This is a genomic window from Rhodospirillaceae bacterium (assembly GCA_028819475.1).
GTDB lineage: Bacteria > Pseudomonadota > Alphaproteobacteria > Bin65 > Bin65 > Bin65.
On the sequence record JAPPLJ010000031.1, the window covers coordinates 1 to 46,759 of the forward strand.

Annotated in this window: 38 protein-coding genes, 1 tRNA gene and 1 other RNA gene; 10 read left to right on the forward strand and 30 right to left on the reverse strand. The window is 67.6% G+C overall.

All coding sequences use genetic code 11. The annotated features are described in order from the left end of the window. Positions 1–833 precede the first annotated feature (833 nt). From OXM58_09870 to OXM58_09885, 4 genes are all read left to right on the forward strand, one after another. Complete coding sequence (locus OXM58_09870) at positions 834–2,198, forward strand: amidase (GenBank protein ID MDE0148670.1); 1,365 nt, start codon at positions 834–836, stop codon at positions 2,196–2,198. 39 nt (positions 2,199–2,237) lie between these two features. Then, a complete protein-coding gene (locus OXM58_09875) occupies positions 2,238–3,464 on the forward strand; it encodes an MFS transporter (protein MDE0148671.1) in 1,227 nt (408 codons plus the stop codon). Continuing rightward, the gene (locus OXM58_09880; protein MDE0148672.1) at positions 3,461–4,138 is read left to right on the forward strand and encodes an FkbM family methyltransferase; all 678 of its coding nucleotides are present in this window, start codon (positions 3,461–3,463) and stop codon (positions 4,136–4,138) included. The genes OXM58_09875 and OXM58_09880 overlap by 4 nt, the downstream gene beginning before the upstream one ends. Before the next feature lie 187 nt (positions 4,139–4,325). Further along, positions 4,326–5,303 carry an NADPH:quinone oxidoreductase family protein gene (locus OXM58_09885; protein ID MDE0148673.1) on the forward strand — a complete coding sequence of 326 codons (978 nt, stop codon included), beginning with the start codon at positions 4,326–4,328 and terminating at the stop codon, positions 5,301–5,303. 619 nt (positions 5,304–5,922) lie between these two features. Here the strand turns inward: OXM58_09885 and OXM58_09890 are convergent. The 30 genes from OXM58_09890 to OXM58_10035 form a co-directional block, all read right to left on the reverse strand. After that, a complete protein-coding gene (locus OXM58_09890) occupies positions 5,923–7,197 on the reverse strand; it encodes an MFS transporter (GenBank protein MDE0148674.1) in 1,275 nt (424 codons plus the stop codon). Positions 7,198–7,330: 133 nt separating this feature from the next. After that, positions 7,331–9,454 carry an NAD-dependent DNA ligase LigA gene (gene ligA / locus OXM58_09895; GenBank protein MDE0148675.1) on the reverse strand — a complete coding sequence of 708 codons (2,124 nt, stop codon included), beginning with the start codon at positions 9,452–9,454 and terminating at the stop codon, positions 7,331–7,333. Next, positions 9,451–11,121 carry a DNA repair protein RecN gene (gene recN / locus OXM58_09900; GenBank protein MDE0148676.1) on the reverse strand — a complete coding sequence of 557 codons (1,671 nt, stop codon included), beginning with the start codon at positions 11,119–11,121 and terminating at the stop codon, positions 9,451–9,453. The genes ligA and recN overlap by 4 nt, the downstream gene beginning before the upstream one ends. Before the next feature lie 48 nt (positions 11,122–11,169). Then, positions 11,170–12,090: an outer membrane protein assembly factor BamD gene (locus OXM58_09905; GenBank protein MDE0148677.1), complete on the reverse strand. Its 921-nt coding sequence runs from the start codon at positions 12,088–12,090 to the stop codon at positions 11,170–11,172. A 209-nt stretch (positions 12,091–12,299) separates the two neighbouring features. Then, on the reverse strand, positions 12,300–13,292 hold the full coding sequence (gene lpxC, locus OXM58_09910) for a UDP-3-O-acyl-N-acetylglucosamine deacetylase (GenBank protein MDE0148678.1): 993 nt from the start codon (positions 13,290–13,292) through the stop codon (positions 12,300–12,302). 212 nt (positions 13,293–13,504) lie between these two features. After that, positions 13,505–15,382 carry a cell division protein FtsZ gene (ftsZ, locus tag OXM58_09915; protein MDE0148679.1) on the reverse strand — a complete coding sequence of 626 codons (1,878 nt, stop codon included), beginning with the start codon at positions 15,380–15,382 and terminating at the stop codon, positions 13,505–13,507. A gap of 105 nt (positions 15,383–15,487) precedes the next feature. Next, positions 15,488–16,771 carry a cell division protein FtsA gene (gene ftsA, locus OXM58_09920; protein MDE0148680.1) on the reverse strand — a complete coding sequence of 428 codons (1,284 nt, stop codon included), beginning with the start codon at positions 16,769–16,771 and terminating at the stop codon, positions 15,488–15,490. A gap of 15 nt (positions 16,772–16,786) precedes the next feature. Then, positions 16,787–17,851, reverse strand: a complete 1,065-nt coding sequence (locus OXM58_09925) for an FtsQ-type POTRA domain-containing protein (GenBank protein MDE0148681.1) — start codon at positions 17,849–17,851, stop codon at positions 16,787–16,789. Then, positions 17,839–18,759 (reverse strand): D-alanine--D-alanine ligase, encoded by a 921-nt coding sequence (locus tag OXM58_09930; protein ID MDE0148682.1) that lies wholly within the window; start codon positions 18,757–18,759, stop codon positions 17,839–17,841. Before OXM58_09930 ends, OXM58_09925 begins: the two co-directional genes overlap by 13 nt. Next, complete coding sequence (gene murB, locus OXM58_09935; protein MDE0148683.1) at positions 18,756–19,721, reverse strand: UDP-N-acetylmuramate dehydrogenase; 966 nt, start codon at positions 19,719–19,721, stop codon at positions 18,756–18,758. Before murB ends, OXM58_09930 begins: the two co-directional genes overlap by 4 nt. Next, positions 19,718–21,136: a UDP-N-acetylmuramate--L-alanine ligase gene (gene murC, locus OXM58_09940; protein ID MDE0148684.1), complete on the reverse strand. Its 1,419-nt coding sequence runs from the start codon at positions 21,134–21,136 to the stop codon at positions 19,718–19,720. Before murC ends, murB begins: the two co-directional genes overlap by 4 nt. Further along, positions 21,136–22,251, reverse strand: coding sequence for an undecaprenyldiphospho-muramoylpentapeptide beta-N-acetylglucosaminyltransferase (gene murG, locus OXM58_09945; protein MDE0148685.1), 1,116 nt, complete (start codon positions 22,249–22,251; stop codon positions 21,136–21,138). Before murG ends, murC begins: the two co-directional genes overlap by 1 nt. Next, complete coding sequence (locus OXM58_09950; GenBank protein ID MDE0148686.1) at positions 22,248–23,369, reverse strand: putative peptidoglycan glycosyltransferase FtsW; 1,122 nt, start codon at positions 23,367–23,369, stop codon at positions 22,248–22,250. The genes murG and OXM58_09950 overlap by 4 nt, the downstream gene beginning before the upstream one ends. Continuing rightward, positions 23,366–24,820 (reverse strand): UDP-N-acetylmuramoyl-L-alanine--D-glutamate ligase, encoded by a 1,455-nt coding sequence (gene murD / locus OXM58_09955; protein ID MDE0148687.1) that lies wholly within the window; start codon positions 24,818–24,820, stop codon positions 23,366–23,368. The genes OXM58_09950 and murD overlap by 4 nt, the downstream gene beginning before the upstream one ends. A 5-nt stretch (positions 24,821–24,825) precedes the next feature. Then, complete coding sequence (gene mraY / locus OXM58_09960; protein ID MDE0148688.1) at positions 24,826–25,947, reverse strand: phospho-N-acetylmuramoyl-pentapeptide-transferase; 1,122 nt, start codon at positions 25,945–25,947, stop codon at positions 24,826–24,828. After that, a complete protein-coding gene (gene murF, locus OXM58_09965) occupies positions 25,937–27,367 on the reverse strand; it encodes a UDP-N-acetylmuramoyl-tripeptide--D-alanyl-D-alanine ligase (GenBank protein MDE0148689.1) in 1,431 nt (476 codons plus the stop codon). Before murF ends, mraY begins: the two co-directional genes overlap by 11 nt. After that, positions 27,364–28,863, reverse strand: a complete 1,500-nt coding sequence (locus OXM58_09970) for a UDP-N-acetylmuramoyl-L-alanyl-D-glutamate--2,6-diaminopimelate ligase (GenBank protein MDE0148690.1) — start codon at positions 28,861–28,863, stop codon at positions 27,364–27,366. Before OXM58_09970 ends, murF begins: the two co-directional genes overlap by 4 nt. Beyond that, positions 28,860–30,632 carry a penicillin-binding protein 2 gene (locus OXM58_09975; protein ID MDE0148691.1) on the reverse strand — a complete coding sequence of 591 codons (1,773 nt, stop codon included), beginning with the start codon at positions 30,630–30,632 and terminating at the stop codon, positions 28,860–28,862. Before OXM58_09975 ends, OXM58_09970 begins: the two co-directional genes overlap by 4 nt. Then, positions 30,629–30,988 (reverse strand): hypothetical protein, encoded by a 360-nt coding sequence (locus OXM58_09980; protein ID MDE0148692.1) that lies wholly within the window; start codon positions 30,986–30,988, stop codon positions 30,629–30,631. Before OXM58_09980 ends, OXM58_09975 begins: the two co-directional genes overlap by 4 nt. Beyond that, positions 30,985–31,962, reverse strand: coding sequence for a 16S rRNA (cytosine(1402)-N(4))-methyltransferase RsmH (gene rsmH / locus OXM58_09985; GenBank protein ID MDE0148693.1), 978 nt, complete (start codon positions 31,960–31,962; stop codon positions 30,985–30,987). Before rsmH ends, OXM58_09980 begins: the two co-directional genes overlap by 4 nt. Next, positions 31,959–32,441, reverse strand: a complete 483-nt coding sequence (locus OXM58_09990) for a hypothetical protein (protein MDE0148694.1) — start codon at positions 32,439–32,441, stop codon at positions 31,959–31,961. The genes rsmH and OXM58_09990 overlap by 4 nt, the downstream gene beginning before the upstream one ends. Before the next feature lie 297 nt (positions 32,442–32,738). After that, an RNA gene (gene rnpB, locus OXM58_09995) (RNase P RNA component class A) lies at positions 32,739–33,141 on the reverse strand. Positions 33,142–33,206: 65 nt separating this feature from the next. Beyond that, positions 33,207–33,938: an N-acetylmuramoyl-L-alanine amidase gene (locus OXM58_10000; GenBank protein ID MDE0148695.1), complete on the reverse strand. Its 732-nt coding sequence runs from the start codon at positions 33,936–33,938 to the stop codon at positions 33,207–33,209. 18 nt (positions 33,939–33,956) lie between these two features. Next, on the reverse strand, positions 33,957–34,829 hold the full coding sequence (locus tag OXM58_10005; protein ID MDE0148696.1) for an EamA family transporter: 873 nt from the start codon (positions 34,827–34,829) through the stop codon (positions 33,957–33,959). 10 nt (positions 34,830–34,839) lie between these two features. Beyond that, positions 34,840–36,768: an ATP-binding cassette domain-containing protein gene (locus tag OXM58_10010; protein ID MDE0148697.1), complete on the reverse strand. Its 1,929-nt coding sequence runs from the start codon at positions 36,766–36,768 to the stop codon at positions 34,840–34,842. A 3-nt stretch (positions 36,769–36,771) separates the two neighbouring features. Next, positions 36,772–37,233 (reverse strand): RES family NAD+ phosphorylase, encoded by a 462-nt coding sequence (locus OXM58_10015; GenBank protein MDE0148698.1) that lies wholly within the window; start codon positions 37,231–37,233, stop codon positions 36,772–36,774. 24 nt (positions 37,234–37,257) lie between these two features. Then, positions 37,258–37,665, reverse strand: coding sequence for a DUF2384 domain-containing protein (locus tag OXM58_10020; GenBank protein ID MDE0148699.1), 408 nt, complete (start codon positions 37,663–37,665; stop codon positions 37,258–37,260). Between the two features lie 49 nt (positions 37,666–37,714). Next, positions 37,715–38,452: a TerB family tellurite resistance protein gene (locus OXM58_10025; GenBank protein MDE0148700.1), complete on the reverse strand. Its 738-nt coding sequence runs from the start codon at positions 38,450–38,452 to the stop codon at positions 37,715–37,717. Between the two features lie 79 nt (positions 38,453–38,531). After that, positions 38,532–39,392 carry a LysR family transcriptional regulator gene (locus tag OXM58_10030; GenBank protein ID MDE0148701.1) on the reverse strand — a complete coding sequence of 287 codons (861 nt, stop codon included), beginning with the start codon at positions 39,390–39,392 and terminating at the stop codon, positions 38,532–38,534. A 129-nt stretch (positions 39,393–39,521) separates the two neighbouring features. After that, positions 39,522–40,010 (reverse strand): MaoC family dehydratase, encoded by a 489-nt coding sequence (locus OXM58_10035; protein ID MDE0148702.1) that lies wholly within the window; start codon positions 40,008–40,010, stop codon positions 39,522–39,524. 190 nt (positions 40,011–40,200) lie between these two features. On the opposite strand from OXM58_10035, the gene OXM58_10040 reads away from it, so the two are divergent. The 6 genes from OXM58_10040 to OXM58_10065 all read left to right on the forward strand — a co-directional run bounded on the left by OXM58_10040 (position 40,201) and on the right by OXM58_10065 (position 45,980). Continuing rightward, positions 40,201–40,830: a glutathione S-transferase N-terminal domain-containing protein gene (locus OXM58_10040; GenBank protein ID MDE0148703.1), complete on the forward strand. Its 630-nt coding sequence runs from the start codon at positions 40,201–40,203 to the stop codon at positions 40,828–40,830. Between the two features lie 197 nt (positions 40,831–41,027). Next, positions 41,028–41,114 (forward strand) — tRNA-Ser (locus OXM58_10045). Between the two features lie 94 nt (positions 41,115–41,208). Beyond that, entirely contained in the window at positions 41,209–41,973 is a 765-nt protein-coding gene (locus OXM58_10050; protein ID MDE0148704.1) for an alpha/beta hydrolase, read from the forward strand. A 176-nt stretch (positions 41,974–42,149) separates the two neighbouring features. Further along, positions 42,150–42,980: an NAD(P)-dependent oxidoreductase gene (locus tag OXM58_10055; GenBank protein MDE0148705.1), complete on the forward strand. Its 831-nt coding sequence runs from the start codon at positions 42,150–42,152 to the stop codon at positions 42,978–42,980. Positions 42,981–43,223: 243 nt separating this feature from the next. Further along, on the forward strand, positions 43,224–44,750 hold the full coding sequence (locus tag OXM58_10060) for an AMP-binding protein (protein MDE0148706.1): 1,527 nt from the start codon (positions 43,224–43,226) through the stop codon (positions 44,748–44,750). 240 nt (positions 44,751–44,990) lie between these two features. After that, positions 44,991–45,980 carry a glutathione S-transferase family protein gene (locus OXM58_10065; protein ID MDE0148707.1) on the forward strand — a complete coding sequence of 330 codons (990 nt, stop codon included), beginning with the start codon at positions 44,991–44,993 and terminating at the stop codon, positions 45,978–45,980. Positions 45,981–46,759 lie beyond the last annotated feature (779 nt).

Here is a 46,759-nt window from a genome sequence, read left to right on the forward strand (position 1 = left end):
AGAATGGCTTGTCTGTGACAAATATGAGACACCACTACGCGATTAGAATAAAGCCTTAATATTCCTTGACATGGCGGAGCCCGCGCCCTATATCGGCTCTGTCAACGCCCGAAGTGCGCCTGCCGCGGCCGGCCGACGCTCCCCCAAAAGAAGCAAACGAAGAAACCGGCGGAGGACCGTGCGGGACCGTTCCGTCTTTCCCGCTCTCCGGCCCGCCGCCAGTCGGCCATCCTGTGCGCCGCCCCATGCGCCATTGGGCTTGACGGCCGGACCCCGTCCGGTTCGACCCTCCGATTCCGCCGGGCCATCGTGCCCCCGATCCTGCCCGGCGGTGCCGCCCCCGGTGTCGACCGGCGCTCCCGCTCGGCCAGGCGACTGGAAAAATTCCTATCGAAAGTGTTTTTGCGCACTTCCGAGAAGCGTCTTTCCAACGATTCCAAAGGGTTAGGGACGCCGGGTGCAAAAAAACGTATTATTTAGAACGGTCTGTTTAATTCCAAAAAACAGAGCGATTTCAAAGACTTGGGCAAACTGATTTTGAATATTCATTCAAAATTCGGCCGTTTCCCGGCGTCTGGCCCGTCCGGCACACCCTTTCGCAGAGGAATCCCAAGGGGAGGGGGATTCGGTCAGTGCCCTTTTTCGCAACGGAATCTCCCGGGGAGGGGCTGCCGGACCAGAGGCGCGGCATTCGGCCGGAAACGGAGAAACATGACGAATCATGACATTTCATGACATGCCTGCAATAGCGCCGGTCCGTCCCGCGCTCGCCATGACGGCGCGCTTCCGGTAAGGACAATCGCGATTCGTCCGCTGCCGTCCGGAGCCGTCCCATGCCGCCAACGCCGCCCCTCGACACCATCGCCCGCCAGCGGGCCGCCATCGCCGCGGGCGACACGACCGCCGCCGCGCTGGTCGACGAAGCCTGCGCCCGGGCCGAGGCGCCGGACGGGGAGGGCGGTCTCGTCTTCCTCCACCACTACGGCGCGGCGGCCCGGCAACAGGCGCAGCACGCCGACGCGATGCGCGCAGCCGGCGTCGATCTCGGCCCGCTCGCCGGCATGCCGGTCTCGATCAAGGACCTGTTCGACGTGGCCGGCGAGACCACCCGGGCCGGGTCGATCATCCGGCAGGATGCGGAGCCGGCCCCCGCCGACGCCGCCATCGTGCGCCGGCTGAAGGGCGCCGGGGCGATCCTCGTCGGGCGGACCAACATGACCGAGTTCGCCTATTCCGGCATCGGTATCAATCCGCACTACGGCACGCCGGCCAATCCATGGGACCGGGAGAACCGGCGGATTCCCGGCGGCTCCTCCTCCGGCGCGGCGGTCTCGGTCGCCGACGGCATGGCGATCGCGGGCATCGGCACCGATACCGGCGGCTCGGTCCGCATTCCCGCGGCGCTTTGCGGCCTCGCCGGCTTCAAGCCGACGGCGCGGCGCGTGCCGCAGGATGGCTGCTTCCCGCTCTCCTTCTCCCTCGACAGCATCGGCCCGCTCGCCGCCTCGGTCGACTGCTGCGCCGTGATCGACGCCGTGATGGCCGGCGAGGACCCGGCGCCGCTGCCCGACATTCCCGCGAAGGGCCTGCGCCTCGGCATCGCGCAGTCTCTGGTCCTGGACGGGCTGGAGGAACCGGTCGTCGCGGCCTTCGAGGTGGCGCTGACCCGCCTCTCGGCGGCCGGCGCCCGGCTGATCGACCTGCTCTTCGCGATCCTCGCCGACATCCCGCGGCTCAGCACCGCCGGCGGGCTCGCGGCGGCGGAGGCTCTGGCCCTGCACCGCCGGGACCTGGAAATCCGCCCGCAGGATTTCGACCACCGGGTGGCGGCGCGCATCCTGAACGGCGCAAATATAAGTGGCGCCGATTATGTCGACCTGCTGCAGGCGAGAGCCCGCTATTGCCGGGAGGCCGATGCACTGACCGCCCCGTTCGACGCCGTCCTCATGCCGACCAACCCGCGCGTCGCGCCGCGGATCGCCGACCTGGAAGGCGACGATGCCGCTTTCGGCGAGGCCAACCTCGTCATGCTGCGCAATACCGCGGCGTTCAACTTCCTCGACCGCTGCGCCACGACCCTGCCCATCCATCGCCCGGGCGAGGCGCCGGTCGGCCTGATGGTCGTCGGCGAGACACTGGGCGACCGCAGGAACCTGGCCGTCGCCAAGGCTATAGAGGCGGCTCTGGCGGCGCACTGAGCGGACAGCCGAGCCCATGAATCCGTTCGAAGCATCGCCGTGAGCGGCGCCGTTCGCCTCGTCTTCGTGCTGTGCCTGGCGCAGTCGCTCGGCATGCTCGGCTTCGCGACCTTCCCGGCGCTGATGCCGGGCCTGATGGTCGAATGGCAACTCAGCAACACCGAGGCCGGCATCGTCAACGGCGCCTATTTCGGCGGCTACATGGCGTCGGTGGCGATCCTGGTGCTGCTGACCGACCGGTTCGATGCCCTGTGGGTCTTTCTCTCTGCGGCGGCGCTGTCGGGCGCGGCCCAGCTCGGCTTCGCGCTGCTCGCCGACGGCTTCTTGAGCGCCGCCGTCCTGCACACATTGATGGGCATCGGCCTGGCCGGGGTCTACATGCCCGGCCTGCGCGTGCTGACCGACCGGCTCGAGGGGCCGAAACAGTCGCGCTACATCGCCTTCTACACGGCGACCTTCGGCATCGGCTCGGGCCTGTCCTTCCTGTTCGCCGGCATCGCCGGCGACCTGCTGGGCTGGCGCTGGGCCTTCGGGCTGGCGGCGGCCGGGGCCTGGATCGCCGGGCTCGCGGTCGCCGCCACGACGCGGCCGTTGACGGAGCGCCAGCTGCCGGTCGGCCATCTGCTGGACGTCCGCCCCGTGCTGCGCAGCCCGCCGACCATGGGCTATATCCTGGGCTATGCCGGCCATGTCTGGGAACTGTTCGCCCTGCGCGGCTGGCTGGTCGCCTATCTCACCTGGGTCGCGGCGCAGGAAGGCGGGGCGCCGCTCTGGCTCGCGCCCACCCTCGTCGCCACGGTGATCGGGCTGGTCGGCGTGCCGGCCAGCATCGTCGGCAACGAAATCGCCATGCGCGCCGGGCGGCGGCGCACCATCGCCTGCGTCATGCTTCTCTCCGCCGTCACGGCGCTGGCGCTGGGGGCGCTGGCCGGTGCACCCTACTGGCTGGTCTGCCTGGTCGGGCTGTTCTACGGCATCCCGCTGCTGGCCGATTCGGCGTCGCTGACTGCCGGGGCCATCGCCGCCGCGCCGGCCGGGCGGCGGGGCGCGACGCTGGCGCTGCACTCGACCCTCGGCTTCGGTGCCGGTTTCCTCGGCACGACCGCCGTCGGCATCGCGCTCGATCTGGCCGGCGGCGCGTCGGAAACCGGCTGGATGGTCGCCTTCGCGACCATGGCGCTGGGCGCGCTGTTCGGGCCGTTCATCCTGTGGCGGCTCGGCCGCCGCCCGACGGACAAAAAATCCGGGCAGGAGGCTTCGGCATGAGCCGGAAACCGAAACCGACCCACTGGGAAAATCTGGTGACGATCCTCGGGCATTTCGGCGTCACCGTCGTGCTCGATATCGGCGCTCACAGGGGCGAATACGGCGGCTATCTGCGGCGCGCCGGGTGGCGCGGCCGGATCGTCTCCTTCGAGCCGCAATCGGCCGTGCGCCCGGCGCTGGAGGAGCGGGCCGCGGCCGACGGCAACTGGCAGGTCGCGCCGGCCATGGCGATCGGCGGCGCGGACGGCGAGATCGCGCTCAACATCTCCGCCGAGACCGACATGAGCTCGGCCCTGCCGCTCGCCGGGAGCGCGATGCGCTTCACCCCGTCGTCCGCGATGGTCGGTCGGGAGACCGTGACGCTGCGTCGGCTCGTCACCGTGTTTGGCGATTATGTCCGCGACGATGACACGGCCTTCGTCAAGGCCGATACCCAGGGCTACGAAAGCGCGGTGCTGGACGGCGCGGAACCCGTCATGGCGCGCATCGCCGGCTGGCAGCTCGAACTCTCGATCGAGCCTATCTACGAGGGCGAAACCGACTGGCGCGCCATGCTCGACCGAATGGAATCGCTCGGCTACGCCGCCCATCTCTTCATCCCCGGCTATTTCAGCCGCCACATCGCCCGCCAGCTCCAGATCGACGGCGTGTTCATGCGGCGGCAGGCGGGATAGGCCGCGCTTCCCGGCCGGCGCCCCGATCGGTTACAAATGCCCTGCGACCAGAAAGGCCCATGCCTGCGGCCCCGGGCCCCGGATTTCCGATCTTCTCTATCCGAAGCGGCGGTTTCGATAGAATCGGACACGTTCCGGAAGGAGAGCAGGTGACAAGGTCCGAGAGCCAGACCGGGACGACCGAGCGATGCGCGCCGTAGTCTGCGAACGCCTGAGCGAGGATTTTTCCGGCACGGCGATCCGCGATGTCGCCCTGCCGGCACCGGGTCCCGGCGAGGTGCTCGTGCAGGTTCGGGCGGCCGGCATCAACTTTCCGGACCTGCTGATGTGCCGGGGCGGCTATCAGCTCAAACCGCCGCCGCCGTTCGTGCCGGGCATGGATGTCGCCGGGACTGTGGCGGCCGTCGGGCCCGAGGTGACGGCATTCCGGTTCGGGGATGCGGTGGCGGGCGCGGCGCGGTACGGCAGCTTTGCCGGCTTCTTGAAGGTTCCGGCCGGACAACTGCGCCCGAAACCGCCCGGCCTGTCCGATACCGAGGCCGCGGCCTACCAGGTCGCCTATCTCACGGCCTATGTCGCGCTGGTGCGCCGCGCCGCGATGCAGCCGGGCGAGACCCTTCTGGTCCACGGCGCGAGCGGCGGTACCGGCATGGCGGCGGTCGGCCTTGGCAAGGTGCTGGGCGCGCGGGTCATCGCCACAACGGGCAGCCCTGCCAAGGCCGCTGCGCTCGAAGCGGCGGGCGCCGACCATGTGCTCGAAACCGGCGACGGCTTTCGCGAGCCGGTCAAGGAATTGATGGGCGGTCGCGGCGCAGACGTCATCTTCGACCCGGTCGGCGGCGATATGTTCGACGAGTCGGTGCGCTGCATCGCCTTCGACGGCCGCCTGCTCGTAATCGGCTTCACCTCGGCCCGGATTGCCGAAGTCGCCACAAACATGCCGCTGATCAAGGGCTTCAGCGTGGTCGGCGTTCGCGCCGGCGAATACGGGCGCCGCTTCCCGGATCGGGGAAAGGAGAATCTCGATGCGATCTGGGCGCTTGCGCGGGAAGGAAAGACCCGGATGCCCGTGCATGCCGAACTGCCGCTGGAGGATTTCCGGGCCGGCTTTGCCATGCTGGAACGGCGCGAGGCCGTCGGAAGGATTGTGCTGAAGGTCAGCTAGGACGCACCGGTTCCTGCGCCTCCCTTCGACGGTTAGTACGAAGAGCAGAAAGTCGAAAAACAGTGCTCCCGGTTTTCCAGCTGAAGAAAAAAGGGCGGAACCTGCCAATCGCTGACACAGGCGCTTGATTTCGTTGCGGCACTTCTAGATTTGGCGGCTGTAGGTCTGGGGGCCGGGCTTGTTTCGGAGGGGCGGCGCCACCGGCTGGACGCGGGATCGAGTGCCAGTCGATATCGCAAGTAATCAGATACCGGGACTATCAATCTTCTGCACGTTGAGGAATACCTTGTCCGCACCCAGTAGGAGACAGGTAGCATGCTTCGCGGTTTATTCGGCACTTTCCGGTCTTCTTTGTCGGCCGGGTCCAAACAGGGGACTAGCGGAATGGGGCGCAGGATTTTCGTTTGGAGTGTCTCGGTTGTCGCCGTTCTTCTGGTCGCGGCGACTCTCTCATGTACGCTTGAAATACCGCTCTTGAGTCGCAGCGCTTGTTGGACCGTAGGACTGTTCGTCGGCTCATTGATTGGCTAAAGGGCCTCGGTTATCTATGAGGCGGTCTCCATTCGTTGAGCAGCCATATTCCATCGGCGCGAAGCGATCGGGAAAGTTGTGTTGAAGGTCAGCTAGCCGGGGCGACGTCTATCTGGCGATGGTGATCGTGCTCCATGGACTTCCGGTGGCGAAGCAGCGCCGGCGCCAGAACGATATAGATCACGATGCCGGCCACCGCCGATAATCCCAGAACCGTCTGCAGTCCGAACCGGTCGGCCAGGAAGCCCATGATCAGGGCGCCGAGCGCCGGGCCGCCGACCGATACGGACGAACTCATGCTGATCGTTCGGCCGCGCATGTCCGGCCGGGCGATGGTTTGCAGAAGGCTGTTGGACCCGACCTGCACCGACAGCAGCGACAGGGAGACCAGGAAGATGAACCCGGCCGCCAGCCAGAATCTTTCGGTAAGCGTAAACAGAAGCAGGGCGGAACCGGCAGCGAAGGCGCCGGTCAGCATGATCCGGGTCAGGCCTTCGGTCCGCCCGCGGACCAGCAGGAACAGCGCGCCGGCCAGGGCGCCCAGACCGGCCGCGGCGTTGAGCGTCGCCAGCCCTTCCGCGCCGCGGCCGAAGACGGTATCGGCGAAGCCGGGCAGCAGATCGTGGAAGGGCCGGATCAGCAGGCCGCCGGCAAACGACAGGCTGAGCAGGAACAGGAGTGACGGCGTCCGGCCGACATAGCGGAAGCCTTCGACCAGATCGGCGAGGATACCCGGCGCGCCGGGTTCGCGCGGCCGAACGGGGTCGCGCCGGATCAGCCAGATCATGGTCAGCATCCAGGCCGAGGTGCAGGCGGACATGAGGATAGATGCGCCACTGCCGATCCTGGTGATCAGCAATCCGGCGATCAGCGGCCCGATGAACGCGCCCAGGTGGAACGAACTGGCGTTGAACGCGACAGCGGCGGAAATGGACGCCCGGTCCACCAGTTGCGGGATCAGGGACTGGCGCGCCGGGAAGTCGATGCCGAAGAACAGACCCTGGAGCAGGGTGAGCGCGACCAGCAGGGGCGCCGTCATATGTCCGGCAAGCGCGATGGCGCCGATGGCGAAGGTCGTCAGGAACAGGCCGGTTCCGGAGCGCAGCGCGACGCGCCGATGGCCGTAACGGTCGGCCAGCGCGCCGGCGAACGGCCCGATGACCATGACCGGGATCAGCGAAGCGAACGCAATGATGCCGAGGAAGGAGGGCGAGCGCGTCAGTTCCCAGGCCAGCCAGCCCAGGCCGATCCGGTTGCCCCACCAGCCCATGACGTGGACGACATGCCCGCTGACGTAGAAGCGGTATTCCCGGTGCGCCAACGCACGTGAGACGCCGCCGAAAGACTTGAGACTGAGGCGCAAGGAGAAAGGGTCCGGTCAGGGCCTTGAGAGAGGGCGCAGAGTGTGCCGCGCAGCCCGGCGGAAGCAAAGCGACGGATTGGCAGACTGCCCATGCGCAAAGTTGTGGCGGGCCGCCCGGATGAATTGCGTCGCTTCACCCGTCGATCAGGGCGAACCACGCGTCCTCGGTCAGAATCTCGATTCCCAGTTCTTCGGCCTTTTTGGCCTTGGACCCTGCGCCCGGCCCGGCGACAACGAGATCCGTTTTCTTCGAGACCGATCCGGCCACCTTGGCGCCCAGGGCTTCGGCGCGCGCCTTGGCCTCGCTCCGGCCCACCCGTTCCAGCGTCCCCGTGAAGACGACGGTCTTGCCGGCGACCGGCGATTCTGTGGCGACTTCCTCCGCGTCTTCGACATCCAGCTCGCCGGTCAGGTCGTCGAGTACGGCAAGATTGTGCGGCTCGCCGAAAAAGGCGGCCAGATCGTCCGCCATGCCCGGCCCGACCTGGTCGATGCTGCACAGGTCGGCGAAAGCCTCGCCGATTTCGGCCGGCTTGGCCGCCTCCGGGTTGCGCTCCCGTTCCGCCGCCGCCTGGCGCATGGCCGCGCACCAGGCGCCGAACGATCCGTAGTGCCGGGCGAGCAGCCGGGCGCTCGCCTCGCCGACCTGCCGGATGCCGAGCGCGTAGATCAGCCGGTGCAGCGGTATCCGGCGCCGGTCCTCGATCGCGCCCAGCAGGTTGTCGACCGATTGGTCGCCCCAGCCTTCCCTTTCTTTCAGCTCGGTCGCCCGCTCGTGCAGGCGGAAGATGCCGGCCGGCGTCTCGATCAGTCCGTCTTCCAGAAAGGCGACGACGTGCTTCGAGCCGAAGCCCTCGATATCGAAGGCGTTGCGCGACACGAAATGCTTCAATCGCTCGACCTTCTGGGCCGGGCAGATCAGGCCGCCGGTGCAGCGGCGGACCGCTTCGCCCTCGGGCCGGACCGCGTGGCTGCCGCAGGCCGGGCAGGTCTCCGGGAAAACGAACGGCTTGGCGCCGTCCGGCCGCTTGTCGAGCAGCACCTCGACGACCTGGGGGATGACATCGCCGGCCCGCTGGATGACGACGGTGTCGCCCTCCTGGATCTTCCGGCGGGCGATCTCGTCCTCGTTATGGAGGGTCGCGCGCGAGACGACGACGCCGCCCACGGTCACCGGCTCGAGGTTCGCGACCGGCGTCAGCGCTCCGGTGCGGCCGACCTGGATGGTGATTTCGTTCAATACCGTCTGCGCCCGCTCCGCCGGGAACTTGTGGGCGGTCGCCCAGCGGGGCGCCCGGCTGACCATGCCGAGGCGGGCCTGCCAGTCCAGCCGGTTGACCTTGTAGACGACGCCGTCGATGTCGTAGGGCAGGGCGGCGCGTTCGGTCTGGACCCGGTCGTACAGCGCGATCATGTCGTCGACCGAGCGGCAAACACGGGCGAACGGGTTGACGCTGAACCCCCAGCCCCTGAGGCGATCCAGAAAATCCGACTGTGTCCGGCCGATATCGGCGGCCGCGCCGCCGTCTTCGAGCACGCCCCAGGAATAGGCGAAAAAATGCAGCTTTCGCTCTGCGGTGACCGCCGGATCGATCTGGCGCAGCGATCCGGCCGCGGAATTGCGCGGGTTGGCGTAGAGCGGCAGGCCGGCCGCTTCCCGGCCGGCATTCAGCGCAGCGAAATCGTCGTTGCGCATATACACCTCGCCGCGGATTTCGATGTAGGGGGGAGCCGCGCCGTCCAGTGAATCGGGCAGGTCGGCCACCGTCCGCAGGTTGGCCGTCACGTCCTCGCCGACGGCGCCGTCGCCCCGCGTCGCCCCCAGGACGAACGCGCCGTCGCGATAGTGCGCCGTCGCCGACAGGCCGTCGATTTTCGGTTCGGCGACGACCTCAACCGGCTCGCCCCCGTCGAGGGAAAGAAACCGCCTGACCCGGTCGATGAATTCCTCGACATCCTCGCGCGAAAAGGCGTTGGACAGGGAGAGCATCGGCGCGCGGTGCCCGACCTGCGCAAAACCCTCCCGCGGCTTCGCACCGACCCGGCCTTCGGGGCTGTCCGCTCGCCGCAGCGCAGGGAAGCGTGCTTCGATCGCCCGGTTGCGCCGGCGCATGGCATCGTATTCGGCATCGCTGATCTGCGGCGCGTCATCGCGATGATAGGCAGCGTCGTGCCGCTTCAACTCCGCAGCGAGCCGGGCAAGTTCCGCCTTTGCCTCGGCTTTGGTCAGCGCCTCTGTGAGTATTCCGGCAGTCACGATCCCGTCGCCATCAATGCCGTGGCGGCGGCGCGCGCCTCATCGGTGACGGCGGCGCCGGAGAGCATCCGGGCGATCTCCTCCTGCCGTTGGTTTGCATCCAGCAGGGAGACCGACGCGACGGCACTGTCGTCCCGGTCGGTCCGGGTGACGCGCCAGTGCTGTTGCGCCCTGGCGGCGACCTGGGGCGAATGGGTAACGACCAGAACCTGCGCCTGGGCGCCGAGGCGGACCAGCCGCTCGCCGACGGCCGCAGCGGTTGCGCCGCCGACGCCGGAATCGACCTCGTCGAATATCACGGTGCCGGGGCCGTCGTCCTGCGCCAGGACGACCTTCAGCGCCAGCATGATGCGCGCCAGTTCGCCGCCGGAGGCGATGCGGCCGATCGGCCCCGGTTCCGCGCCCGGCGTCGTCGCTACCTCGAAGGCGATCCGGTCGAGGCCCTTGGCGGACGCCTTGCGGTCGTCGAGCGGCGAGACCCGCGTGACAAAGCGGGCGCGGTCGAGTTTCAGGGGCGGCAGTTCGCGGGCGACCGCCGCATCGAGCGCATCGGCGGCGGCGCGGCGGGCCTTGGCCAGTGTCCTGGCGGCGCTGCGATACGCCAGATTGGCTTCGTCCGCCTGCCTGCGCACCTCGGCGAGCGCCCCGGAACTGTCGTCGATCGACGCCAGCCGCTGCGCGATCCGGTCGAGTAGAAAGGGCAATTGGCCGACCTCGCAGCGGTGCTTCCGCGCTGCATCGCGCAGGGCGGCGAGCCGGTCGTCGATCGTCTCCAGCCGATCCGGCTCTGCGTCGGCCCGCGCCGCAAGTTCCACCGCAGCGCTGTAAACCTCGTTCAGTTCGATGGTGGCGCGGTCGAGCGCGGCGACCGCAGGCTGGAGCAGGTCGGGCGCCAGCGCCGCCGCTTTTTCCAACGCCCGCGCGGCGGCGCCCAGCGCCTCGTCGGTGCGGCTGTCCGGGCCGATCGCTGCGATGGCCTCATGGGCGGCTTCGATCAGCTTGCCGCTGTTGGCAAGCCGTGCGCGTTCCGAAGCCAGGGTTTCCTCCTCGTCGGCCGCCGGGGCAAGCTCGTTCAACTCGCCGTGGACGTGGCGCAGATAGTCTTCGTCCCGCCGCGCTTCCTCGGCGTCTCGCTCGGCGCGGTCCAGCGCGTCACGGGCCGCGGTCAGGCGTTCCCAGGCGTCTGCGACCGCCGCGAGATCGCGGCGATGGCCGCCGAAATTGTCGAGCATCTGCCGGTGGTTCGCGGTATCGAGCAGGCCGGCCTGGTCGAACTGGCCGTGAATTTCGGCCAGCGCCGCCCCGATCGACCGGAGCAGGCTGACGCTGACGGGCTGGTCGTTGACGAAGGCCCTGCTGCGGCCGTCGGCGCCCAGGATGCGGCGCAGGATCAATTCGCCGTCGTGCCCGTCCAGACCCTGTTCCGCGAGCACCGTGCCGGCCGGATGCCGGCGATCGATTTCGAAGCTCGCGGAAACGCTGGCCCGGTCCGCACCGCGGCGGACAATGCGCGCGTCGCTCCGTCCGCCCAGCGCCAGGCCGAGGGACTCCAGCAGGATCGATTTGCCGGCGCCGGTCTCGCCGGTCAACGCTGTCAGCCCGGACCCGAACGACAGATCGAGCGCTTCGATCAATACGAGGTTGCGGATCGAAAGGCCGGTGAGCATTCCCGCTGGCAGGCGATCAATCAGCTGCCGCGCTATCGGCCGGCCGCATCAGAAAATCCGGTCGAAAAGGCGACCGAACCAGGATTTCTTGCTGCTTTTTTCCGCCGTTTTCGGCGGCGCTTTCGCGGCCTCTTTCTTTTCCGTGCCGCCGCTCGGCGCGGCGGCCGGGGTCGCCGCCCTGACCGGCGATGTGCGCTGGCCTTTCAACAGGGCCTGGCTATGGCCGTACCATTGGCTTTTCGCAAAATGCCGGCCCAGAACCGCCGTGGTCCGTTGCGCCTCGTTGCGCAGGCCGAGGGCGACGTAGCTCTCGGTCATGCGATGCAGCGCTTCCGGAACGTAGCGGGACCCCTGATATTCCTGCATCACCGTCTTGAACCGGTTGATCGCCGCCAGATGCTGGTTCTTGCCCTGATAAAAGAGGCCGACCTCCATTTCGTGACCGACGAGATGATCGCGCAGCACGTTCGCTTTGCGCCGTGAATCGTCGGCGTATTTCGAGGATGGAAAGCGCTCGGCGACCAGGGTGAATTCCTCGTAGGCCGCCCTTGTCGGGCCGGGATCGCGTTTCGTGTCGCGCACATCCTGAAAGAAGGACAGCGCCTTCAGATAGTGGGCATACGGGACGTCGCGATGCGCCGGATTGAGCCGGAGAAACCGGTCGATCGTCAGCCGGGCCGTTTCGAAATCCTTCGCCTGGTAGTTGGCGTAGGCCACCATCAACTGCGACCGCGGCGCCCAGACGGAATAGGGATGCTGCCGATCGACCTCGTTGAAGAACTTGGTCGCTTCGGCGAATTCCCTTTTTTCCATCAGGTCCATGCCCCGGTTGTAGAGCTGCTCGACCGAGCCTTCGATATAGGTCTCGTCCGCGTCCTCGCCGAAAAGGTTTAGCGAACCGCAACCGCCAACGACGAGCGCCGCACAGACGGGAACGACTGCCGCAGTCCGCAAACAGGGCCGAATCACGGCTCGGAAGGTTCTGGCTATCATGCGAGCGGATCTCACGATGAGGGCACTGCCCGATTCGAGATGCAACCGACCCCCGAATCTGCGCGATAATTTCATAGCATACCCGCTACGGCAGGCGCCACGGGTCTTTCGCTTGGCGATCGGGTCAGCAGTTTCGGAGATTGTGGCAGGCAAGCCGGGGCGGGAGCCCGCCCGCCGTCGCCGGGTCAGGCGATCGCACGGGCAGCGCGCATCCGGGCTTCGGCGCTTTCTCCGGCGGCGACATGGCCAGCCGTCTCGGCCAGGCGCCAGGCGCTGTCGTCGGCAAACAAGCGACGCAGCAGTTCGATGTTCAGGGCATGACCGGACCGGTAGCCGTGAAAGTGGCCGAGCATCGGGTGGCCGGCAAGCCGCATGTCGCCCAGCGAATCGAGCAGCTTGTGGCGGACGAATTCATCACGGAAACGCAAGCCTTCGGGATTCAGGACCGTGCCGCCGTCGACGACGACCGCATTGGCCAGGGAACCGCCGCGCGCCAGCCCCGAGGCGTGCATCGCTTCGATCTCCTCGCGGAACCCGAAGGTACGCGCCGAAGCCAGCTCGCGGCGAAAGGCGCCGTTCGACAGGTCGAATGTGCGCACCTGCCGGCCGATCGCATCGGAAGCGAATTCGATTTCGAAACTGTACGTGCTCCCGGCGCCCGGCATGAGGACGGCGGATTTCTCGCCGTTGCCGACCGACACCGGTTTCAGGATTTCGACGACTCGGCGCGGTGCGTCCTGTTCCCGGATGCCGGCACACTCGACCAGGAATGCGAAGGGCTCCGCGCTGCCGTCCATGACCGGTACTTCGGGGCCGTTCACTTCGACGGTGACGTTATCGACCTGCAGGCCCGCCAGCGTCGCCACCAGATGCTCGACCGTACCGACGACGACGCCCTCGGCGTTGCCGATGGTCGTGCACATTCTCGTGTCCACGACATTGTCCCACCGTGCGGCGATCTCCGCGCCCCGGCCGGCCAGATCGGTCCGGCGGAAAACGATACCGGTATCGGCTTCCGCGGGGAGCAGGGCCATGCTGACCTTCGCACCGGAGTGGAGGCCGCGTCCGGTGCAGGAAATCTCGTCTTTCAGCGTCGTCTGGAGGACGTTGCTGCGATCAGCCGGCCGCTGTGCGTAACCGTTCGCCCGGAACCCTTCCGGCGTGCCTATCGCATCCATGCGGCAATACCCCAATTACCCCGAACAACTCCGAACGGAAGGACCGATCGTCTTCGCCGGCCTTTCTGCCAGCGCTCCCCCGGACATCGGTGTCATCCCGACAAAGAGCCGGCGACCCATGGGGTCGCCGGCCCGTTTTCTACCAAAATGGCGCCAAGTCACACAAATCACGCTTTGTTACGCCATGTTACACGATTCTGCCAGCGCCGGACTCAGTTTGCCTGCCGACGCAGGAAAGCCGGAATTTCAAGGAGATCGTCTTCGGCGGACGGCTCCTCCTTCCGGTCGCTTCCGGGTCCCGGCGTTTGAGCCCGCACAGTCCGGTCGGCCGCTTCGCGGCGGGAACGATCGGAGTCGGTGATCAGCCGGACCGTCGACTCGGATTGTGCGTCTCCGGGCGGATTACCGGGCGAAAGGTCTCCGTCGTCGTTCCCGCGACCGGAATTGGACGCCCGGTCGGCAGCCTTGGCCGAATCCTTGCGCCGGCTGCGCAGGAACGAAAACATCGACTCCCGCCGACCGGTTCCGGCCCCGGCTTCGGACGATGCCGGCTGGTTGGCGGGCCGCCCTTCCGGCCGCAGGACCGAGCGCAGGTCCGGCCGCGTATCCGGCGTTTCCTCGACCATCGCCGGCCGGGCGGGGGTCAACATTTCCTCCACTTTCTGGGCAAGGTCGGTCGGTCTTTCGACAGGAGCGGTTTCTACCGGCGCGACATCAACCGGAGCGGCGCCGGCCGGCGGCGATTCTGCGTGTGCCGTCGCTTCCTGAACGGTTTCGACTGCCGCCGCCTCGGCCCATGCAGCTTCAACCGGCGGTGTTTCGACCCGTCCGATCCCGCCGGCGCCGCCGGTTTCCACTGCTTCGGCATGTCCGGCAGCGCCGGCATCGGCGAACATTTCCGACTGCGGTTCGGCCTTGCCGGTATCTGCGGCGGCTGCCGGATCCGGGATTTCAGCCTCGGATGGCATATCCCGGACGGCTGCTGCATCGACTGTTTCGAACGTCGAAACGGCGGCGGCCGCCGCGTCTCCGGGGACCGGAGCTTCTGCGGCCTCGGGTTCGGCTTCGTGCGTGGCCGGTCTCAGGACCCTGAGTTCGGTCGGGCGTTGGGACACCTCCACCGGGCTGTCGATTCCGGTTGCAAAGACCGATACCCTGATCTTGCCCTCCAGAGCCGGATCGAAGGTCGAGCCGAAGATGATGCTGGCGGCCGGGTCCACTTCGTCGCGTACCCGGTTGGCCGCCTCGTCGACCTCGTACAGGGTCAGGTCGGGGCCTCCGGATATGTTGATCAGCAGGCCGCGCGCGCCCTTCATCGAGACATCGTCCAGCAGCGGATTGGAGATCGCCGATTCAGCTGCCTCGATCGACCTGTTGTCGCCCTGGGCCTCACCCGCACCCATCATCGCCTTGCCCATCTCTGACATCACCGAGCGAATATCGGCAAAATCCAGATTGATCAGGCCGGGCATCACCATCAGATCGGTGATTCCGCGCACGCCCGAATGCAGGACATCGTCGGCCATTCGAAAGGCGTCGGCGAACGTCGTCTGCTCATTGGCGACGCGGAACAGGTTCTGGTTCGGGATGACAATCAGCGTATCGACGACATCCTGAAGTTCCTGAAGCCCGCTTTCGGCGAGGCGCATACGCTGCGCACCTTCAAAATGGAACGGCTTGGTGACCACGCCGACCGTAAGGATGCCGTGTTCCCGGGCTGTCCGTGCGATCACCGGCGCAGCGCCCGTGCCGGTGCCGCCGCCCATGCCAGCGGTAATGAACACCATGTGGCTGCCGTTCAGGTGCTCGACTATCTGATCGATTTCCTCTTCGGCGGATGCCCGGCCGATTTCCGGCCGCGAACCGGCGCCGAGGCCTTGTGTAATGCTCAGGCCCAGTTGGATCTGACGCTCACATTCGGACTGGGCGAGGGACTGTGCATCGGTATTCGCCACAACGCACACGACGCCCTCGATATCCGAGGTGAGCATGTTGCTGACCGCATTGCAGCCTGCGCCGCCGACCCCGAAAACGACGATACGCGGCCGCAGTTCGGGCGGAGTTTTGGGCATGGAAAGTTTGAGGGTCATCGTGGCCTCCTTGGTGAGCCTTCCGTCAGGCCGCTGCTGGGGCGGCGCGCGGCGAAGGGAAGATCGTGGATCCTCGGTTAAGGGTGGAAGGAAGATTTCGGTGCATTAGAAATGTTCTCTGAGCCAGTTTCCGAACCGGCCGAGCAGACCGGGGTCGCGCGTTTGCGCCGCTGCGAGTGCGCCGAGTGCGCTGCTGATTCCTTCGGTATCCGCGCGGTGCTCGGCGGCAAACCGGAGCAGGCCGGTGCATGCCGTGTAGGCTTGGCCCATTGCGGATTCCGCGAGACCGTCGAAGGGGATCGCGCGGCCGATCCTGACCTTGCCGTCGAATATCGTGCTGGCCAGTTGCGGCACGCCCTTCAGTTGGCAGCCGCCGCCGCTCAGGACGATGCGGCGACCGGCGCGCGACAGGTACGGCGTGTCCTGCAGCCGGCTGCGCACCAGTTCCAGCGTTTCTTCGACCCGCGGCCGGATGATGCCGGTCAACAGGCTCTTGGGCGCCGGTTGGGTTGGCGCGTTCTCTTCCGCACCGATGGCGGGAACTTCGATGATCGCCCTGTCGTCGCTCGCCTCGCCGACCGCGCTGCCGTAGCGGACCTTGAGAATCTCCGCCTGTTCGATCGGTGTCGACAGGCCATGAGCCAGATCCCTGGTGATCTGGTTGCCGCCAACAGGGACGGTGTCGGCAAAAACGATTTCGCCGTCCATGAACACGGCCGCCCCGGTCACTCCGGCGCCCATGTCGATCACCGTTGCGCCCAGCGTCCACTCGTCCTCGATCAGGGTTGCCAGGCCGGAGGCGTAGGGCGCCATGACGAAGTGCTCGATTTCCAGATGACAGCCGCGGACGCAAGCCGCCAGACTGCGCACCGGGCCGGCTTCGGCCGTCACCGTATGGACTTCGGCGCCCAGGGTTTCGCCGAACAGGCCGCGCGGATTGCGTATGCCGCGCGCCCCGTCGAGCCGGAAACCGACCGGAATGGAATGGATGAGGGCGCGGTCCAGTTCATTTTCGATACGCTGCCCGCGCTGCAGGAGGCGGCGGATATCGGCCGGGCCGACTTCCCCGTTTGCGATGGGCGCTTCGAACGACATGATTTCCGACTTCGGCTGCCCGCAACTCACCGAAACGATGACGGACTTGACCGTCTCGCCGGTCATGTTCTCGGCGATATGCACGGTGTTGGCGATCGAATCGCGCGCGGCGTCCATATTCACGATCGATCCGCGCGCCATTCCCTTCATGTCCCGCTTGCCGATGCCGACCACCCGCAGCTGACCGGCCGGCAGGAGCTGCGCAATGATGCAGGTGACCTTGCTGGTTCCGATATCCAGCGCCGCGACCAGTTGGTTTCTCGCGGCAGCGGTGGCGCCGTTTCTCTTGGCCATTGGGCGACGCGCCTCCTATCCCCGACCGCCATTGCGGGCGGTGGCACGCCGCGTCGCGCCGGGCGCTTCTTCAGCCTCGTCTTTCGGTTCCGGTGTGCGGATCACGAATTCGAACCGGGACCGCATGTCGAAGCCCAGCGCGCCCTTGGCGAGCAGGTTGTGTGCACGGTTCAGGTCGGCGAACCGGTGCCAGGCGGCGTCCGGCCGCCGTTCCGGCAGTTTCAGGAACACGCCGTTGTCGAACCTGAGGTCCCACCGGCGCCGGCCCTGACGGGTCGCCAGGACGACGCGTTTGGCCAGAACCGGCCGGGTTTGCAGCAGTGCGACCAGCGCCGCGGTCCGTTCCGGCGCGCCGTTGCCCTTGACCAGCAGCTTGTTCCCGTGATTGCCGTCGGCGGCCATGTCGACGATCGCGCCGGTCCGGGAGATCAGTTTCATCCGGCCGCCGACTTCGAGACGGGCGATGGCCGAATGCTCGTGCAGTCGAACGTAGAGCGCGTTCGGCCAGCGCCGCTCGATCACCGCGTCCTCGACCCACGGCAGGGCGCGGAGCCGCCCGCGCAGTCCGGAAATGTCGATTTCGGTGAGCGAGTCGCCGCGCTTGAGGCCGACGACGGACAACAGGGCGCGGCGCGACGTGCGATGGCGCCCTGCAACGAAGATATGGTCAAGGCGCAGAGCGAGGGCGCTGCGAAGCGTTTCGGCCGCTTTTCCTGCGCTGCGGTCGACCAGGGCGATGGCGGATTCAGTTCGCCCGGTCTGCCAGAGCCAGACGGGAAATCCGAACAGTCCGATCAGCAGGACAAGACGCGCCGCCACGGTCCAGCGCGCGCGCAGTTCCACACCGATCAGCCGCAGCGGTCGCCTGCGCGCCCGGCGGTTCCGGCGTACCGGCGGATTGGCCGGCGGTACCGGCGCGGTGTGGGGCAGCAGGGCGGGCGCGGCGCGCGCATCTTCGCCTGGCGCGTCCTCCGGCATCGTCGACGCAGCCCGGGCGATGATCGCACCCGCGCTCAGGGCCGCACAGTCTTCAAGCTCCCGCGCGCGGCGGCTCGTTGCGGCTATATTCAGGCGTCGCATGCCGCGTGCTCCACGAGCCAGGTCAGCAGGCGCTCAAACGGCCAGCCCGCATGGGCGGCGATTTCGGGCGCGAGCGACGTCGGGGTCATGCCGGGTTGCGTATTCACTTCGAGGACGACCAGTTCGCCCGGTTCGCCTTTCGTGTCGTCGTAGCGGAGGTCGACGCGGCTGATGCCGCGGCAGCCCAGCGCGGCGTGGGACCGGGCCGCCAGATCGAGCGCGCGATCGTAGGCATCGGGGTGGATCGGTGCCGGCATGAGATGGACCGATTCGCCCTCGGCATACTTTGCGCGATAGTCGTAGAAGCGCCTGTCGGTACGGATCTCTATCGCGCCGACGGCTTCGCCGCCCATGACCAGAACCTGGATTTCCCGCCCCGGTATGTAGCGCTCGATCAGCGAGTCGCTGTATTTCGCATAGGCCTGCTTGAGATCGGCCCAGGATTTGTTGTCGGTCTCGAAAATGAGCTCGACGCCGACCGAACTGCCCTCGCACAAGGGCTTCATCACATAGGGCCGGTCCGGTTCCGGGAAGGCGTCGAGCTCGCACCGCGGTACGACCCAGCCCTCGGCGAGCGGAATCTCCTTGAGCGCGAACATCGCCCGGCTGACCGACTTGTCCATCGCCATGGCCGACGCGGTAGCGCCGGAGTGGGTGTAGGGAATGCCGAGAATGTCGAGCAGGCCCTGGATGCGGCCGTCCTCGCCGAAGGGCCCGTGCAGGGCGTTGAACACCGCGTCCGGCGCCGGATCGAGCGCCTTCAGAAGCGCATTCAGATCGCGTGTCACGTCGATAGCCGTGACCTCGTAGCCGGCATTGCGCAGGCCTTCGACGCAGCCCTTTCCCGACGACAGCGATACTTCGCGTTCGGAAGAAAAACCGCCCATCAGGACCGCGACCCGCGTCATGGCCGGCCCCCCGGCGGTCGACCGGCGGGCGCTTCGCCGCCGCCAAGCGGCTCGCCGATGCGGCGGATCTCCCATTGCAGGTCGATGCCGCTGCCGGCCTTCACCCGGGCGCGTATTTCCTCGCCCAGGCCCTCGATGTCGCCGGCCGTGGCTTCTCCCGTATTGATCAGGAAATTGGTGTGTTTTTCCGAGACTTTTGCGCCGCCCCGCTCAAGACCGCGACAGCCGGCCTCGTCGACCAGTTGCCAGGCCGTGCGGCCGTTCGGATTGCGGAATGTGCTGCCGCCGGTGCGGGTGCGCATCGGTTGGCTGGCTTCGCGGTTCTGCCGGATTTCGGCCATGCGCGCTGCAATCGCCGCGGGGTCGCCGGGCGTGCCGCGCAACGCGGCGCCGATGAAGATCCAGTCTTCGGGAATGCTGCAATGGCGATAGCTGAAGCCCATATCGTCGGGGCTGAGCCAGTGGACCTCGCCCTCGGGATCCACGGCTTCGCAGGAGAGCAGAATGTCCGCCATTTCGCCGCCATAGGCGCCGGCGTTCATGCGCAGGGCGCCGCCGATCGTGCCGGGAATGCCGGAAAGGAATTCCAGGCCGGCGAGACCGGCGTCCCGCGCCGCGGCGGCGACCGCCGGATCGGGCGCGCCGGCGCCTGCTATGACCGCATCGGCATCCACGTCGATACCGGCCATCTCGCGTCCCATGCGGATGACGACGCCGCGGACGCCGCCGTCGCGCACCAGCAGGTTGGAGCCGAGGCCGACGACCGTAACCGGCGTGCCCTCCGGCAGCTCGCGCAGCATCAGGACCAGATCGTCCCTGTCCACCGGCCGGAACAGGACTTCTGCTACGCCGCCGACGCGGAACCAGGTTTCGCTGTCCAGCGGCGCGTTTGCGGCGAGATGGCCGCGGACCGGCGGCAGCCGGCCGATCAGGTCGTTGCGCCGGGTGCCCGCGGCGCTCATCGGGCGTCTCCGTTCAGGGCTTCGAGCCGGTCCGGCAAGGCGTGCGCCCAGGCCGTGATGTTGCCGGCGCCGAGGCAGATCACGAAATCGCCCGCGCCGGCGATGTCGGCGATGACGCCCGGCAGGTCGTCTGCCGATTCGAGGGCGCGCACATTGCGGTGTCCGCGATTACGCAGACCGTCGACCAGACTGTCCCGGTCGGCGCCGGGGATCGGGTCTTCTCCGGCCGGGTACACATCCGCGATCAAGACCTTGTCCGCGTCGTTGAAGCAGCTGCAGAAATCCTCGAACAGATCGTTCAGGCGCGAATAGCGGTGCGGTTGGGCGACGGCGATCACCTTGCCGTGGCAGGCCGCCCGGGCCGCTTTCAGGACGTGGGCGATCTCGACCGGATGATGGCCGTAGTCGTCGATGACGGTGATACCGTTCGCCACGCCGGTGCGGGTGAAACGGCGGTTGACTCCCTTGAAGCCGGCCAGGGCCTCGCAAATTACCTTCTCGTCCAGGCCGAGTTCCCAGCCCACGGCGAGCGCCGCCAGCGCGTTGCGGACATTGTGTTCGCCGAGCATCGGCAGGGCGACGTTTCCGAAGCTCGCCTGCCTGCCCCGGATCCGCTGCTTGATCTCGACATCGAAGATCGTCCGGTCGGCCCGGTAGCGCAGATCGGCGCCTCGGACGTCGGCCTGGGGCGACAGGCCGTAAGTGATGATCCGCCGGTCCGACAGGTGCGGAATCATCGCCTGAACCTCGGGATCGTCCAGGCACAGCACCGCGCAGCCGTAAAAGGGGATGTTGCCGACGAAGCTTTCGAACGCGAGGCGCAGCGAATCGAAATCGCCGTAATGATCCAGGTGTTCCGGATCAATATTCGTCACGATGGCGATCGTCGCCGGCAGCTTCAGGAAGGAGCCGTCGGATTCGTCGGCCTCCACAATCATCCAGTCGCCGTCGCCCAGGCGGGCATTGGTGCCATAGGCGTTGATAATCCCGCCGTTGATGACGGTCGGGTCCATGCCCGCGGCGTCCATCAGGGCGGCGACAAGGGAGGTCGTGGTCGTCTTGCCGTGCGTGCCGCCGACGGCGATGCCCCATTTCAGGCGCATCAGTTCGCCGAGCATCTCGGCCCGCCGGACGACCGGCGTGAGTCGCGCGCGCGCCGCCGCGATTTCCGGGTTGTCGCCCCTGATCGCCGTCGACACGACGACGACGGCGGCATCGCCGATGTTCTCCGCGTCGTGGCCGAGCGCAACGTCGACGCCCTGGCCCTGGAGCCGCCTGACGTTGGCGTTGGCCGCGATGTCGCTGCCCTGCACCGGGTAGCCCAGATTGTGCAGGATCTCGGCGATGCCGCTCATCCCGATACCGCCGATACCGGTGAAATGGATGGTGCCGAGGTCGAAGGGGAGCCTGGCCATCATGCGGCGGGCCTCCCCTCGGCGACGCCGGCGACCAGATCGGCCAGCCGTTCGGCCGCATCCGGGCGGCCGAGAGCGGCGGCCGCCCGCGCCGCAGCGGCCAACGGCTCCGGGTCCTTCAGGAAGCGCGACACCCTTTCGGCGATCGCTGCCGGCGTGAAGCCCTGCTGCGGCATCAGCCAGCCGGCGCCGGCCCGGTCGATGTGGCGGGCATTGCAGGTCTGATGGTCGTCGGCCGCGGCCGGGTAGGGCACGTAGATGGCGGGTACGCCGGCAACCAGAGCCTCGGCGCAGGTCGAGGCCCCGGCCCGGCAGATCATCAGATGGGCGGCGGAAAGATGCTCGGGAACGTTCTCGAAAAAACTTGCCAGGTCGGCGGCCACGCCGGCGTCCCTGTAGACGACGCGCACCGGCTCGATATCTTCGGGTCGGCATTGCTGGGTGACCCGGAGCCGGGCGCGTTCGGCCGGCTCCAGCGCCGCCAGGGCGCCGGGCAGCACCTCGCTGAATACGGTCGCACCCTGGCTGCCGCCCATCACGAACAGGCGGAACGGCCCGTCCGGCGCCGGCGGGGCGTAGGGCCGTCCGTGCAACGCATTGATCTCCGGCCGGACCGGATTGCCGGTTTCAACCGTGCGGGCGCGGGTCTGCGGAATGGCCTCCACCGCCGGGAAGGAGAGCGCGATGGCGCTCGCCGCCTTCGCGACCTTTCGGTTGGCAAGCCCGAGATAGCCGTTCTGCTCGTGCAGAATGACGGGCCGCCGCTGCCGCGCGGCCATGAAGGTTGCGGGAAAGGCGGCATAGCCGCCGAACCCGACGACAGCAGCAGGGTTGTGACGGCGCAGCAACCGGCCGACCGCCAGCGCGCCGCGGGCCATGATGAACAGGGAGGCGATCCTGCCGACCATGCCGCCGCGGAACGGCGATGCCGCCGGGACGACATGGGCCTCGATCCCCGGCGTCCGCTTCGCATAGTCGGCGCCCCGTCCGTCTGTATAGAGGCGAATCCCGTAACCGCGCTGCAGCAGCGCCTCGCCCAGTGCAACAGCCGGGAAAAGGTGGCCTCCGGTGCCGCCGGCTGTCAGGACGACGGTCCGGTTCACAGGCCCGCTCACAGGGCGCCTCCCGCCCGGTCGCGGGTCAGCGCAAGGATCATGCCCGTGCCCAGCGCCAGCGCCATGATCGAAGAGCCGCCATAGGAAATGAAGGGCAGGGTCATGCCCTTGGTCGGCATCAGGTGCAGGGTCGAGGCCAGATTGACGATCGCCTGGAGGCCGAAGGCGGCAAGCAGGCCGACCGTGGCGAACAGGATGAACAGGTTGTTGCTATCCATCGCCCGGAAAAAGCCACGCAGTACGATGAAGGCGTAGGTGCCGACAATGAGCAGGCAGGCGACGACTCCGAATTCCTCGCCGGCGACGGCGAAGATGAAATCGCTGTGGGCGTCCGGCAGCTGGGCCTTCACGGTGCCCTCGCCGGGACCCTTGCCGAAAATTCCGCCGTTGATGAAAGCGTCGAGGGAGCGGTCGACCTGGTAGTTGTCGCCGCTGCCGGGATTGAGGAACAGATCGACCCGTTTGGCGACATGGGCGAAGTTGAAATAGGCCGCGGTCGCAGCGCCCGCGACGACGAGGATGCCGGCGCCGATCAGCCACAGCGAAAGGCCGGCCAGGAACATCAGGCAGAACCAGATCGAAAACACGACCGATGCCATACCGATATCCGGCTGCATCGCGAGCACGCCCAGCGTTGCGAGGCACAGGACAGTGGCGAGTATGCGTCCGGGAAAGCCGTCTCCCGATCGGGACGCCGCACACAGCCAGGCGCAGACAACGGCGAAGCCCGGCTTGATGAATTCTGATGGCTGGAAAGCGAAGCCCGCAATCGACAGCCAGCGCCGCGCACCCCTGATCTCCGCTCCGGCGTAAACAACGAAAACGGAAAAAATGAGTGCGCCGGCCAGCACGACAAGCGCCGACCGACGCACCCAGGGCGGGGTAAACAGGGAAGTCAGCAGCATCAGCGCAATCGCGAGCGGAATGAACAGAAGCTGCTGACGGACGAAGTGGAAACTCTCGATGTTGGCGCGCGCCGCTGCAGACGGGCTGGCGGCGAGGGTGAGTATGATGCCGTAGACAATCAGCAGGCCGACGGCGATGAGCATCCAGCGGTCGACCGTCCACCACCAGCGGCCGATGACGCTCGTATCGATGCGGGACGGCGCGTAGCTCATGCCGCGCCTCCCGTACGGTCGATCGGGTACCGGTCGCTCGGGTTCCGGGCAATCAGGTTCCGGGCACTCTTGCGGAAGGCGTCGCCCCGGGCGCCGAAATTCGCGAACTGATCGAAAGAGGCGCAGGCCGGCGAGAGCAGGATGACGGAATTCGCCGGCGCATCTTCGGACGTTGCGGCTGTCCAGGCGTCTGCGACCGCCTGATCCAGGGTCCCGGATACCGTGACGGGCGCCGACGGCGCCGCCCCGGCCAGGAAGCGCGCCATCGCCGGCGCGTCTTCGCCGATGAGGAAGGCGCCGCGAAGGCCGGCCAGGGCCGGTGCCAGCGCCGCATAGCCGCCCAGCTTGCCGCGCCCGCCGGCGATCCAGAAAATGTTGCCATAGGTTGACAGGGCCCGGGCCGAGGCGACGGCGTTGGTTGCCTTGCTGTCGTTGACGAAGGAGACGGTCCTGCCGCCGTTGGAGGCCTCACCGACCCGTTCCTGGCGGTGGGGCAGGCCGGAGAAGGTTGCAAAGGCCGCCGCAACGGTTTCCGGCGCGACGCCGAGCGCCCGGCAGGCGGCCCAGGCTGCCGCCGCATTCTGGTGGTTGTGGGCGCCGCGCAAGGCCGTCGTGCCGCCCGGATCCACCGGGACGCCGGCGCTTCCCGAACCGTCTGCCGTATCGTCGCGCAGGATGCCGTCCAGCACGCCGACGCCGCCTTCAACGTGCTTTCTGCCGGAGACGCGGATGACCGTCTGTCCGGCCTCTTCTGCCTGGCTTGCGAGGGCGCGCGCCTCCGGGTCGTCGACCCCGACCACAACGGTCGCATTCGGCGCGGCGAGATCGAAGGTCCGGCGCTTCGCGGCGATATAGCCGTCCAGTCCGCCGTGCCGCTCCAGATGGTCTTCGGCGATATTCAGCAGGACGGTGGCTTTCGCCCGCAGGCTGTAGGTCCGGTCGAGTTGATAGGACGACAGTTCCAGGACGTAGATTCCGCCCGCGTCCAGCGGCTCCAGGCCGAGGGCGGGCGGCCCGAAATTGCCGCCGACCTCGACCCTTCTGCCGGCCGCGCGAAGGATATGGCCGATCAGAGCGGTCGTTGTCGACTTGCCGTTCGTGCCGGTCACGGTCACGCAGGTCGCTGCCGGAACGGACCGGGCGAGCAACTCGATATCGCACAGGATCTCGGCCTTGGCGGCACGCGCCGCGGCGGCAACCGGGTGGGGCGCCGGAAATTCGTCCGGAATGCCCGGACTCAGCACGAGCGGCAGGTCGGCGGTCCAGTCGACCGCGCCCAGATCGGTCGCGGCGATGCCGGCGGCCGCCGCTGCTGTGCGGCCCGCCTCTGAATCGTCCCACGCCAGAACGTCGGCCCCGCTCGCCGCAAGCGCGCGCGCCGTCGCCAGCCCGGCGACGCCGAGGCCCATGACGGCGACCCGTTTGTTGGCGAAGGAGGGCACCGGGATCATGGCGTCTACCGCAGCTTCAGGGTGGAGAGGCCGACGATCGCCAGGATCGCGGCGATGATCCAGAAACGCACAACGATGGTCGGCTCCTGCCAGCCCTTCTGTTCGAAGTGATGGTGGATCGGCGCCATGCGGAAGACGCGCTTGCCGGTCAGCTTGAAGGAAGCGACCTGCACGATCACCGAAAGGGTCTCGAGTACGAACAGGCCGCCGACGATCGCCAGCACGAGCTCGTGCTTCACCGCGACCGCGATGGCGCCGAGCGCGCCGCCCATCGAAAGCGAGCCGGTATCGCCCATGAACACCATCGCCGGCGGCGCGTTGAACCAGAGAAAACCCAGCGCGGCGCCGACCAGGGAGCCGCAGAAGACCGCCAGTTCTCCGCTGCCGGGAACGAAGACGATCTGCAGATAGCCCGAAAAGACGATGTTGCCGGCGAGGTAAGCGATCAGGCCGAACACGCCGGCCGCGATCATGACCGGAACGATCGCGAGCCCGTCCAGGCCGTCGGTCAGGTTGACCGCATTCGATGCGCCGACCATGACGAAGGCGGCGAACAGGACGAACAGGAAGTTGCCGAGATCGAGGAGATAACCCTTGAGGAAGGGGATCGACAGGCCGGTCGCCAGCGGCAGTTCCGCGTTGACGTTGTATTTGAACTGCGCACTCCAGCCGAGACGCATGATCCAGTAGGTCGCCACGACGGCAATCACGATCTGCCCGGTAAATTTCAGCATGCTCGGCATGCCCTTGGACGACCGTTTGGTCAGTTTCCGGTAATCGTCGTAGAAGCCGAGAAGGCCGAAACCCAGGGTGACGATCAGCACGCTCCAGACGTAGCCGTTGCCCAGGTCCATCCACAGCAGGGTGGAGATCGCCACCGACAACAGGATCAGGACGCCGCCCATCGTCGGCGTGCCGCGTTTCCGGAAATGCGATTCCGGGCCGTCGTCGCGGATTGGCTGACCTTCGGCCTGGCGGTTCTTCAGCCACCGGATGACCGACGGACCGAGCGCCAGGCCGATGAACAGGGCCGTCATCAGGGCGCCGCCCGACCGGAAGGTCAGATACTGGAACAGCCGTAGCGGGCTGAATTCCGAGGACAGCGGCAGCAGGAATTCAAACAGCATCGCCGCCGGCCTCCCCGCTGCAGGTTTCCAGCGCGACCAGCGCGTCGAGCACCGGCTTCATCCGGCTGCCGAGGGAGCCCTTGACGCACACCACGTCGCCGGGCTGCACGGCCGCGGTAACCGCAGGAATCAGCGATTCGGAATCAGGCGCGTAATGGCCCCGGCGCGCCGCAGGCACGGCGTCGTACAGGTGGCGCATCAGCGGCCCGGCGGCGAACAGGAGATCGATATTGGCGTCGGCCAGGTCGTCCGCGAGGCCGGCGTGCAGGGCCGGCCCGCCGTCGCCCAGTTCGCGCATGTCGCCAAGCACGGCGATGCGCCGGCCGCCGGCGCGCGGATTGGCGAGCATCAGCGTTTCGAACGCCGCGCGCATGGCCGGTGGGCTGGCATTGTAGCTTTCGTCCAGAAGTTCGAAGCTGCCCTCCGGCAGACCGACCGCCCGGCGTGCCCCGCGCCCCGCCGGCGCTTCGAGCCCGGCCATGGCTTCGGCGGCGGCAACGACATCGGCGCCGGCCTCGCGCACTGCGGCCAGCATGCCGAGTGCGTTGACCACCCAGTGGTGTCCGGGCACGCCGACCCGGAGATTCAGGCGCGTCCCGAATACCGAGGCCGTCACGTCGCTGCCGTCGGCGTCCATGACCGAGGCGAGCAGCCGAACGTGCGCTTCCGGGTGCACGCCGAAGGAGAAACGGCGCCCGATCCCGACCTCGGCAGCGCGGGAGTCGAGGCGTTCGAAATGGTCGTTGTCGCGCGGCAGGATGGCCGCGCCGCCCTCGATCACGCCTTGGAAAATCTCCGCTTTCGCGTCGGCGACTGCCTCGACGCTGTCGAAGAATTCGATATGCACCGGCGCCACCGTCGTGATCAGCGCGACATGCGGCCGGACCATGCGGGAGAGCGGCGCCAGTTCGCCGGGACTGCTCATGCCCAGCTCGAAAACCCCGTATTCCGCCTTTCGGGGCAGGCGGGCGAGCGACAGCGGCGCCCCCCAGTGATTGTTGAGGTTTCCGGCCGTCGCATAGGTCCTGCCCTGCCGGGACAGCAGCGTTCTCAGGCCTTCCTTGACGCCGGTCTTGCCGACGCTGCCGGTCACCGCAACGATCCGGCCGGTGCAGCGCTCCCGGGCGGCACGGCCCAGATCCTCCAGACCGGTTCGGGTGTCGCCGACGACAAGAGCAGGGCCTGCGGGTTCGACCGCGCGGTGGATCAGCGCCGCGGCGGCTCCGGCGGCAAAGGCCTTGCCGGTGAAATCGTGGCCGTCGAACACCGGGCCTTTCAGCGCGACGAACAGATCGCCGGTCGCAACGGAGCGGCTGTCGATCGACACGCCGGTCGCGGACCAGCGGGCGCCCGTCTCTGCAAGCGCCCGGCCGCGGGTCGCGGTCGCGGCTTCCGCCGCTGTCCAGAGGATCGCACTCATGCCGAGCCGCCCTCTGATGCGTCCGCTGCTGCGATTGCCTCGCGGGCGACGGCCGCATCGTCGAAGGGCAGGGCCGAATCGCCGACGATCTGGCCCTGCTCATGACCCTTGCCGGCGATCACGAGGGTATCGGCCGGCGCCAGGTCTGATACGGCTGCGAAAATCGCCTCGCGCCGGTCGCCGATCTCGGCCGCGCCGGGGCAGGCCGGCAGCACCGCTGCGCGGATCTCCGAAGGCGCTTCGCCGCGCGGATTGTCGTCGGTGACAATCGCCCGGTCGGCGAATTTGTGTGCCGCGGCCCCCATCAGGGGCCGCTTGCCGGCATCGCGGTCGCCGCCGCAGCCGAAAACCACGGCGAGAGCGCCTTTCGTGTGGGGCCGCAGGGCCTTCAGGACGGTTTCCAGCGCGTCCGGCGTGTGGGCGTAGTCGACATAGACCGCTGCGCCGTTGCGCCGGGATCCGACTAGTTCCATCCGGCCCGGCGCACCGTGCAGGCGCTTCAGGGCGTCCAGTCCCACGGATGCTTCGACGCCGGTCGCCGTCGCCAGCCCCAAGGCGCACAGCGCGTTCCAGGCCTGGAAGTCGCCGGCGAGCGGCAGTTCGACGGTCGTGGCCTGCCCGAACACCGTCAGTTCGAGCCGCTGGCCGCCCGATACCGGCGTCAGGCTGCGCAGGACGATTTCCTCGGCGGCGCGGCCGTAACCGACGACCCTGAGATTCGCCCGGTCGCAGGCCCGGCGGATTTCTTCGTGTGCCGGGCTGTCGGCGTTGATCACCGCCGTTCCTCCGGCCGGCACGAGTTCGGCGAACAACCGCAGTTTCGCCGCCAGATATGCATCGGTGCTGCCGTGATAATCGATATGGTCGCGGCCGAATCCGGTGAAAGCGGCGGCCTTCAGGCGCAGCCCGTCAAGCCGGAACTGATCCAGGCCGTGGCTGGAGGCTTCAATGGCGAGACACTCGATCCCGGAGCGTTTCAGCGCCGCGAGATCGCGATGCAGCGAGACCGGATCGGGCGTCGTCAGCGCGCCCGGCCGTTCGACACCGGGGCCGCTGATGCCGAGCGTTCCCAGGGCGGCGGCCCTGCGGCCCGCGGCGGACCAGATCTGCTGCAGGAACGATACGACAGACGTCTTGCCGTTCGTCCCGGTCACGGCAACCTGGGTCGCCGGCTGCGCGTCGAAGAACCGGTCCGCCATCCAGGCGAGCTGCCGGCGCGGCTGCGGATCGGTGATCAGCGCCGCGCCGCCGCCGTCCAGGCTGTCCCGGGTCACATCCGTCGTCGACAGAATGGCAGCGGCGCCGGCGTCGAGGGCGTCGGGAATGAAACGGCGGCCATCGAGCCGGGCGCCCGGCAGCGCGGCGAAAAGGTAGCCCTGTGCGACCTGGCGCGAATCGGCGCTCAGGCCGGCGATGTCGAGGTCGCCGAAGGACGGGTCCCAGTGCGCTGTGGCGGTCCGGCCGGCGCGTTCGGACATCAGCGCGGCGAGCTTCATTGCCGGCTCCCGCCCGAGGCCGCACCGCGGCGGTCCTTTTTCGGGACGCCGGACGCGGCGCTGGCGAGGAACTGCTTTCGCGATTTTCCCGGCTCCTCGGCCTGGCGCGGGATCTTCAGGATTGGTGCAATCCGTTCGATGATCTCCTTGGCCGCCGGGGCGGCGACCCAGCCCGCCGTCGCGTAGCCGTGGCTCTTCTTGTTGCCTTTCGGCTCATCGAGCGAAACCAGCAACACATAGCGCGGCCGGTTCATCGGGAACGCCGCGACGAAGGAAGACAACAGCGCCTTGCGCCGGTAGCCGCCGCGCCCTGCCTTTTCCGCCGTGCCCGTCTTGCCGCCGACCCGGTATCCCCTGGCGTTCGCCCGTTTGCCCGTGCCTTCCACGACGACGCGGCGCATCAGAACCCGGAGAATCCGGCTGGTCTTCGGCGACACGAGCCGCCGCCGCCACAGGGGCTTGCCGTTCAGGCGCCGGAGCAGAGTCGGCGCCACCATCACGCCGTCGTTGACGATTCCGGCAACCGCCGCCACCAGGTGCAGGGGTGTGACGGCAATGCCGTGGCCGAACGAAATGGTCAGCGTGTTGACCGGCCGCCAGTGCCGCGGATAGAGCGGCTGGCCCGCCTCCGGCAGCTCCAGCGGTATCTTGGCAAGCATTCCCGCACGGCGCAGGAACTTCTTCTGGCGTTTGCCGCCGACCTGCCGGGCGATGGTGGCGGAGCCGATGTTGGACGATTTGACCAGGATGGTGCCCGTATCGATCGGCCGCGCGATCGGATGCAAATCGCGAATGAAGCGCCGGCCGGCCGGAAGCGGCTTGTCGACCTTGTACTTCTTTCTCAGGTGGGTGACGCCGTAGTCGAGCGCCATGGCCGTGTTCAGGATCTTGAAGACCGAGCCAAGCTCGTAAACGCCCAGTGTATTGCGGTTGAATCTGGCGTTTTTTGGGACGCGCAGCAGTGCATAGGGGTCGTAGTCCGGAAGCGAGACCATCGCCGGGATTTCGCCGGTCCGTACGTTCATGACCATCGCCGCGCCGCCGATCGCCCGCCAGTATTCGATCGACCGGGCCAGAATCTCGCGAACGGCGGCCTGGGCGCGCAGATCGATGGACAGTCGAAGCGGCCGGCCGATCGTCCGGATTCGTTTGTCCATCTTGGCTTCGACGCCGGCGATTCCCTTGTTGTCGACATCGCTGCTGCCGACGATGTGCGCGACCAGCGCGCGTTGCGGATAGACCCGGCGCAAATCCGGGCGGGCCTGGATTCCCGCCAGCCCGAAGCGCAGAATCTGCTGATAGGCTGCCGGCGACGCCTGCCGGCTGATCCACACGAAGCGGGACTTGCGGCGCAGCTTCGATTCCAGGGTGCGAACGGACTGTTGCGGAAAAATGTGGGCGAGGATGCGAGCCGTGCGGCCCGGATCATCGACCAAGGCGGGATCGGCAAAGATCGACCATGACCTGATGCTGGTCGCCAGCACGATCCCGTTTCGATCGACGATATCGGCCCGATGGTCCGTCGGCAGGGTTTGGTTCGCTGCGAGCTTGGCGCGTTCAGCCTCGGCACCGGCACGGATCACGCCCAGATCGACGAGCCGGTAGCCGATCGCACCGAATGCGAGCATGAAGACGGCGCCTGCTACAATCAACCGGCGTCGCGCCACGGCAAGGGCTTTGCCGGCCTCGCCTTCCAGATGAATTTCGCCCGGACGGCACCGGGCGGTCTTGGCGTGCGGGCGGCACAGATCGCGCAAGCGGCGGCTCATTGCAGCCTCCTTGCGCGGTCGGTGGACACACGGGTCACCCTGTCGGGCGCCCGGCCTTCGTCGATCAGGGCATACAGTGCGGCGAAGGTATCGGGCAGTTCCGAGAAACGCTTGAACTGTCCGCCGGAGAGCGGGGCGAGGCCTTCGGGCCGCGGCAGCAGCTCGAGACGCTGCGGCGAGGTCAGCACCGTCCACTCCGCTTGCAGAATCCGCAGGTTGTTCCGGTATGACCGAACGCTCCTCTCGGCCTTCGCGACCTGCTTTTCCAGTGTCTGGACCTGGTGTTTCACCAGGAACAGGGCGCCCGTCAGCCCGCTCAGCAGGACGAGCAGGACGATCGTGGTCGAGCGGATCATGCCGCGCCTCCGGCCGGAATACCGGACGCATTGTCTGCCCAGGCCGGGCCGTCGGTTCGCTCCGCTGCGCGCAGCCGGGACGAGCGCGCGCGCGGGTTGGCGGAAATTTCCCCCGGCGACGGCGCAACCGCGCGACGATGCAACAGCCGGAACGTCGGCGGGCGCCGCCGGCCAGGCTCCGGCCGGTGGCGGGAGCCGCGCGGGGCCTCGGCGCTGCGGTCGCGCAGGAAGCGTTTAACCCGCCTGTCCTCGAGCGAGTGAAAGCAGACCACGGCCAGCCGGCCGCCCGGCCGCAGGAGCCGCTCGGCACCCCGCAGTCCGCGGTCCAGCTCCTCAAGCTCTCCGTTCACATGAAGGCGCAGCGCCTGGAAGGTGCGGGTTGCCGGATCGATGCCGCCGGCCGCCGCCGGCAAAACCGAGCGGACGATTTCCGCGAGCTGGAGCGTCCGCTCGATGGCGGCGCTGCGGCGTGCGTTGACGATGGCGCGCGCGATGCGGCGCGCCGCGCGTTCCTCGCCCAGTGTGAAGATGATCTTGGACAGGTCCGCCTCGGCTGCGCGGTTCACGACGTCGGCCGCTGTCGGGCCCGACCGGCTCATGCGCATGTCGAGCGGGCCGTCGTGGCGGAAGGAAAAGCCGCGCTCGGGCGTATCGAGCTGGGGTGAAGACACGCCGATATCGAGGGCGACCCCGTCGACCGGCCCGTCGGTGACCGCGCGGACCAGGCGTTCCATGTCGCCGAAGCGGCCTTCGATCAGGGTAAGCCGGCCGCGATACCTGTCGCGAAGTGCGCGGCCGCGTTCGATGGCGTCCGGATCGCAGTCGATTGCGGCCACGCGGCAGTCTGCGGCGCCGAGTATCGCTTCCGTGTAGCCGCCGGCGCCGAAAGTGCCGTCGACATAGGCGCCGCCCGACCGGGGCGCGAGCGTCCGGATCACCTCGTTCAACAGGACCGGGATGTGGGCGGCGGTCATGCGGCGCCTCCGGCTCCGAGCGACCACAGATCCTTCAGACCGATCTGGCCGAGCGGCCCTTCGGATGCTTCGGACCGCCAGGCTTCCCGCCGCTCCGGCGACCAGATCTGGAAGACCCTTCCGATACCGACGAAAACCGCCTTGTCGCCGATTCCGGCCAGCGCGATCAGGCTCTCGGGCAGGATGATCCGGCCCTCGCCGTCGAAAGGCAGCTCTTCGGAGTCCGAAAGGACGAGTTCGATCGCCTCCTGCTCTTCCGCCGTCAGACCGTCGCGGGCGTCGAGCCGGTCGATGGTGTCCTCGATGCGCTGGCGGTCGCAGGCGTCGATCGCGCCGAGTCCGCCGTTCGGCGCCACGACGACGCCGTTGAAGGCGCCCGCGGCGGGCGGCGCCGCAAGGGCGGCACGGAACCGCGCCGGCACGGAAACCCGCCCTTTCCGGTCGATCCTGTTCGTAAATGTGCCGATAAACGACGCCATACGAAACCCGTCCCCGCGAGGGCAGCGCCGCCGGATTCGCGGCTTGCCCGGATTATCGTTTCCATGCCGTCGGCCCAGTCGCACTGTCTGGTCACACTGCGCCGATCTTCCATGGCCGATTATGGGATATCATGGGATTTCATGGAAGTCAACGTCGTTTGGATTAGAATTTCTTGGCAAATCAAGCGTTTGACCTGCCCCGAGGGATATCGGTGGCGCCGCTATGTGCCGATGGCGGCGCGTGATCCGAAATGCGCCGCTCCGACTCTTTCCGTCCGGGGGTTCCTTCCGGGGGCCGGCGCCAGACGGCCTGTAAGCCGGGTTCTGTCCCCCGGAGGCCGGGGAGATGGCCATTCATCTGGGACAGCCGTCGCCGGCTGCCTCGCGCGACCCACCCGGACGGCGGCGCGGAAACCCGCCTGGACGCGCCTGCCGTAAACGGAGGCTGTCCGCGCCGTCCCTATTCGGTCTTGCTCCCGGTGAGGCTTGCCGTGCCGCGCCCGTTACCGGCCGCGCGGTGCGCTCTTACCGCACCCTTTCACCCTTGCCCGGCCCGATGCCGGGCGGTTTGCTTTCTGTGGCGCTGTCTCGGGGGTCGCCCCCGCCGGGCGTTACCCGGCACCGTGTTTCCGTGGAGCCCGGACTTTCCTCACCCGGCCGGGTTTCCCCGTTGGCCGGGCGCGGCCATCCGGCCGTCTGGCCCGGTCTAGATTGGCGTCCGGCCGGTCAGGGTCAAGCCACAGCGCAGATACCCCGGCTCCGGCTCTATCCCGCTGCCGCGACCGCCGCGGCGAGCGCCGCCGTTTCGCGATCGACGGCGCCGGTAATCGCACCCGGCCGGAAATGGCGCTGGAAGGCCGCAAGGACCGCCGCCTGCCCACGCGCGTCCGCCGCCCCTGCACTGCCGGGCTCTTCCGGCCAGCGATACCCGATGCGCTCAAGGTTCCGGCCGATCGTGTCCGGTTCGGCTTCCGGCTGCGCTTCGAGCCTTGCCCGGACGGCCTCGGCATCGGGCCAGAAACCGACTCCGGCTGCCGCCAGCATCGGCCAGTCGAACAGTTCGCCGGGATCGGTTTTGCGTTCCGGTGCGACGTCGCTGTGGCCGACGACGCGCAACGGGCGGATGCGGTAGCGCTCCACGATCGCCTTCGACAGGGCCAGCACCGCCTGCATCTGCAATGCGGGAAAGGGCCGGTAGCCGAACTCGTGACCGGGGTTGACGATCTCGATGCCGATGGAAGCCCCGTTCACGTCCGTCTCGCCCTGCCAGCAGGCGACTCCGGCGTGCCACGCCCGCCGGTCCTCGGGCACATGGGCGTAGACGGTGCCGTCCTCGTCGACCGTGTAGTGGGCGCTGACCTGCGCGGCCGGATCGCACAGCCGGTCCAGCGCCTCGGCGGCGGTCCGCATCCCGGTATAGTGCAGCACCAGCATGTCCGGCCGCCGGCCGCCGGGCCGCTCGTTATGGTTCGGGGACGGTCGCTCGACGATTCGCATGTCGCCATTCCGGGCGCGTCAGGACTTGAGCGGGGCTTCGGCCGTGGCCGGGCGGCGCAATACGATAACCGCCACACCGGCGACCGTCAGCACCGAACCGAGGATCATCTGCCAGGTCATCTGCTCGCCCAGGATCCAGACACCGCCCAGAACGCCGAACACCGGCACGACGAGGGTGAAAGGCATGACCTGGTTCACCGTGTAGCGCCGGAGGAACGAATACCAGATGCCGTAGCCGATCAGGCCGACGCAGACGGTCATATAAGCCACCGCGCCCCAGCCGTAAGCGCCGGCCGCCTGGAAGTCGCGCCAGTGATTGTCCTCGAAGATCAGCGAGATCGCGAACAGTTGCGGCGCGGCGAACAGGCTGCTCCAGCCGAGGACGCCGAGCGGCGGCGCATCGCCCATCGCCTTCACCTGGATATTCGAGGTCGCGAAGACCAGCGAGGCGGTGACGACCAGGCCGAGATGGAACAGGTTCGATTCCATGCGCGGTTCGCCGGCGATCAGCACAATGCCGGCGAAGGCGCCGACCATGCCGAGCATGCGCCGCCAGCCGAGATAGTCCTTGAACAGGATCGCCGCGAGGATCGAGGCAAACGGCACCTGGAGTTGGATAGCGATGGCCGCGACGGCGGCGTCTACGCCCGCGACCCCGGTGAACATCAGGCCGAAATGCAGCGAGCCCATGGTGAAGGACAGGCCGACCACATGGCCCATCTTCGCCCGCGGCATCTCGACGAAAGGGACCAGCACCAGCCCCATGATCAGGAAGCGGAGGCTGAGCAGGAATATCGGTTCGAAGTCCCGGAAGCCGAATTTCGCGGCAACGAAATTCAGGCCCCAGAGCACCATCACGCCGAACAGGAGAGCGGCATGGCTCAACCGCATCGGACCGGCCTCACGCTGCCGTCGCCCCTGCAGGCCCCTTCGGATTGCCCGTCTGCCGCGCCGCCTCGATTTCCTCGCGCCGTGTCTCCAGGGCCAGCCAACGCTCCTCGGCAGTCGACAGCTCGGCCCGTGCAACTTTGAGACGGACCGCCGCGTGCGCGAAGCGGTCTGGATCGGCGCCGTACAGGCCCCGGTCCGAGAGTTCCCTCTCCAGCGCGGCGATCTCGGCCTCCAGCGTCGCGATTTCGTCCGGCAGCAGGTCGAGCGCGCGCCGGTCCTTGTAGCTGAGCCGCGTTACCGGGCGGGTTTTTGCCGGCGCTTCGGGAGCCGCCCGGTTGTTGCCCTTTCTCGCCGTCCTGACAGCCGCCCCTGCCGGCCCGTCCCTGCGCTGGATCAGATAGTCGGCGTAGCCGCCGGCATATTCCTTCACCCGGCCGTCGCCCTCCAGGACGATGGTGCTGGAGACGGTCTTGTCGAGGAAATCCCGGTCGTGGCTCACCACGATCAGTGTGCCGGCATAGTCGGCGAGCAGACCCTGCAGCAGATCGAGCGTGTCCATGTCCAGATCGTTGGTCGGCTCGTCGAGGATCAGCAGGTCGCTGGGCATCGCCAGCACCTTGGCGAGCACCAGCCGGTTGCCCTGGCCGCCGGAGAGCGTCGCCACCCGCGCCTCGGCCTCGCGCGGATCGAACAGCCAGTCCTTCAGATAGCCGCGGACATGGCGCATCGAGCCGCCGACGCGGACAAGATCGCCGCCCGATTCGCACAGCGTGCTCTTGAGCGTGGCTTTCGGGTCGAGCAGGCTGCGCTGCTGGTCGAAATAGGCCAGGGTCAGCGCCTTGCCGACCCGGACATGGCCGCTGTCGGGTTTCAGTTCGCCGATCAGCATCTTGAGCAATGTCGTCTTGCCCGCCCCGTTCGGGCCGATGATGCCGATGCGGTCGCCGCGCAGGATGCGCGTCGTAAAACTCTCCACGATGGTGCGGGCGGGCGCTCCCCCGCCTCTTGCCGCTTTGTTTCCGCCCGCGCCCGCGCCACCTGGGCCGAACCGCTTGGCGATGTCGCGCGCCTCGATGACCAGCTTGCTGCGGACCTCGCCGTCGTCGATCTTCGCCCGGATGCGGCCGGTATCGGCAAGCAGGGCGGCGCGGGCGGTGCGCATCTCCTCCAGCTTGCGCAGGCGGCCCTGGTTGCGCCGCCGGCGCGCCGTCACGCCGCGCAGCAGCCAGCGCGCTTCATCCCTCAGCCGGCTGTCGAGGCGCTTGGCTTCGCGTGCCTCTTCGTCCAGCACCTGCTCGCACCAGTCGTCGAACGCGCCGAAACCCTGGCCGGTCTGGCGCAGCCGGCCATTTTCGAGCCACAGGATGCTGTTGGTGACGTTGGCGAGGAAAGTACGGTCGTGGCTCACGACCAGTGCGGCGCCGCGAAAGCTCTGCATGGCGCCTTCGAGCCACCGTATGGTGGCGATATCCAGATGGTTGGTCGGTTCGTCGAGCAACAGCAGATCAGGCGGATCGACGAAGACCTGGGCGAGCGCGGCGCGGCGCTGCTCGCCTCCCGAAAGACTGGCGACGTCGCGCCCGCCGTCCAGTTCGAACAGGGAGAGCGCGGCCTCCACGGCGTGGCGCGGGTGCGTCGCCTGCGGCCGGCCCAGCGCGATATCGGCCGACACCCAGTCGAACACGCGCGTGCCCGCTTTCATGGCGGGCTCCTGGGCCAGATAGGCGACGGTGAGGCCCGGCTCGGCATAGCGTTCGCCGGCGTCGAGCTCCAGTTCGCCGGCGATCAGCTTCATCAGGGTCGATTTTCCGCAGCCATTGCGGCCGACCAGACAGGCGATATCGCCCTTTGCGATGTGCAGGGTCAGCCCCGCGAACAGCGGCGGACCGCCGAATCCGATCGCGGCGTCGCGCAAGGAAAGCAGCGGGGGTGGCGCCATGGGTCAGGATTCGCCGTGATTCAACCGCGGGTCGAGACGAAGCGGCGATTGCGAAAGGACGGCGATCCGGCCGGCGTCGGCGTGGCGGGGGTTGATCAGGACATTCTCTTCTTCCGGCACGATGGCCGACGGCAACTGCAACGCTGCCGACCGGGCAACGGCGACCCAGCGATCACCCACGGATTGCGTGTTGCGGGTCGTGTCTTGACCCCAGCGCGCCGGAAGGTCCGATGCTGCGCGGGCTTCCCGGCGGATGTCTTCGGGGATCGAGATTTCCAGTTTGACCAATCCGTCAGGCAGGTTGACCGGTCCGGTATGGACGAAGATTTCGAGAATGGCCAGCGAGAGATGGCGGGATGTGTAAACCAGCCGCGTCCCCGGCGAGTTCCAGCGGCCGCCGAAGAGAAACGCGCCCTCGCCGTCCAGCGCCGCATGTTCGGCCCGGCACAAACGCCAGACAATCACTGCCGGACAATCACTGCCGGGCGGTCATGCGTAGACGCCGTGCGCCAGCCGGCCGAGAACGGTCTCGACCAGCCGCCCGCCTTCGCCGGTCGAGCACAGGTCGAGGGGGCGATGGCCGCCGGTAGCACCGTTCGGGGCGCGCAGCCACCGATGCGCCTTTGCCGATTCGCCGAAGGTTCGTTCGGCCAGCCGCAGTATATTCAGTACCCGCGCCAGCCGATCCGACTCCCCGGACGTGAATCTGCCGGATCGCTTGCGGCGCATCAGGGTTCTCCGCGGGGCGATCAGCGCTTCCGCCTCGTCTACCGCGATCAGGCCGCGATCCAGCAGATCCTGCAGAACCGCCCAGTTAAAGCCTTCGGCGATCTCGAAATGGCGCGCCAGCGGCGGCGCCGGTTCGGCAAGCTGCATCATCGGTCTGCTTTGTGCCATTTGCCAAATATTTGAACGCAAGTGGCACGAATGTCAAGGTGCCGCCCCGTCACGTCAGCCCCCGTTCCTTCCTGATCGCGTCCCAGGCGGCATTGATCTTGGCGATATGGTCGTTGGCGGCGTCGACGAATTCCTGGGGCAAGCCCTCGGCGATCAGCTTGTCCGGATGATGCTCGCGGATCTGGGCGCGCCAGGCGGCCCGGGCCTCGTCGTTGCTTGCGTCCGGCTCGATTCCGAGAATGGTGTAGGGGTCGTCTTGCGGACGCACCGTATGTTTGGCCTCGATGCGCCGGAAATCGGGCTCCGAAAAGCCGAACAGGGCGGCGACTTCTTCAAGCCACGCCTTCTCGCCGGGATGGTATTGGCCGTCGGCCTTGGCGATGTGGAACAGGGCGTCCAGCAGCGCCTCCAGGATCGCCGGCTCGTCGGCGAACATGTCGCGGAGCTGGCGGGCGTAGGGCTCGAATCCGGCGGCGTCCTGCTTGGCGATATCGAACAGGCGGGCGACCTGCTTGACCTCGCCGGGCGGCACCTGGAACACTTCCCGGAAGGCCGCGATCTCGTCGCGGGTCACGACGCCGTCGGCCTTGGCCATCTTCGCACCGAGTACGATGACGGCGGTGGTGAAGGCGATCTGGCGCGCCATGCGGCCGCCGGGCGCCCGGCCCGACAGGGTCTGGATCGTCCGGTCGGCGACATGGCCGGCGCCGACGCCGATAATCGCGCCGATCGGCCCGCCGATCGCAAGGCCGGCGGCCCCGCCCAGGATCTTGCCCCAGATGCTCATGGCGCCGGTGTAGGGGGCCGATATGGCGCGCGCAAGGCGGTGCGCCGCCGCAATCGGAGGATCGTAAGGCCGCTGCCTGCTAGCGGCCGCGATAGGCGTTGGCGATCTCGCGCGCGATTACCCGCACGCCTTCTGCCTCGGGGCCGGGCGTCTCCAGCAGCTGGACCCTGGCGCGTCCGAGAGAAGGCAGCAGCGACGGACGGACGAAAACCTTCAAATCCCCGGGCACCAGGTTTTCCGGCATGACAGTGAGAGCCCAACCGGCCCTGACCGCACTGACGATTACCTGCTCGCTCACCCCGCGCAGGATTTCGTTGAAGGTCACGCCTGCTTCTTCCAGTTCGGCGATAATCGAATTGCGGAACGGACACTCCTCCGCATAGCTGGCGATCGGAAGGGGAGATCTCCCATCGAATTCGAAATCGCTGGAACCGACCCACTGAAGGCGCGGGCGGCTCAGAGTCGTGGCGCCGGGCACCTCATCGATCAATGCGACCAGAGCAAGATCCAGGCTGCCTTCATCGACCATCCGCCGCAGATTCCAGCTCATGCCGCAGGAGACGGTGATGCTGAGCGCGGTGTAGTTGTGCCGGATTCGCCTGAGCAGACGCGTTAGCAGCGGCGAGCCGAATCCTTCGGCAATGCCCATGCTGACGGTGCCGCTCACATTTTTCGAATGTGCGTGGCCGAAGAGCTGATCGTGCCTTTCCAGCAGCGCTTGAGCGCCGCCAAACAAATCGCTTCCTGCTGGCGTCATCCTGATGTTGAAGCGGGCGCGGTCGAACAAGCGCACGCCGAGTTGATTCTCGAGCGCGCGAATTCGCGACGAAATCGTTCCCTGCGTGCAGTTCAGCGCCTTTGCCGCCCCGGTAAAGCTTTGTTCCGTGGCCACGCTGATGAATGCGCGCAACTGTTTGATATCCAGGTCCGTATCCGACATTCCATAATCTAGTATCAAAAAATAAATTTTTGGATATCAAAATTGAGCTGATATTCGGCCCGATCATTCCGGCCGGACAGCGGGCGAGCGCCCGTTAGCTGCTGAACCTGCGCCATCCGGCCGGGATCGCTAGATTCCTCCTGCGCCGTTGCGCATGAAAAGGCCGAGCCATTCGGCGACCATCGCCGGTTTGTCCTGCCCTTCGATCTCGACCGTCGCACGGGTCGTGCTGAGGAAGCCGCCGCTCGGGTGGGGATCGAACGATTCCAGCAGGAAGCGCCCGCGGATCCGGCCGCCGATCGGCACCGGCGCCATCCAGCGCACCCTGTTCAGCCCGTAGTTCAGTCCGTAGTCCGTGCCTTCCGGCCACAGGCCGACCTCGTGGGAAAATGCGGTGAGCAGCGAAAGGGTGTAGAAGCCGAAGGCGATCGTGCCGCCGTAAGGCAGTTCGCGCCGGGCCCGCTCGGGATCGACATGCATCCAGTCATGATCGCGCGTCACGTCGGCGAACAGGTCGATCTGGTCCTGGGTCACCGGATGCCAGGCCGTGACCCCGATTTCCTTGCCGACGAACGCGCCGACGTTGTCGAAGGTGAAAGCGCAGTGAGTTTCGGACATGGCATGGGGCCCGCATTTCTGTTGCCGGCGGATTTCCGCCGGTCGCCGATGGCCGAGCGACGATAGCGGCACGGGCACTGCGCCGGCAATCCGGTTGATCTAATTCCGTTTGGTTTAATTCCGTTTGGTTTCGGGGCGGCCCCGCGCTATCGATAGCGCGGCATCCCCCCAGCCACGATGGAACCCCGCCATGATCGACTTGTACACCTGGTCCACCTCGAACGGCCGCAAGGCCTCGATCATGCTGGAGGAGCTGGGCGCGGACTACACCCTCCACCCGATCCATATCGGCAAGGGCGACCAGTTCACGCCGGAATATCTCGCCATCAACCCGAACGGCAAGATCCCGGCCATAGTCGATTCGGACGGGCCCGGCGGCGCGCCGATCACGGTCTTCGAATCCGGCGCGATCCTGATCTATCTGGCGGAGAAATTCGGGCGGTTCCTGCCCGCGGAGCCAGTTGCGCGCATGGAGGTCATCCAGTGGCTGATGTTCCAGATGGGCGGCATCGGCCCGATCTTCGGCCAGGTCCATCATTTCCTGCGCGCGGCGAAGGAGAAGGTGCCCTACGGCATCGAGCGCTACGGCACCGAGGCGCGCCGGCTCTACGGCGTGCTCGACCGGCGGCTCGACGGCCGGGACCATCTGGCGGGCGACGGTTACTCGATCGCCGACATCGCGACCTGGCCCTGGGTGCTCCGGCACGAGTGGCAGGAGATCAACCTGGCGGATTACCCGAATGTCAAACGCTGGTTCGATGCGGTGGGCAGCCGCCCCGCGGTCCAGAGCGGCATTCAGATACCGCCGCCGCCGCAATAGGCGGCCGGGCGATGCCCGGGCCGGGGCGCCAGCGAGCGCCCGCGGCAGAGGCAAAGCGCGCCTCGCATTGACAGGCCGAATCGCCACATTCTAGAAGGCGCCGCCGCGGCCAACGCGAATCGGGCGGCGCGCATCGGGCCGGCAGCCCGGCCGCGGTTCCGGCCCGGCGGCCCGGCGGCCCGGCGCAAGAAGGTACCGGAGGGATGGCAGAGCGGTAATGCAGCGGATTGCTAATCCGTACACCCGATAGGGTGTCGGGGGTTCGATTCCCCCTCCCTCCGCCACGCTTCGCCTTTCGCCAATGACGTGCCTGGTTTCCGTATTCGCACGCTGCCTCGGCCGGGCCGACCTGAATGACCCGTCTGCTGCGACAATCCCATGAGCACCATCCAAATCCACACCGAATCCGGCGGCAGCGGCGGCCCCCTGCTGGTCCTGCTGCACGGCATCGGCGGCAATGCGGCGGTGTGGCGCCGGATGCTGCCGATCGTCGAGCGCCGCTGGCCGGGGCGCTGGGTGGCGGCCGACCTGCGCGGCCACGGCCGCTCGGCCCACGCGCCGCCCTACGGCTATGCCGGATTCGCCGCCGACGTGGCGAACGCGCTCGGCGGGCAGGACGAAGACGTTGTCCTGCTCGGCCATTCGATGGGCGGCGTCGTGGCGATGGCGCTGGCGACCGGCTGGTTCGGGGTCCGGGTGCGTCGGGTCTTCGCCTTCGGCGTCAAGATCGGCTGGACGGCGGACGAGGTCGCCCGGATGCACATGCTGGCGGCGGCGCCCGCGAAACTCTTCGGCAGCTACAACGAGGCGGCCGAACGCTATCTCCGGGTCTCGGGCCTCGCCGGCCTGGCCGACCCCGATTCGCCCGAGGCCCGGGCCGGCGTTGCCGAAGCGGACGGGGGCTTCCGTCTTGCCGCCGACCAGGGCATCTACGCTGCCGTCGGGCCGGCGGTCGCCGATTTCCACCGCGCAGCCAGCGCGCCGGTCCGGCTCGCTGCGGGGGAGGCCGATCCAATGGTGTCCCTGGCCGAAATGCAGGCGCTGGATCCGCAGGCGGCGCTGTTGCCCGGCCTCGGCCACAACTGCCATGTCGAGGCGCCGGAGCGGGTCTGGGACCTGTTCGAACGGACGCTGGACGAGTAGGCGCTCGCCCGCGCTGCGGGACCGCCCGAAACCGCCGGGAACCGGGCGGCCCGTGTCAACTTCGCCCTGTATCCGGGTGCTGCCTCGCCCTATGCCTTATGCCGACTGCGCCCGAAAGCGCGGGCCGGACCGGTCCGGCGGCCCGGTTTCGTACCATTCGCAATCAGGAGCGCCGCATGACCGGCTTGCAAGGAAAGACCCTGTTCATCACCGGCGCGACGCGCGGCATCGGCCACGCCATCGGCCTCCGGGCGGCGGAGGACGGCGCCAACATCGTCATCGCGGCCAAGACGACGGAGCCGCACTCGAAACTGCCCGGCACCATTTACACCGCCGCCGAGGACATGCAGCGGGCCGGCGGCAAGGCACTCGCCCTGCCGGTCGACGTGCGCGACGACGGCGGCCTCCGCGACGCCATGGAAGCCGCGGCGGAGGCCTTCGGCGGCATCGACATCCTGGTCAACAACGCCAGCGCGCTCAGCCTGACCGACACGCCGTCGACGCCGATGAAGCGCTACGACCTGATCATGGGCATCAACACCCGCGGCACCTTTGCGGCGACCCAGGCGGCGCTGCCGTATCTCAGGGAGGCGGCCAACCCGCATATCCTGACGCTCAGCCCGCCGCTCGACATGAATCCGCGGTGGTTCCGGGATTCGACGGCCTATACGATCTCGAAAATGGGCATGTCCATGTGCGTGATCGGCCATGCCGCGGAGTTCGCGCGCTACGGCATTGCCGTGAACGGCCTGTGGCCGCGGACCTTCATTTCGACCGCGGCGCTGAAGCTGGTGCCCGGCATGGACTGGGAAACCGCGCGCACGCCGGAAATCCTGGCTGACTGCGCCCACATCGTCCTGACCCGCGATGCCAGGACCTGCACCGGCAACCTGTTCCTCGACGAGGAGGTGCTGGCGTCGGAAGGCATTACCGACCTGGACAAATACCGCAACCATCCGGACAAGCCGCTCGCCATCGACTTTTTCGTCGACGGGTTCGGGGCGTAGGTTGGCGATCCGGCCCGAAATTCGTCGCGCGGTCGATTCCCCGCCGTCATTTCGACCGAAGCGGGCGATAGCCCGCGAAGCGGAGAAATCTTTCCGGCACAGCGCAATGGACATTGCGCCTCGCGTGAAAGATATCTCCGCTCCGCCCCGGATAAAATCCGGGGCTCCGGTCGATATGACGGCCGATGACGGGTTGCTACCGGCCGGGTAAGGACCCGGAGCGGAACTCAGGGAGAAACAGCCATGCTGATGACACTCGGCGAAGCCATCGGGAAGGCCGCGGCGGCGTTCGGCGGCAAGCCGGCGGTGATATTCCGCGATGTGCCCTACAGCTACGACGCGCTCGACCGGCGCGCCAGCCGGGTCGCCAACGCCCTGGTCGCGCACGGCATCGCGCCGGGCGACCGGGTGACCCTGTGCGGGCAGAACTCCTACGACTGGGTCGCGGCCTATTACGGCACGGCCAAGGCCGGCGCGGTGCTCAACCCGGTCACCGCCATGCTGACCGCCGGGGAGATCGGCTACATCGCCGGCAATTGCGGCGCCAGGCTGCTGATGGTCGGCGCCGGCAAGGGCGACGGGCTGATGGATGCGCTGGCCGGGTCCGATGTCGAGCGGGTCGTCCTGTTCGACGACGACGGGCCGGCGGATGCGACCCGCTTCGAGGACTTCCTCGCCGGTGCGCCGGAAGACTTCGAGGTCCGGCCCCGCGGCCTCGATGACCTGGCCGCGATCGGCTACACCTCGGGCACCACCGGCCATCCCAAGGGCGCGATGATGTCCAACCGCGCCATCGCCGTCGGCACGGCGGGGATGAAGCTCATGCACGGGCGGACACCGGACGATATCGTCGTCACCGCGCTGCCCTGCTCCCACGTCTACGGCAAGGCGGTGATGAACGGCTCGCTGTTCTATGGCTCGACGCTCGTCCTGCTCGAAAGGTTCGTGTCAGAGGACATGCTGCGCTCGGTCGAGCAATACCGCGCGACCATGCTGGAGGCGGTGCCGACGGGCTTCATGTACATGCTGGCCGACCCGGCCATCGACAACTACGACTATTCGAGCCTGGAGCGGCTGACCTGCGGCGGGCAGACCTTTCCGGCCGCCACGGCCGCCGAGGTCGAGGAGAAGTTCGGCGCGACGCTGCTCGAACTCTGGGGCATGACCGAACTGGCCGGGCTCGGCACGACCCAGGCTTCGCTCTGCGAGCGCCGGCTCGGCTCCATCGGCGTGGCGCTGCCCTATATCGAGGCGCGGATCGGCGGCCTGGAAGATCCGTCGCAGACCATGCCCGCGGGCGAGCCGGGCGAACTGCTGATCCGCGGCCCGATCGTCATGATGGGCTATTACGGCAACGAGGCCGCAACCCGGGAGGCCATGGCCGATGACGGCTGGTTCCGCACCGGCGACGTCTGCACCCGCGACGAGGACGGCTTCCTCTGGGTCGTCGACCGCAAGAAGGACATGATCAACACCGCCGGCTTCAACGTCTATCCGGCCGAGCTGGAGCGGGTGCTGGCCGCCCATCCCGACGTCTCGATGGTCGCGGTCGGTGGCGTGCCCGACGCGCAGAAGGGCGAGCTCGCCAAGGCCTATGTCGTGCCGCGGCCGGGCAGCGACCCGGACGCCGACGACATCTTCGCCCATTGCCGCAAGACGCTCGCGCCCTACAAGGTGCCGCGCAAAATCCAGTTTGTCGCCGACCTGCCGACCAACCCGACCGGCAAGATCCTGCGCCGCGAACTGCACACGATAGACGATGGGGGTTGAGCCGGGTTACCGACTTTGCCACCCCGGATGGAGCGGAGCGGAAATCCGGGGTCCAGAGTCACCCGGCACGGCCTTGCTTCACGCTCCTGGGCCCCGGATCAAGTCCGGGGCGGCACAATTTGGTGCCGAGGCAGTGACGAACAAACGACCGTCGCAACTATTGCCGGCTTCCTCGAAATGTTGGAGGGAAATCCGGTACTGCATCGTCAACGATTCGATCCCCAAGACGAAAGGACCGGCATGACAGCCCCCTACAGGATTTTCGGCAGCGAGATGTCGCCCTATTCGGTCAAGGTGCGGGCCTGGTTCCGCTACAAGGCGCTGCCGCATCTCTGGCTGCAGCGGGCGTGGCGCAGCGACGAGTTCAAGGCCCGGGCGCGGCTGCCGCTGATCCCGCTGGTCATTACGCCGGACGACCGGGCGCTCCAGGATTCGACACCGCTTATCGAAACGCTGGAAGCCGAAAATCCCGAACCGTCGATCCATCCCGAAGACCCGGCGCTGCGCTTCCTCTCGGCCCTGATCGAGGAGTATGGCGACGAATGGGGCAACAAGCTGATGTTCCACAACCGCTGGCACGCGGAGGTCGACCGGCGCGGCGCGGCGCTCGGGCTGGCCCGCGCCTTCGATCCCGACGGCGCGCCGGAAGCGGTCGGGGCGGCGGCGGAAAAGATCTACGAACGCATGGTCGGGCGGCTCCATTTCACCGGGTCCAGCCCGCAGACGGCGCCGCTCATCGCCCGCTATTTCGACGATCTGCTCGCCATTCTCGAACCGCATCTGGCGGCGCGGAAATACCTGTTCGGCGGCCGGCCCGCCTTCGCCGATTTCGGCCTCGCGCCGCAGGTCTACACGATGTCGCAAGACCCGACCTCGGCCTCCGCGCTCCGGGTGCGCGCGCCGAACATGCTGGCCTGGTCCTTCCGGATGCTGGAGCCGCGCAACGACGGGCCGTTCGAGAGCTGGGACAGCCTCAGCGAAACCCTGACGCCGCTGCTCGCGAACGCCGGCGCCTTCTTCCTGCCCTGGTCGCGGGCCAATTCCGATGCGCTGGAGGCCGGAGAGGACAGTTTCAGCGTCGATCTGCCCGGCGGCGCCTATGTCCAGGGACCGCAGAAATACCACGCCCGTTCGCTGATCGCGCTTCGCCAGAAACACGCCGCGGCGAAGGGCGCGCCGGGCCTGGACGCGATCCTTGCCGAGACCGGCTGCCTGCGCTGGCTGGAATAGCGGCGGCCCGGTCGAATTCCGGGCCTTGATTTCCGCGCCGCGAATCCGCCTCTGATCCCCGGGAATTCCTCTGCAAGGGGGCGGGCCGGACCGGGCAGACGCCGGAAAGCGGCCGGATTTTGAATAACCGTTCAATATCAGTTTCCCTAAGTCTTTGAAATCGCTTTGTTTTTGGAGTTAAACAGACCGTTCTAAATAATATGTTTTTTTGCACCCGGCAGCCCTAACCCTTTGGAATCGTTGAAAAGACGCCCTTCGGAAGTGCGCAAAAACGATCCAGATAGGAATTTTTCCAGACTCCCGGCCGGGCGGGAGCGCCGGTCGACACCGGGGGCGGCACCGCCGGGCAGCATGGCCCGGCGGAATCGGAGGGTCGAACCGGACTGGATCCGGCTGTCAGGCCCATTGCCGCATGGGGCGGCGCACAGGGTAGCGCATTGGATGGCGGATCGGATGGCCGATCGGCGGCGGCGGGCCGGAAAGCGGGCAGGTTCCCGCCTGTTTCTTCGTTCGCTTCTTTTTTGAGAGGGCGTCGGCTGGCCGCGGCAGGCGCACTTCGGGCGTTGACGGAGCCGATATAGGGTGCGGAAGCCACCATGTCAAGGAAATATATCTGAAAAAAGGAAATAATTTTGAGAGGTCGGCCCGGCGGAGCCCGCCGTGCGGCTTTTCGCAGAGGAAGCCCGGGGGATACCTCTACGAAAAGGGCCAGGCCGCCGCAAATCTGTCCTTCCCCCTCTTCAGAGGGGGAAGTGGCCGAGCGCAGCGAGGTCGATGGG

What these genes read in the sequence shown, in the direction of transcription:
- recN (MDE0148676.1), bottom strand. Translation starts at nt 11,121, where the DNA reads ATGCTCACCGGCCTTTCGATCCGCAACCTCGTATTGATCGAAGCGCTC.
- lpxC (MDE0148678.1), bottom strand. Translation starts at nt 13,292, where the DNA reads ATGGATGCGATAGGCACGCCGGAAGGGTTCCGGGCGAACGGTTACGCA.
- OXM58_10050 (MDE0148704.1), top strand. Translation starts at nt 41,209, where the DNA reads ATGAGCACCATCCAAATCCACACCGAATCCGGCGGCAGCGGCGGCCCC.
- OXM58_10000 (MDE0148695.1), bottom strand. Translation starts at nt 33,938, where the DNA reads ATGCGAATCGTCGAGCGACCGTCCCCGAACCATAACGAGCGGCCCGGC.
- OXM58_10035 (MDE0148702.1), bottom strand. Translation starts at nt 40,010, where the DNA reads ATGTCCGAAACTCACTGCGCTTTCACCTTCGACAACGTCGGCGCGTTC.
- OXM58_09885 (MDE0148673.1), top strand. Translation starts at nt 4,326, where the DNA reads ATGCGCGCCGTAGTCTGCGAACGCCTGAGCGAGGATTTTTCCGGCACG.
- OXM58_10005 (MDE0148696.1), bottom strand. Translation starts at nt 34,829, where the DNA reads ATGCGGTTGAGCCATGCCGCTCTCCTGTTCGGCGTGATGGTGCTCTGG.
- murF (MDE0148689.1), bottom strand. Translation starts at nt 27,367, where the DNA reads ATGAGTGCGATCCTCTGGACAGCGGCGGAAGCCGCGACCGCGACCCGC.
- rsmH (MDE0148693.1), bottom strand. Translation starts at nt 31,962, where the DNA reads ATGACCGCCGCCCACATCCCGGTCCTGTTGAACGAGGTGATCCGGACG.
- murB (MDE0148683.1), bottom strand. Translation starts at nt 19,721, where the DNA reads ATGAGCGCCGCGGGCACCCGGCGCAACGACCTGATCGGCCGGCTGCCG.
- OXM58_09980 (MDE0148692.1), bottom strand. Translation starts at nt 30,988, where the DNA reads ATGATCCGCTCGACCACGATCGTCCTGCTCGTCCTGCTGAGCGGGCTG.
- ftsA (MDE0148680.1), bottom strand. Translation starts at nt 16,771, where the DNA reads ATGGCCAAGAGAAACGGCGCCACCGCTGCCGCGAGAAACCAACTGGTC.
- OXM58_09870 (MDE0148670.1), top strand. Translation starts at nt 834, where the DNA reads ATGCCGCCAACGCCGCCCCTCGACACCATCGCCCGCCAGCGGGCCGCC.
- OXM58_10030 (MDE0148701.1), bottom strand. Translation starts at nt 39,392, where the DNA reads ATGTCGGATACGGACCTGGATATCAAACAGTTGCGCGCATTCATCAGC.
- OXM58_10040 (MDE0148703.1), top strand. Translation starts at nt 40,201, where the DNA reads ATGATCGACTTGTACACCTGGTCCACCTCGAACGGCCGCAAGGCCTCG.
- OXM58_09990 (MDE0148694.1), bottom strand. Translation starts at nt 32,441, where the DNA reads ATGGCGTCGTTTATCGGCACATTTACGAACAGGATCGACCGGAAAGGG.
- OXM58_10065 (MDE0148707.1), top strand. Translation starts at nt 44,991, where the DNA reads ATGACAGCCCCCTACAGGATTTTCGGCAGCGAGATGTCGCCCTATTCG.
- OXM58_09970 (MDE0148690.1), bottom strand. Translation starts at nt 28,863, where the DNA reads ATGAAGCTCGCCGCGCTGATGTCCGAACGCGCCGGCCGGACCGCCACA.
- murD (MDE0148687.1), bottom strand. Translation starts at nt 24,820, where the DNA reads ATGATCCCGGTGCCCTCCTTCGCCAACAAACGGGTCGCCGTCATGGGC.
- OXM58_09930 (MDE0148682.1), bottom strand. Translation starts at nt 18,759, where the DNA reads ATGACGCGGGTCGCGGTCCTGATGGGCGGTTTTTCTTCCGAACGCGAA.
- OXM58_10055 (MDE0148705.1), top strand. Translation starts at nt 42,150, where the DNA reads ATGACCGGCTTGCAAGGAAAGACCCTGTTCATCACCGGCGCGACGCGC.
- OXM58_10060 (MDE0148706.1), top strand. Translation starts at nt 43,224, where the DNA reads ATGCTGATGACACTCGGCGAAGCCATCGGGAAGGCCGCGGCGGCGTTC.
- ftsZ (MDE0148679.1), bottom strand. Translation starts at nt 15,382, where the DNA reads ATGACCCTCAAACTTTCCATGCCCAAAACTCCGCCCGAACTGCGGCCG.
- OXM58_10010 (MDE0148697.1), bottom strand. Translation starts at nt 36,768, where the DNA reads ATGGCGCCACCCCCGCTGCTTTCCTTGCGCGACGCCGCGATCGGATTC.
- OXM58_09950 (MDE0148686.1), bottom strand. Translation starts at nt 23,369, where the DNA reads ATGAGCTACGCGCCGTCCCGCATCGATACGAGCGTCATCGGCCGCTGG.
- OXM58_09975 (MDE0148691.1), bottom strand. Translation starts at nt 30,632, where the DNA reads ATGAGCCGCCGCTTGCGCGATCTGTGCCGCCCGCACGCCAAGACCGCC.
- OXM58_09880 (MDE0148672.1), top strand. Translation starts at nt 3,461, where the DNA reads ATGAGCCGGAAACCGAAACCGACCCACTGGGAAAATCTGGTGACGATC.
- OXM58_10020 (MDE0148699.1), bottom strand. Translation starts at nt 37,665, where the DNA reads ATGGCACAAAGCAGACCGATGATGCAGCTTGCCGAACCGGCGCCGCCG.
- mraY (MDE0148688.1), bottom strand. Translation starts at nt 25,947, where the DNA reads ATGCTGTTTGAATTCCTGCTGCCGCTGTCCTCGGAATTCAGCCCGCTA.
- murC (MDE0148684.1), bottom strand. Translation starts at nt 21,136, where the DNA reads ATGGCCAGGCTCCCCTTCGACCTCGGCACCATCCATTTCACCGGTATC.
- OXM58_09925 (MDE0148681.1), bottom strand. Translation starts at nt 17,851, where the DNA reads ATGCGACGCCTGAATATAGCCGCAACGAGCCGCCGCGCGCGGGAGCTT.
- OXM58_10025 (MDE0148700.1), bottom strand. Translation starts at nt 38,452, where the DNA reads ATGAGCATCTGGGGCAAGATCCTGGGCGGGGCCGCCGGCCTTGCGATC.